Here is a 56,519-nt window from a genome sequence, read left to right on the forward strand (position 1 = left end):
GTCACCGGCCACGTACTGCCGACAGGCGACAACGCTGCCGGTATCGCACTGCTGCGGCAGGCGGGCGATCTGGTCAGGACGTTGGGCGATGGCGCCACCAGGCACCAGACCCAAGCCCTGTCGACCGGGAAGGACGACGAGTCGCCATTGGCGAAGCAAGCCAAGGCTGCAGCCGGCATGGTCGACGGGCAATCGCTCGAACAGCAAAGGAAGACGCGGCTGGCGGCAATACCAGCACACCAAGGAAGGTGCCGCACCAGGGCGAGCCAATGGTCCACCTCAACGGCAGAGCTGGCGTGGCTATGGTGGCGGGCCAGGATCTGCAGATTGCCAGTGGGGAAAGCGTCGTGATGGCCAGCGGGCAGGACAACAATGTCGCCGTCGCGGGACAGGGGCGCATCCATTCGGGAAAGGCGATTGGGGTGGCCGCAGGACTGTCTTCGGCCGGCGGCGGAAACGTCGGCCTGCAACTGACGGCAGGCCAGGGCGATATCGATCTCCAGGCGCAGCATGATTTGCTGAAGCTGGCGGCGCGGGAGGACCTGACCATTGTGTCGGCCAATATGAATGTGGACTTTGCTGCGGCCAAGCGCATCCGCATTGCGACAGCTGGTGGTGCTGCCATCACCATCGAGGGCGGCAATATTACTTTCGAATGTCCCGGCCCGATTACTTACAAGGCCGCGCAAAGGAAGTTCGAGGCAGGCGTCCGCCACGACTATCCGCTCCCAATGGCACCGGCGACGCCATGGGAGATAACCGGTTCCTTCCCCTACTCCTGAACCAGACTGCGCCATGATCATCAGCTATCCCATTCTTACAACGCCGCCGGCAGGCAACGCCATGGAAGAGTCGGAGGATGCCTGGCTGGCCCGCCTGCTGGCCGAGTCAGACGACCCGAAGGGCGCCTATCCGGCGCGCATGGTCGGCAACACGTACTGTTGGCACGGCGGTCTGCATATCGGTGCCGATACGGCAACGCCGGTTCGCGCCATCGCAGATGGCACCATCGTCGCCTACCGGCTGGCGCCAAAGACCGAGACCTACGAAGGGCAGCCCTACGACACCAGCTTCGTGCTGCTACGCCATGAGACCGAGACGGGTGCGGTCACGCCGGTGGTGTTCTACTCGCTCTACTTGAACCTCGCCGCCGCCGAGCATTTGCATGGTCGTACCGACACGCTCGCAACGTGCTACCGAACCCGCACCAGCCCGGACGCACGCGTGCCGGACGATCCGAAAAAGGCCAAGGTCTACCGGCGCGACATACTCGGCTATCCGGGGAGCCAGCATCAGTCCGGACGCAATGGATTTCATTTGGAGATCTTCACCACCGACGAGGCGCTGACCCTCTTTTTCCGCGATAGCAGCCGCATCACGGACAAGGGTAGTGCTGACATCTATGGCGACGTCCACTTTGTTATCCCGGAAGGCAAGTCATTCGCAGCTGCGCATCCGCGTCTCCCCGCAGGTGACTGGCCATGGCGGAAAACGGACAAGGATGCCAAGCCGATGTTTCCGATCGGAAAAGCCGGAAGCAATGCCGGGCAGCAACTCTACGTCAGCGTACGCCTGGACAAGGACAAGCGCCTCACGACCACACGCATACGTACCGCGCAGGGGCAGTACCGCGAACTCGGCCGGGTCGAACAACAGGGGTATGGCTACGCCATGCTGGCTCTTGCCGAGGCGCTGTACCCGGACAACCCTAGCGCTGGCCTGGAGTGGCTGACCTTCGGGCGTGTGTTGAGCGACGAACGCAGCCGCCACACCGACAATTGGCAACTGGTGCCCTATGCACCCGGCTCGGCCGGATATATCGACTTGTCACAGGCCGGCATCGCGCGGTTGTCCGACGCGGACTTCCCGCATTGGCTTGGCTGGAAGAAGGTCGAAGAAGGCGCGATGCTGAGTCCGGCCGATGCCATCGTAGACGACCCGGCGACGCTACAGATGCTGAGCGACAACGGCGACGCGGGCAAGGCGGCGCTGCGTCATCTGGTGGTCAAGCATCCGACTGAATGGGATGTCTCGGATTTAGACGCACGCTTTGCGCGCCTGCGCAAAACGGGCATGCCGTTGGTGTCGGAGGAAAGTTGGCAGCGGTTCAAGGATCAGGCGCAGAAACTCGCGTTCTGGCAGCACACTGGATTGCCTCGTGGGGTATGGCATTTCCATCCGCTGCAGTTCATTCATCATATGCGTCGGGCGCTGTGGCTTAGTGTTGATGAACTTAGGCAGGCTGTGCCGGCAAGGGCGTTGCGGGGCTTTGGGGCAGGAATTCCCCACAAGATTGTGTATGAAGCAGCAACAAGAGACGCCGGTGTTCTCGCAAGGAGTCATAAGGACCGTTTGAATACTGCTTGGCGAAAGTACGGCATAACGACCCGCGCCAGGCTAGCCGCATTCCTTGGGAACTCCGTTCAAGAAACAGTCTGGTTCAGCACGCTGGTAGAGGGGGGCGGCTCGCGTTCTTGGTACTCGCCATGGTTCGGTCGTGGCTTTCTGCAGCTGACACATACGCCCAACTATCTGAAATACTGGAAATTCCGAGGCCGTGACATCGACGCTGCCCTCGACGCCGCACTACATGCAACATACTCGAGGGCGAAAGAATTGCGCAGCAACGTACCGCTACATGCCGCTGAACCGAGTTTGCCAGGAAACATTCTAAATTGGCGCGAAGATGTGGCTGTGGACACTTATAGTGCCGCTGATAGCGCTGGGCACTACTGGCTCAAGAATGGGGCGAATAAAGAAGCGGACACGCTAATTCCAAATTACCGCCATCAGTTCAGTATCCATTTCACCAGCCAACTAAGGAAGCGCGATGTCTTTGTATTTTACGAGAATGTATCTTTCCGCCGTGCGTCCTGCATCGTGAACCTGCCAGACCACGTGAATCTAGGAAATCCGCGGTTGAATGGTCTTGTAGACCGATATCATGCATACGCCTATGCTCAGGTGTTGTTGTTCGACCATCCTACCTTCCCCGATAGGGTGGGCGTCGTGCAGTTCAAGCCGGAGGATTATGAATGGAAGCGGTGAGGGAGCGGACTCTCGAAGCGTTTGCAGTCTTTGGCACGGCGATGGCCTTCTCGCTCGCGAGCGCGGGCGTGTGGGCGGAGGGAGTGAGAGGTAACGGACTCATACCTAAAGGGACGCAACGATACGTCCTTCCAATGAAAGACTGTGCGCTGGAATTTGTCGCCAAGGCTGGAGGTGCTGCCCGGGTAACTCCATCGGACGATTCCTGGGGTACCTTTAGACATGGAAGCTACTTTCCAAAAGAGAACGAGAAAGAGCTATCAATGCTTGTCAGTTGCCAGCCCGGGGCGGCAAAAAAACTCTGTCCGGAACTGATGAGCCAACGCCGGGAGTCTGACCCTATGATGATCCGGGATACTCAACAGCGTGACCTTACCAGCCTTAACCCGCGGTACTACTCTGATGCCACCATTGCTACTGCGACCGCTGTAGCGACACCGCGTAGCCGTGACCTCCATTTTTGTCTAGGTGATGAAACGCGTACGATCGTGACGATGAATGGCGGGATCGTCGTTGGATTCGACCCGCGCGAGATCACCGAAACCCGCGGCAAGACGATTTTGAAACGCTCAGAGCGCGCGCTGCCAGACGTGCTAGCCATCATCCGCTCGATGCGGTTCATCGCCAATCCATAGCACCTAAGGCACCACAATCGCCCCCTTAATCCACCAACCCCACCAACGCCTCCCGCGCCTCCCTCCTCAACTTCTCCAAATCCAGCCCCACCACCGCCCCATCCCGCACCACCTGCCGCCCCCTCACCAGCACATCACGCACAGGCGTCGGCTCCCCAGCCGCCACCGGCGCCGTGCCGATGTCATGGAACCCATGGAACCGCAGCCCGCTGACGTCATAGATCGCCAGGTCCGCCGATTGCCCGGGCGCAAGCGTGCCGATACCGGGCAGCCCCAGAACCTGCGCCCCACCGGCAGTACCCCAGTGAAGCACTTCCTCCACCCGCGTTTGCCCGGCGCCGCCGAGGGCGCGGTGCACCAGCCAGGCGAAGTTGGCCTCGTGCACCATGCTGCCCGATTCATTGGAAGCGACGCCATCGACGCCAAGTGAGATCGGCACGCCCGCATCCGCCATCGCCCGCACCGGCGCGATACCGCTGCCGAGGCGTGCGTTGCTGACGGGGCAATGCGCCATGCCGGTATTGGTCACGGCCAGCATGCGGATTTCCTCAGGGTTGACGGTGACGAGGTGCGCGAACCAGACGTCGGGTCCCAGCCAGTCGTGGTCGGCGACGAACTGCACCGGCGTGCACTGGTACTTCTCGCGGCAGAACCTGACGTAGTTGTCGGTCTCGGACAGGTGCGAATGCAGGCGCAGGTCCATACCGCGGCCAAAGGCGGCGAGTTCGCGCAGCAGGGCGGGCGGCAGCGAGAAGGTGGGGGTCGTCGGGGCCACCACCACGCGGCGCAGGCCGTCGGGGGCGGGGTCGTGGTAGCGTGATTTCAGCCGTTCGATATCGGCCAGCATTTCGTCCAGCGTCTCGGGCACCAGCGCGGTGGCGCGCATGCCGGGATGATCGGAGGCGGACTGGATGGCGCCGCCGCGGCACAGCACCAGGCGCATGCCGAGCTCTTCGGCCACCTCGAACAGCACGTCGCCGGTTTCGGCGCCGTGGCCGTGGTGATACAGGTAGTGGTGGTCGGCGCACGTGGTGGTGCCGGACAGCAGCAGCTCCGCCATGCCCAGGCGCACCGCGGTGCGGAAGATCTTCGGACTGAAGCGCGCCAGGCGCGGGTAGGCGACGGCCGCCAACCATTGCTCCAGCCCGACGTTCATGCCGCTGGGCACGGCCTTCAGCAGGTTCTGGAACAAGTGATGGTGGGTGTTGACCCAGCCGGGATAGATCACGCAGCCGCTGGCGTCGAGGAGGCCTTCGCCGTCGTGACGCGGCAGGCTGGCACCGATTTCGGCGATGCGGCCCTCGCGGATGCGGATGTCGGCGGCGCCGGCGCGCGCGGCAGTGCCGGCGCGGCCGGTCATCACGGCGGCGGCGTTGCGGATCAGCAGGGCGCCGGCCGGCGCGGTGGTGGCGTTGGTGTTGTGCACCATGTTGTCAGACCCCTTGGACGTTGTCGGCGCTGGCGGTCAGCTCGTCGGCTTCACGCGCTGGCAGGCCGTTGAGAATCAGGTTGAGGACCACCGAAACCACGCAGGCGATGATCACGCTGCTGTGGACGAAGGGCTGCAGGAAGCCGGGCAGCTTTTCGAGCATGCCGGGCAGCATCACCGGCATCATCGCGCAGCCGAGCGTGATCGAGACGATGGAGAGGTTGTTGGGATTGCGCTCGTAGTCCACCTCGCCCAGCGTCTTGATGCCGGCGGCGACGACCACGCCGAACATCACCATGGTGGCGCCGCCCAGCGCCGCGGCGGGGATCGATGCGAACAGCGCGCCGATCTTGGGCACCAGCGCCACCGCGCACAGCATCACGCCGCAGGTGGCGACCACCCAGCGGCTGCGCACGCCGGTGACGATCACCAGCCCCACGTTCTCCATGAAGGCGATGTACGGGAACGCCGCGAACATGCCGCCGATGGCGCTGGCCAGGCCGTTGGCGCGCAGGCCGCGGGTGGCGTCGCGCTCGGTCAGCGGTCGCTTGACGATGTCGCCGACGGCAACGAACAGGCCCATCGATTCCACCATCTGCACCACCATCACGATCACCATGGTGGTGATGGCGCCGATGTTGAAGGTGGGCATGCCGAACGCGAACGGCGTCACCATGGTGAACCATGGCGCGCGCGCGACCTCGTCGAAGCTGCCCATGCCCAGCATCCACGCCACCGCGCCGCCAACCAGCAGGCCGATCACCACCGACAGGTTGCGCACCAGCTCGCCGCCGTGCCGGTTGATCAGCAGGATCAGTGCCACCACGCCGAAGGCGACCAGAAAAAAGATGGGCGCGCCGAAATCCGGCGCGCCCCTTCCGCCTCCAAACCAGTGAAACGAAACCGGGAACAGCGACAGGCCCACGGCGGTGATGGTGCACCCGCTCACCACCGGCGGGAAGAAGCGCTTGAGCTTGCCGATCACCGGGGCCAGGAACATCGCGATCACGCCGGCGGCGATGATGGCGCCGCAAACGCCGTTGAAGCCGAGCGCGGGATCGGTGCCGATGGCGATGACCGGGCCCACGGAGCTGAACGCCACGCCCTGCATCAGCGGCAGGCGCACGCCGAACTTCCAGAAGCCCACGGTCTGCAGCAGCGTGGCGATGCCGGAGGTGAACAGCGCAGTGCTGATCAGCATGGTGGTCTGCGCCGGCGTCATCTTGAGGGCGCCGGCGACGATCATCGGCACCGCAATGGCGCCGAGGTAGCTGACCAGCATGTGCTGGAAGCCGAGCGACGCCATCGCGCGTGCCGGCAGGATCTGGTCGACGGGGTGAACCACTGGTTTCATGATGGGTCTCCTGCCGCGTACTGGGGGAAAGTGCGCCATGCCGGCGGCGGCTGGCCCGGTCTGTGGTTGCCGGGCTCGGGTCCGTCACGGTGCCATGCGCGGCGCATGGCCCACGCATGCCTTGCACAGTAGTGATGCACGGCATGCCGTCATAGCGTTATTGCGAAGGCTGTGGCACGGGGCCGCAAGCGGGCTTGCAAAATGCGCGCCGGAGGCATCAGGGGTTTCCCTTGGGTTGCGTGAGGGCAGGGGTGGCAATACGATGGATGCGCTGGTTTGCTCCCCTCTCCCGCGCGCGGGAGAGGGGTTGGGGGAGAGGGCCGGCGTGCGCAGGAACGAAAGAGATCGAATGCCGCGCTGATGTTGCCAGCGGCATTCGAGGCGGTATCGCTCTTGCAAGTTCCTGCCCTCTCCCCCGCCCCCCTCCCGCAGGCGGGAGAGGGGAGAAAGACGTCGGACGTTGAGGCGGCGTCGGTCGCCGTGGTGCTTTCCCTTCTGCTATCCAACGCTATGTCACCCACCGCAGCATGGTCCGCCGCAGCCCCGCGCTCGCCAGTCTCTCGCGGCGGGGACCTCGATCGCATCCAGTCGCTGTCCGGCCGCGTGTTCGGCCCCACGCGGCTGCGCGCGGCCGAGGACGATGCGGCGCTCGATGCGCGCATCGATACCAGCACCATCGGCCGGCTCACGCTGGTGACCATCGCCTACAACCAGGCGGTGCAGATCGAGCCGCAGCCGAACAAGGACGAGTTCGTGATCCAGACGGTGCTGGCCGGCGGCTGCCGCGTGGAAACGCCGCGGGGCGCGATGCTGATGCCACCGGGCGCGACCTTCGTGTTCTCGCCCACCGTGCCGACCACGCTGTCGCTCGATCCGGGCTGCGAGCGCTTCAGCGTGGTAATCCGGCGCCAGCTGATCGAAGAGGCGTTCCGCCACCAGTTCAGCTTCGAGCCGCCGGCGCCGATCGAATTCGACATGCAGCCGGTGGCCGACGATGGCCGTGCCGCGCGCTGGCAGGCGCTGGTGGGCTACCTGCGCGCGGAAACGCGGGTGCGGCGCGAAGGCAGCGGCGTGCCGGCGGTGGATGCCAGCATCGAACGGATCGTGCTGTCGACGCTGCTGCTCGATCGCTTCGCCGCCGACGGCAATATGCTGCCGCGCCGCTTCGAAGCGGTGCTGCCTGACTACGTGCGCCAAGCCATTGCCTACCTGCGCGCCAACCTGGACCAGCCGCTGACGCTGGAACAGATCGCCGCGCATTGCGGCGTGTCGGCGCGCACGTTGCAGCTGGGCTTTCGCAAGAGCAAGGACACCACGCCGATGGAGTACCTGCGGCTGCTGCGCCTGCATGGCGCGCGCGCAGACCTGCAGCGCGCGTCGCAGGAGAAAGGCATGGTCGGCGCGATCGCGCTGCGGCACGGCTTTACCCACCTGAGCCTGTTCTCGCGCGAGTACCGGCGTGAGTTCGGCGAGCTGCCGTCGCAGACCTTGCGCGCGGCAGCCTTGCGGCGGGACTAACCGCAAGCCAGTCCCGCCGCCGACAGCACGATCAGGCGGCCTGCGCCACCGGCAGGCACACCTTCAGCAGCGTCTGCAGCCGCAGCTTGTCGAGATGGCGGCCGATGAACACGAACTTGCTTTGCGCCGGCTCCGTACCCCACGCCTCGGCGGGATGGAAGTCCATCAACCGGTGCACCGCCTGCAGCACGTAGCGGCGCTCATCGCCGTCCACCGCGACGATGCCCTTCATGCGGAACACATCGTCGCCCTGCGCGGCCAGCAGCGCCTTCAGGCCGTGCTCGAGGCGCTGGCGATCAAATGGCTGGTCGAACACCAGCGAGACCGAGGTCACCGACGGATCGTGGCGGTGGCCGTGACTGTCGTCATCGTGCGCGTGGTCGCAATACTCGTCGCATACGTGGTCGTGATGCTCGTCGTGCCGATCATGCGCTTGGCCGGTGTGCTCGTGCGCATCGTGCGCATCGTGCGCATCCGCCTGGATCGTCCCCGGCGTGAACCCGCCGATACCCAGGATCTTGCCCAGGTCCACCTGCGCGAAGTTGGAGCGCAGGATCTGCGCGCCCTCGTTCAGGCGATGGATGCGCGCTTCCAGCCGGTCGAGCTGCACGGCGTCCACCAGGTCGGTCTTGTTCAGGATCACGCGGTCGGCGGCGACGATCTGGTCGACGGCCTGGTTGTCGAAGCCAGTCAGCTGGGGGTCGTCGAGATGGCTTTCGATATGCACCGCATCGACCAGCGTCAGGATGCCGTCGAGCGTGACCTGCCTGGCGACTTCGTTGTCCATGAAGAAGGTGGCGGCCACCGGGGTCGGGTCGGCCAGGCCGCTGGTCTCGACCAGGATATGGTCGAAGCGCTCGGGGCGCTCCAGCAGCTTCTGCAGGATGCGCACCAGGTCCGTGCGCACATCGACCACGCAGCAGATGCAGCCGTTGGTCATCTGGTAGATCTCTTCGTCCGAGGTCATCACCAGGTCGGAATCGACGTCGACTTCGCCGAACTCGTTCTCGATCACGGCGATGCGGTGGCCGTGCTTCTGCGTCAGGATGTGGTTGAGCAGCGTCGTCTTGCCCGAGCCGAGGAAGCCGGTAAGGATGGTGACCGGGACGGGCGGCTGTTGTGCGACGGCAGGTGCGTTCATGTTGTCTCCTGATTAGGGTCTGCGTTCCCCGCGAGCGCGAGGCGGAAGTTCTTTTCAAGCGGTGGCGACGCCGGGGCGCAGGCCTTGCCAGCGTGCCACCAGTCCGTCGTGCGGTACGTCGAACAGGTCCAGCACGCGTCCCACGGTGTGGCCGACGATGTCGTCGACCGACTGCGGATGCGCGTAGAAGGCCGGCACCGGCGGCAGCACGATGGCGCCCATCTCGGTCACCGTGGTCATGTTGCGCAGGTGCACCAGGTGGAAGGGCGTCTCGCGCGCCAGCAGCACCAGCCGGCGGCGCTCCTTGAGCATCACGTCGGCGGCGCGGGTGACGAGGTTGTCGGCCAGGCCGGTGGCGATGGCGGCCAGCGTGCGCATCGAGCAGGGCGCCACCACCATGCCGTTGCAGCGGAACGAGCCGCTGGCGATGGTGGCGCCGATATCGCGCACGTTGTGCACCACGTCGGCCATGGCCTCGATCTGCGGGCGCTGCAGGCCCAGTTCATGATGCGCGGTCAGCAGGCCGGACGGCGAGCACACCAGGTGGGTCTCCCAGCCGTCCAGCTCCGCCAGTGCCTGCAGCATGCGCACGCCGTACACCGCGCCGCTGGCGCCGGTGATGGCGACCACCAGGCGTTGCTTGCGGCTCATCCGCGCCCGCCTTCCCGCGCCGCCTTTTCCGCCAGCGCCTGCAGCACCTGCTCGGGCTTGATCGGGTAGTGGCGGAAGCGCACGCCGATGGCATCGAACACCGCGTTGGCAATCGCCGGCCCGATTGCGACGATCGGGTCTTCGCCCACGCCCTTGGCACCGAACGGGCCGCCGGGGTCCGGCGCGGCTTCCAGGATCACGGTGCGGATCTCGGGCATATCCATCGCCAGCGGCATCTTGTAGTCGACGAAGTTGGCGTTGAGCGAGCGGCCGCTGCGCATGTCGATCTGGTAGTCCTCGTACAGCGTGTGGCCGATGCCCTGCTGGATGCCGCCTTCGATCTGGCCCGCGGCCGCGACCGGGTGGATCACCTTGCCGACGTCGTGCACCGGCACCACCTGCCGCACGGTGATGAAGCCGGTCTCGGTATCGACCGCGACTTCGACAAAATGCGCGGCGAACGAATACGACTTGGTCGGGTGATAGGTGGCGGTGCCCACCAGTTGCGCGGCGGGAATGCCCTTGCGCGGCATCACCGCCTCGCGCACCGTCAGCGTGGGGCCGTCGCGGTCGCGCACGGCGATGATGCCGCCGGCCAGCGTCAGGGCTTCGGGCTCGCACTCCATCAGCTTCGCGGCGCGCTCGAACAGCTGGCGCCTGATTTCGCCCGCCGCCATCTGCGCCGCCTTGCCGACCATGTAGGTGGTGTGGCTGGCAAAGGCGCCGATGTCCCAGGGCACCACGTCAGTGTCGCCATGCACGACCGATACCGCTTCGAACGGCAGTGTCAGTTCCTCGGCAACGATCTGCGCGAGCGCGGTATGCGCGCCGGTACCCAGCCCGGCCGCGCCGGTCAGCAGCACCACGGTGCCGTCCTCGTTCATCTTGATGATGGCGTTGCCCTGTTCCTTGATGCCAGGATAGGCGCTGCTGCCGTGCATCTCGCAGCCCAGGCCCCAGCCGGTGCGGACCGGCCCGGTGGTGTCGCGCGCGCGGCGGCGCAGCGCGGGCCAGTCGAGCAGGGCCATGCCTTTCTCGATGCAGGCCTCCAGGCCGTGTCCGATCAGCGGATGGTTCGAGGGCGCGATATCGCCTTCGCGCACGGCGTTCCTGAGCTTGAGTTCGGCGGGGTCCATGCCCAGGTGCGCGGCGGCCTCGTCCATCTGCACGTCGAGCGCGTAGTAGGTCTGCACCACGCCGTAGCCGCGGAAGGCGCCGGCGATGGGGCTGTTGGTATAGACGCAGCGGCCTTCCAGCAGCACGTTGTCGCAGCGGTACAGCGATACCAGCGCGGCGGTGCCGACATTGGTCACGCCGGGACCGTGCGAGCCGTAGGCGCCGGAATTGAACACCACCCTGGCCTTGCGCGCGGTGATGGTGCCGTCGTTGCGGAAGCCCTGCTTCAGCCAGATTTTTGCCGGATGGCGGGTGCGGCCGCCGAGGAAGGTTTCCTCGCGGGTGTATTCCATGCGCACCGGCCGGCGTGTCTCGCGCGCCAGCAGCGCGCACAGGAACTCATGCTGGAACAGGTCCTGCTTGGCACCGAAGCCGCCGCCCATGTGGTCGACCAGCACGCGCACCTTGTGCAGCGGCAGCCCCAGCACCTCGGCCATGATGCCGCGCACCATGAAGGCGGTCTGGGTCGAGATCCACACCGTCAGGTTGCCGTTGCCGTCCCAGCTGCAGGTGAGCACGTTGGGTTCCATGTAGGCGGGGGTGGGGCGGCCGCCTTCGTAGACGCCTTCGAGGATGAAGTCGGCCTCGGCAAAGCCGGCTTCGACATCGCCGCGCCTGACGATCACCGGCGGCAGCACCAGGTTGCCGCCGGGCTCGCGTTCATGGAGGCGCGGGGCGTCGGAGCGCTCGGCATCTTCGGTGGTGAAGACCGCGGGCAGCGTGTCGTATTCGACCTCGATCAGTTCGAGCGCGCGCTCGGCGATCTCTTCGCTGACCGCCGCCACCGCGGCCACACCCTCGCCCCAGTAGCGCACCTTGTGGTCAAGGATGTACTGGTCGCAGGTCACTGACGCCGAGCGCGGGTGCGGCGAGCCGGCGTGCAGCACGCGCGGCACGTTCTCGTGCGTCAGCACGGCCTTGACCCCGGGCAGCGCCAGCGCGCGCGAGACGTCGATGCGGCGGATGCGGGCGTGGGCGACGTTGCTGCGCTTGATCTTGCCGTACAGCAGGCCAGGGAAGGGCATGTCGGCAACGTATTTGGCGTTGCCGGTGACCTTGTCGAGCAGGTCGGTGCGCTTGACGCTGTGTCCGATCACGGCGTGGCTCATCATGCCTCCTCGCTGGCGCGGGTACGGTGCATGCACCCGGCGGGGTCCATGGCCGCGGCGGTCTGCTCGATGGCCTCGATGATCTTGGTGTAGCCGGTGCAGCGGCAGATGTTGCCGGCAATGGCAAAGCGAATCTCGTCGCGCGTGGGATGCGGGTTCTCGTCGAGCAGCGCCTTGGCCATCACCACGAAGCCCGGCGTGCAGAAGCCGCACTGCGCGGCGCCGCAGCGCATGAACTGATCCTGCAACGGGTGCACGGTGTCGGGCGCGGGCTGCACGCCTTCGATGGTGGTGATGTGGCAGCCGTGCGCTTCGGGCGCCAGCACCAAGCAGCTGTTCATCGGCCGGCCGTCGATGATGACGGTGCACGAGCCGCATTCGCCCACGTCGCAGCCCTTCTTGGTGCCGGTCAGGCCGGCGTCGTGGCGCAGGGCGTCGAGCAGGGTGCTGTGGGGTTCGACCGCCAGCTCGCGCGGCTCGCCGTTGATGACGAGTTCGATCATTTTTCGCATGATGCTCCGCGCAGGGCGGCCTCCAGGGCTTGTTCGAGGGCGCGGCGGGTCAGCACGCTGACCATCTGCCGCCGGTAGGCTGCGCTGGCGCGCACGTCGCTGATCGGACGGGCCTCGTCCATGGCGGCGTGCGCGGCCTGCAGGATCAGGGCGTCGGTCACGCGCTGGCCGCGCAGCAGCTGCTCGGCGCGCGCGGCGCGCACGGGTGTGGGGCCAACCGCAGCCAGCACGATGCCGGCATCGGCGCAGTGGCCGTCCTCCAGCGTCAGCGATACCGCCACGCCGACCGTGGCCAGTTCCATCTGCACGCGGCGGCCATGCTTCAGATAGACCTTGCCGGTGTTGGCGCGCGGCGGCGGCACGGTGATGCGGGTAACGATCTCGTCCGGCGCGATGGCGGTCTTGCCGACGCCGGTGACAAAGTCCTCGACGCGCAGTTCGCGCGAGCCCGACATGCCGTACAGGTGCACCGAGGCGCCGTCGGCGACCAGCGGCGCGATCGAATCCGCCGACGGCGACGCACGGCAGACATTGCCGACCACGGTGGCGCGATGGCGCACCTGGATCGAGGCGAAGTCGGTCACCGCCTTCGCCAGGCCGGCGTAGTGGCGCTGCACCAAGCCGGAGGTCTCGACCGCGCGCGTGGTCACCAGCGCGCCGATGCGCAGGCCGTTGACCGGATCGAAGGTCAGCACGTCCATGCCCGGGATCTTCTTGAGGTTGATGACCTGCTCGGGCTTGCGCACGGACTCCTTGATCTGCACCAGCAGGTCGGTGCCGCCGGCCAGCACGCTGGCCTTGCCGCCGCACCGGTGCAGCATGGCCGAGGCTTCGGCCAGCGTTGCCGGTTCGAAATACTCAAACGCTCTCATTGCTCCTCCTGGTCTGTGCCATCGGCGGCGGCTGCCGGTCGTGCCGAAGTCGTGCGGGGCGCGCGCCGTTGAATCCATCATGGGTGGCAGGTGTTCATCGGTAAAGACCCGCAAACGGATTAATTGATCGTGTTACCCTCTGAATCAGACGCGCCGCGAAAGCCCTGTCCCTTCGCCGCAGAGCGCGCACCCCGAGATCCCGGAGGTAGACAACGTGCCCAACCTCAGCAACATGAACGTGTCGCTGCGCCAGCTGCGCGCGTTCATCGCCGTGGCGCAGGAGCGCCACTTCACCCGCGCCGCCGAAAGGCTGGACCTGTCGCAGTCGTCGGTCAGCGCGCTGATCCACGAACTGGAAGCCAACCTCGGGCTGAAGCTGTTCGACCGCCACACGCGCCAGCTGCACATCACCCAGGCGGGCGCGGAACTGCTGCCGCTGGTGAAGAAGGCGGTGGCCGATATCGATAGCGTGATCGAGAATTCCAGCGAGCTGCGCACGCTCGGACGCGGGCGCGTGTCGATCGCCGCATCGTCGATCCAGGCGGCGCTGATGCTGCCGCGCGTGATCCGTGAGTTCTGCGTCAGCCATCCGGGCGTGAAGGTGGAGCTGCACGATGTGTCCGAGCATGAAGTGACCAGGATGGTCAGCTCGGGCGAGGTCGATTTCGGCATCGGCACCATCCCCGCGGGCCAGCCCGACCTGAGCGCGCACCGGCTGCTGGACGATGCCTTCGTGATCGTGATGCCGGCGCACCATCCGCTGCGCCGGCGCAAGACGCTGCGCTGGGAGGACGTGGCGGGACTGCCGGTGATCGGCCCGCACAAGGGCAACCCGATCCGCGACTGCCTGGACACCGCGCTGGCCGCGCGCGGCATCACGCTGCAGCGGGTGCACGAGGTGTTCCTGCCTCTGACCATGGTCGGCATGGTCGACGCCGGCCTGGGCATCGCCGTGATGAGCGCCGCGGTCACGCGGCTGACCGGCGCGCTGGGGCTGGCCACGGTGATGCCGACCGATCCGGTGATCCACCGCGAGATCTCGCTGCTGGTGCACGCGGACCGGTCGCTGTCGCCGCCGGCGCAGGCCTTCCGGGATTTGCTGATGCGCTATCGCGCCAGGCTGGCGGAAGCCAGCTGACTGCCGGCCAACTTCGTCATGCCGGTTCCTTGGCCAGCCCGTGCGGCTGGGCGGCTGGCGAACGGGCGTTGAACAGCAGGTTCAGCAGCACCGCGGCCAGCGTGCCCAGCAGGATGCCGTTCTGGCAGAACTTGGCCAGCAGCTCCGGCATCTGCGCGAAGAACTTGTCCGACACCAGCGGGATCATGCCCAGCGCCACGCTGACGGCGACGATGTAGGCGTTCTTCTTGTTGTCGACAAAGTCCACATGGCCGAGGATGCGCACGCCCGTGGCCGCGACCATGCCGAACATCACCAGCGCCGCGCCGCCCAGCACGTATTGCGGGATCGACGCCGCGAAGAAGGCCAGCTTGGGCAGGCAGCCCAGCACGATCAGGATGCCGCCGGCGGTGGCGCAGACCCAGCGGCTGCGCACGCCGGTGACCTGCACCAGCCCGACGTTCTGCGCGTACGAGGTGTAGGTGAAGGTGTTGAACACCGCCCCCACCAGCGCGCCGACACCGTCGGCACGCAGGCCGCGCGCCAGGTCCTCGGAGTCGACCGGGCGCCCCACGATCTCGCCTAGCGCCAGGAACTGGCCCACGCCTTCGATCATGATCACGATCATCACCACGCACAGCGTGACCGAGGTCATGGCGTCGAAGGTGGGCCAGCCGAAGTGGAAAGGTGTGATGAATTCAACCCAGTGGGCGTTGTGCAGGCCGTCGAAACTGACCTTGCCCAGCGCCAGCGCGATCACGAAGCCCACCGCAATCCCGATCAGCACCGCCACGTTGCACAGGAAGCCGCGCGCGAACGCCACCAGCGCCAGCACCGTGCACAGCACCGCGGTGGCGATGGCAATGTTCAGCGGCAGGCCGAAATTGGGATTTGGCACCGGACCGGCCGCGGTATTGATGGTGGGATTGCCGCCCGCCGCCCAGTTGATCCCGACCCGCATCAGGGAGACCCCGATCACCAGCACCACGGTGCCGGTCACCACCGGCGGGAACCAGCGCACCATCTTGCCGACATAGGGCGCGGCAAAGTAAGTGAAGACGCCCGCCACCATCACCGCGCCGAACACCGCCGGCAGGCCCAGCGACGGATTGGAGCCGGTGGCGATGATCGGCGCGATCGCGGTGAAGGTGACGCCCATCATCACCGGCAGGCGGATGCCGACCTTCCAGATGCCGATGCTCTGGATCATCGTCACCAGGCCGCAGCAGAACAGGTCGGCGGCAATCAGGAAGGCGACCTGGTCCTTGGGCAGCTTGAGGGCGCCGCCGATGATCATCGGCACGGCAATGGCGCCGGCATACATCACCAGCACATGCTGCAGGCCAAGGGCCAGCAGGCGCGGCGGGGGCAGGACCTCGTCGACGGGATGCACGGCGGCATTCCCTTGCGTAGGCAGGGTGGGGTTCATGCTGTCTCCTTTGGTCGGTATCACGCCGGTTGCGCATTGCGCTAACGTGTCGCCAAGGTGCCGGCGCTTCCTCTTGCGGGATGGTCTTGCCATCCTCTCGTGCGAAGCCCGCGCCTGTCCTGTCTTGTCAGTCCAGCATGACAGCGGCGCAGGGAAGGTACAACGTTGGCGGTGGATTTATCGATCGGGTGAAACGATGAATCCACCGTTTTCAGCGGGTTATCCCTGAGCCGCGCCTCACGGCACGTGGGATGCCGCACGCTCCAGCCGTGCCAGCAGTGCAGCCGCGCGCGCCATCGCGGCGGCATCGATGCGCGCGCGGATGCCGTCGAAATTGGGCCCGCGCGTTGCATCCAGCCCCATGCGTGACGTGGTGCCGACACCCGATGCCGACGGATCCAGCGCGCTGCCGGGCAGGCCGTCGACCACCACCACGTCCAGGTGCGGCTGCAGGTGCGTGGCCATGGCCCACAGCACATCCTCGTCGCGGGTGATGTCGACGTCCTCGTCCACCGCCACCACCGTCTTCAGGTACGGGTCCCAGCCCAGCAGGCCCAGCATCACCTGGCGGGCCTCGCCCGGGCGGCTCTGGCGCAGCGCCACGTAGGCGTGGAAATGCGTGCCGGAGCTGGGGTAGTGCACCGCGGTGACGCCGGGAAAGCGCTCGCGCAGCTTCTCCACCATCTCGGACTCGCGCGGGATGCGGCCCAGGTTCAGGTGCTCGGCCGAGTTGCCGCCGACCACGTCGACCAGCCACGCGTCCGTGCGCCGCATCACGCTCTGCACCCGCAGCAGGTTGTTGGTCGAGCGGTCCGACGAGTATCCGGTGAACTCGCCGAACGGGCCTTCGTCGACGCGGGCCTCGGGATCGATCACGCCTTCGAGCACGATCTCGGCATGCGCTGGAACCAGGATGCCGTGGCGCGGCGTGCGTACCACTTCCAGCGGCGCGCCGAACAGGCCGCCGGCGACATGGCGCTCGTCCACGCCGAACGGCAGCCGCGCGGCGCCGGCCAGCATGAACAGCGGATGCGCGCCGATCACCATTGCGACCGGCAGCGGCCGGCCCAGTTCGGCGGCGCGCTGCTGCATGCGCCACAGGTGGCCGCGCGAATGCAGGCTGGTGGCGATCTCGGTCGGCGAATGCAGCATCGAGCGGTGGTAGCTGGCGTTGCCGATGCCGCTGTCGGGGTCTTCCGCGATCAGGATCGCGTTGGTGATGTAGGGGCCGCGGTCGGTGGCGAAGTGCCGGATCGCGGGGATCGTGCGCAGGTCGACGTGTTGCGTCTCGACGTGGCCGGTGACGGCGCCGCTGTCCAGCACGCGCGGCGCGACCATGCGGCGGCTGCGGGCCTGGTATTCGGCATGGATGCCGGCGGGCGGCACGCCGCCCAGCATGCGCCCCACGCGCTCGCGCGAGGCGAACAGGTTGGTGGCGAGCGATGTGCCCAGTCCCTCGACATGGTCGAACAGCAGGGCCGGATGGCGGCCCTGCGCAGCCAGCGCCCACACCAGCGCGGTGGGGTCCTGGTCGGCGCCGACCGGCTCGCGGATGTGCAGCACGTCGTCGGGAAAGGCCTCGCGGTAGGCGGCCAGGAACTGGTGGAAGTCCTGCGAGGTATCGTGGAAAGGCTGGCGCGCCGGCGTCGCGGTGGCGAAGGGCGCTGCGGGTGAGTTCATGGATCGGCTCCTGGGGTCAGGGTGGGCCAGGGCGAAGGCTGCCCCAGCGGCCGGGAAGTCCCCGGCCGCCGTGCCGTGCCTGCCTGCCGAACAGCTAGCGACTACCGGGTGCTGGCGTAGGTATCCTTCAGCCGCGCCAGCGCTTCTTCCTGCGTCCTGGGCGGCGCGGTCGGCTCGATGCCGACCAGCCGGGCGATGTTGTTGCCCATGTAGTCCTCGAGCCCGTCCTCATCCAGGTCCATGCCCTGCGGCGCGGGGCCGCACAGCATTTCCAGCTCGCGCAGCCACATGCCGGGTTCGTTGGGCGGCGTGTCGGTGCCGAACACGATCTTGTCGCGCGGCAGCTGGCGCGCGAACTCGACGATGCGCGACTGGAAGCACCAGCCCGATTCGCAGTACACGTTGGGCGTGTCCATCGCCATCCAGAACGCCTCGAACGAGTAGTTGCCGCCGGTCTGGATGCCGAAATGCCCGATGATGAAATTGACCATCGGGAATTCGCGGATGATCGGGTAGAACATCGTCGGGATCGTGTACGGGCCGTCGCCGGTGTGGATCAGCACCACCACGTTGTACTTGGCGCAGACCTTCATCGCCGGGCGCAGCCAGTCGAGCGCGCGGTCTGGACGGTAGCCGTGCATGTTGGCATGCAGCTTCAGCATCTTGAAGCCGTACTCCTTGACATGGAATTCCAGCTCCAGCGCGCCTTCTTCCGGGCCCCAGCGCGGGTTGAAAGTGAAGTTGCCGATAAAGCGGTCGGGGTACTTCTGGCACAGCTCGGCGATATACGCCATGTAGTCGCGGATGCCTTCGCGGCCGCGGCGGTTGCCGTCGCGGTAGCCGGTGTTGCCCGGCGGCGGCTGGATAAAGCCCATGTCGATGCGGCGCGGCTTGCCGTTGATCATGTAGGGGCCGTCCATCATCTTGAGCATGCGCTCGCCGTTGAAGGGCTCGCCGGTGTGGCGCCAGGCTTCGTCGACCAGGTTGGTCGGGTGCAGGTGGGTGTCGATAATCATGTTCGGGTGCTCCGGAGTCCGTTGTCGTTGGCGCGGGTGCGGGTGCGGACCTTATGCGGCCAGGCGCGCTTTCGCTTCTTCCAGCGTGCGCGGCACCGGCGTCGGCTCCAGGCCGATCATCCGGGCGACGTTGTTGCCGAGGTAGTCCTCGAGCGTGTCTTCATCCAGGTTCAGGCCCTGGGGCGGCTCGAAGCACAGCACTTCCAGCAGGCGCAGCCACATGCCGGGCTCGTTGGGCGGGGTGTCGGAACCGAACAGGATCTTGTGCCTGGGCAGCACCTTGGCGAACTCGACGATGCGCGACTGCAGGCACCAGCCCGATTCGCAGTAGACGTTGGGCATGTCCATCGCCATCTGGAACGGCTCGAAGCAGTACACGCCGCCGGTCTGCACGCCGAAGTGGGCCATGATGAAGTTCACCGTCGGGAACTCCTTCATCATCGGCACCCATTCGGTCGGGATGCTGTAGGGACCGTCGCCGGTATGCAGCTTGACCAGCACGCCCAGCTCGGCGCATTTCTGCAGCGCCGGGCGCAGCCAGTCCAGCGCGCGGTCCGGGCGATAGGCGTGCATGTTGGCCTGGAACTGGACCATCCTGAAGCCCAGCTTCTTCACGTAGTGCTCGATGGCGTTGACGCCGTTCTGCACGCCGCAGCGCGGGTTGTAGACGAAGCAGCCGATAAAGCGGTCCGGGTACTTCCGCACCATCTCGACCGTGTAGGCCATGTACGCGTCGATCGATTCGCTGCCCGACTTCACGCCGTCGGTGTAGGTGTAGATGGTGTTGCCCTGCGGCGGCTGGATAAAGGCCTTGTCGATGCGGCGCGGCTTGCCGTTGATGGTGAATGGGCCGTCCATCATCTGGATCAGGCGCTCGCCGGTGAACGGGTTGCCGTCGTGGCGCCAGGCCAGGTCCACCAGGTTCGTCGGATAACAGCTGGTGTCGATGATCATGGGAGATCCCCTAACAATGACTGGTGTCCTGTTCCGCAAGTAACTTGCCAAAATGAAATCGTCCAGTTGCTCGTCAGGCTAGGCGCGAGGAGGCGCCATAGCCGTAGCTATGGCAACGACGAGCAACGACGCATGGCGGGCAACTGGGCGATTTCATGGCAAGGCATTTGCGGAACAGGACACCAGGGTTGGACACGCATGCGGCGGGCGCGCGCGAACAACGCCGCGGGGCCGGCCTTGCATGCTGCGATCGGGAGTCTTTGTCAGGGGAGCGTCTGGACCACTGCGCCACCGACGAAACACTCCGTCAGTGAGCAATCTCCAGTTGAACGTCGCGGCATTGCACCGCTGCTGTCCAATCGACCGCTTCTACCCACGCGCTCTTTATACATAGCGCCTCGGCATGGGTCAAGCGCATCATGTGTTGCGCCGCACGAACAGTGGGGCCGGCCTGCATTCCAGACCTGGCCGTGAATCCGCTACATTGCGGGAACCGCAGCGGCAGGCCCGGCCGCCGCGGCATATCGACAACAGGGCCGATCGCTTCGAACGGGGTTCATCACAGGGAAGGGGGAAGAACATATGCATGGCAACGATGCGAGGAAGGCCGCGGCGCTGCTGTCGGTTGCGCTGGGCCTGGCACTGGGCGGCTGCGGCGGCGATGGCGGGCAGACCGAGATGGTGTCGCCGACCGCCGCGGCCGCGACGCGGCACATCAACGAAACCACCACCAGCGCCACCACGCGCTGGGCCCCGGCGCTCACCGATACCTGGCAGATCCAGCTGACCGGCCGGCTCAATACCAGCTATGCGGTGACCGCCTATGACTTCGACCTGTTCGATACGCCGCAGGCCACCATCGACGCACTCAAGGCACAGGGCCGGCGCGTGATCTGCTACTTCTCGGCGGGCAGTTCCGAGGACTGGCGTCCCGACTTCAACCAGTTCACCGAGGCGGACCAGGGCGCCCCGCTGTCGGGCTGGGCCGGCGAGCGCTGGCTGGATACGCGCTCGGCCAACGTGCGCCGCATCATGCAGGCGCGCATGGACCTGGCGGTCAGCAAAGGCTGCGATGCGGTCGATCCCGACAATGTCGACGGCTATACCAACAGCCCCGGCCTGCCGCTGACGGCCGAGACCCAGCTCGACTACAACCGCTTCCTGGCGGCGGAGGCGCATGCGCGCGGGCTGGCGGTCGGTTTGAAGAACGACGTGGGGCAGGTGGCCGAGCTGGCCGCGAGCTTTGACTTCGCCATCAACGAACAGTGCTTCCAGTACCGCGAGTGCGGTGCCTATACCGCGTTCACGGGGCAGGGCAAGCCGGTATTCCAGATCGAATACGCCACCAAGTACCGGGACGCCGCCACGCGCGCCGGGCTGTGCGCCAAGGCCCAGGCGGCCAACCTGCGCACGCTGGTGCTGCCCAGGACGCTGAACGGGTCGTTCCGCTACGCCTGCGACGCCTGAGCGCGAGGATCGATGCCGCCGGCGGGGGCGGCGCGTTCCAGCTCCCGCCAGGCCAGGTAGAGCCGCGTATCGAACTCGAGCTGGTGGTAGCGCGGCTCCATGTACTCGCAGAGCCGGTAGAAGGCCTTGTCGTGCTCGCTTTCCTTCAGGTGGGCAAGCTCGTGCACGACGATCATGCGCAGGAATTCCGGCGGCGCTTCCTTGAACAGCGAGGCGACCCGGATCTCTTTCTTGGCCTTGAGCTTGCCGCCCTGCACGCGCGAGATCGCGGTATGCAGGCCGAGCGCGCGCTGGGCCGAATCCAGGCGCGCATCGAACCCCACCTTGTGCAGCGGCGGCGCGCTGCGCAGGTATTCCTGCTTGATGTCCGTGGTGTATTCGTACAGCGCGCGGTCGGTCTGCACGGTGTGGCGCCCCGGGTAGCGGCGGGCCAGATGGTCGCCGAGCCGGCCGGCGGCGACCAGCTCGCGCACCTGCTCCAGCACGCCGGGCGGATAGCCGCCCAGGAAGCGCATCGGGTCCTTGCCGGCGGGACGCCAGCTCTCGTTCACCACGGTGGCCGGCTCAGTGGTGGTGGTGATGGTGGTGCATCCAGCTGTTGTCGAGCGAATTGACGAAGGACTCGACCGCGTCCTTGTCGCCGGTGGCGTGGCGCATCATTTCGCCGCACTTGCAGAAACCCTGGTACGGGGTGATGTGCGAGCACGCCGACGTCTTCTGCAGGTACAGCGTGACGGGTTTGGTGCACTTCTTGCACTTGAACTTTAAGGTCAGGGCGGGTTTGCTCATGGCGATGGCTTGAAAAAGCAGCGGAAGGACGAACCCGTGATTGTACCGGCGGGCGCCAAACCTGGCCGGGCCCAGGCTGCGCGCCGCGGCGTGCCTGATACACTCCGCCATTCCCGCACCTATTCCAGCACCATCACTAGCACGCACCCATGGCACAGTACGTTTTCACCATGAACCGCGTGGGCAAGATCGTTCCGCCCAAGCGTCACATCCTGAAGGACATCTCGCTGTCGTTCTTCCCGGGCGCCAAGATCGGCGTGCTCGGCCTGAACGGCTCGGGCAAGTCCACGCTGCTCAAGATCATGGCCGGCCTCGACAAGGAGATCGAGGGCGAGGCCACGCCGATGCCGAACCTGAACATCGGCTACCTGCCGCAGGAGCCGCAGCTCAACCCCGAGCAGACCGTGCGCGAGTCGGTGGAAGAAGCGCTGGGCGGCGTGTTCGAGGCGCGCAAGAAGCTCGATGAAATCTACGCCGCGTACGCCGAGCCGGACGCCGACTTCGACGCGCTCGCCGCCGACCAGGCCAAGTACGAAGCCATCCTGGCCGCCAGCGACGGCAACAACGTCGAACTGCAGCTCGAAATCGCCGCCGACGCGCTGCGCCTGCCGCCGTGGGACGCCAAGATCGAACACCTGTCCGGCGGTGAAAAGCGCCGCGTGGCGCTGTGCCGCCTGCTGCTGTCGCGCCCCGACATGCTGCTGCTCGACGAACCGACCAACCACCTGGATGCCGAATCGGTCGACTGGCTGGAGCAGTTCCTGACGCGCTTCCCCGGCACCGTGGTGGCCGTGACCCACGACCGCTACTTCCTCGACAACGCCGCCGAGTGGATCCTGGAACTGGACCGCGGCCACGGCATCCCCTGGAAGGGCAACTACAGCTCGTGGCTGGACCAGAAGGAAGCGCGCCTGAAGCAGGAAGAAGCCAGCGAGTCGGCGCGCCAGAAGGCGCTGCACAAGGAACTGGAGTGGGTGCGCCAGAACCCCAAGGGCCGCCAGGCCAAGTCCAAGGCGCGCCTGGCCCGCTTCGACGAGCTGAACAGCCAGGAATACCAGAAGCGCAACGAAACCCAGGAAATCTTCATCCCGGTGGGCGAGCGCCTGGGCAATGAAGTGATCGAGTTCGACAACGTCAGCAAGGGCTTCGGCGACCGCATGCTGATCGAGAACCTGAGCTTCAAGGTGCCGCCGGGCGCCATTGTCGGCATCATCGGCCCGAACGGCGCCGGCAAGTCGACCTTCTTCAAGATGCTGACCGGCAAGGAACAGCCGGACAGCGGCGAGATCAAGATCGGGCCGACCGTGAAGATGGCCTTCGTCGACCAGAGCCGCGACGCGCTCGACGGCACCAAGACCGTGTTCGAGGAAATCTCGGGCGGCGCCGACGTGCTCACCGTGGGCCGCTACGAAACCCCGTCGCGCGCCTATATCGGCCGCTTCAACTTCAAGGGCGGCGACCAGCAGAAGCAGGTCGGCACGCTGTCGGGCGGCGAACGCGGCCGCCTGCACATGGCCAAGACGCTGATTGCCGGCGGCAACGTGCTGCTGCTGGACGAACCGTCCAATGACCTCGACGTGGAAACGCTGCGCGCGCTGGAAGACGCGCTGCTGGAGTTCGCCGGCTGCGTGATGGTGATCTCGCACGACCGCTGGTTCCTGGACCGGATCGCCACGCACATCCTGGCGTTCGAGGGCGACTCGCATGTGGAGTTCTTCCCGGGCAACTACCAGGAATACGAGGCCGACAAGAAGAAGCGGCTGGGCGAGGAAGGGGCCAAGCCTAAGCGCATCCGGTACAAGCCGATCGTGCGGTAAAGCACCCGCCGGTAGCGATAAGCACTCCGCTTCAAGCAAAGCAAAAGCCCCGACTCAATAGAGCGGGGCTTTTTGCTGCGCACTGACCGCGCGCAAAGGCTTCGTCTCCTGCGGCAGTGTCCTAGTTGGCTCGCACCAGCCTCACCCGCGTAATCTCCGACGGCGCCCCGAACCGCTTCGGCGGGCCCCAATAGCCGGTACCCCGGCTGATATAGATCCACAGCGATCCATGCCGCACCAGGCCCGCGGTGTACGGCTGCTGCATCGGCACGAACAGGTTCCACGGCCAGAACTGGCCGCCATGGGTATGGCCCGACAGCTGCAGGTCGAAACCGGCTTGCGCCGCCGCGGGCGCGGTGCGTGGCTGGTGCGCCAGCAGCACGCGCACGCCGGCGTCGGCGGGGGCGCCGGCGATGGCGCGCTGCGGGTCGCTGCGGTGGCTTTCGTGGAAGCGGCCGGCGGAGTAGTCGGTGACGCCGCCCAGCACCAGCGCGTCGCCGTCATGCTGCAGCACCACGTGCTCGTTCATCAGCACGCGCACGCCCAGGCGGCGCAGTTCGTCGATCCACGGCTGTGCGCCGGAGTAGTACTCGTGGTTGCCGGTGACAAAGTAGGTGCCGTGGCGCGCCCGCAGCCGGGCCAGCGGCGCGGTGTGCGCTGAGAGTTCGCGCACGGTGCCGTCGACCAGGTCGCCGGTAATGGCGACGGCATCGGCCTGCAGGCTGTTGACGCGATCGACGATGCGGTCCAGGTAGGGCCGCTTGATGGTCGGGCCGACATGGATGTCGCTGATCTGGGCGATGGTGAAGCCGTGCAGCGCCTCCGGCAGGCCGCGCACCGGCACGTCGACTTCGACCACGCGCGCCAGCCGGCGCGCGTTGACGTAACCCGCCAGCGTCACCAGCAAGGCCAGCAGCGGCACCGCCACGGCGCTGCCGGCGGCCAGGCCGGGCGCGCGCCAGCCCAGCAGTTGCCCGGCCAGCCAGGCGGCGGCGAGGGCCACGTCGCGGACCAGTGTCAGCACCAGCAGCGATGAGAAGAATCCCATGGCGAGCATGCCGATCCAGGACACCAGGTCCGACCAGGGCTGGCTGACGCGCCGCGCCAGCAGTCCCGCCGGCAGCAGCGCGCAGGACAGCGCCAGCCAGGCCAGCGCCAGCGCCTTGACCGCCATCGGGACCGGCAGCGCCGGCAGCAGGCGCAGCGCGATATAGCCGTGCAGCAGGGCCGTGATGAACGCCGCGGTCAGGATGGTGGTGCGTGGAGGCATGGGCGGGCCCGGGGTGGAATGTTCAGAGATGAGGCCGCGCCGGGCGGCTTCAAGGGCCGCGGCGGCGCGCGCAGGCCATGCAAGATGCGCACCCGCCGGCCGGCCTGGCTCGCGCTCCGGGGCCGCCCGGTGCAGCAACGCGGCGGTCCGGGCTCGTGCCGCCGATCTGTCTTTTTTCTGGCGGATCCTGAATGTTTTCGAATCAGATTGTTCGTGTCGGCGCGCTACTCTAGATTCGCGCAATGGGCCGCCTGTTGTGCAGCATCCTGCCCGCGCGTGCCGGCAGCCGGCAGGCGGCGCCCTCCCGGAGAAACCCATGTCGTTTCGGATAAAGCAGACCAGCGTGCTGATCGCGGCGGCCTGGCTGGCGCTGGCCCCGCTCGTCGCGCAGGCCGCCACGTCGCCCAGGTCGTCGTCGGTAGCCGCGGGCGCGGCCTCCCTGACCTGGCCGCGCAACTTTGATGCGGCCACCGACCATGTCGAGCTGTACCAGCCCCAGATCGAGACCTGGGAGGGCAACCGCCTGTCCGGGCGCGCCGCGGTGGCGCTGGGCGACAAGGCGGGCGCGCCGACCTACGGCGTGGTCCACTTCTCGGCCACCGGCGATATCGACAAGCCTTCCGGGCTGGTGCAGCTGACCGGCATCACGGTCGACAGCGTCGAGGTGCCGACCCGGCCCGATGCCGCCGACCGCGTGCGCCAGGCGCTGGTGTCGCGCCTGCCGGCCAACGGGCTGACGGTGCCGCTGGACCAGCTTCAGGCCAGCTATGCGGTATCGCAGCAACTGGCGAAAGCCGGCCGCGTCGCGGTGCGCAACGACACGCCGCAGATCCTGTTTGCGACCACGCCCACGCTGCTGGTGCTGGTCGACGGCGAGCCCGCCTGGCGCGCCGTGCCGGGAACGTCGTACGAACGCGCGCTGAACAGCCGCGCACTGCTGCTGCGCGCGCCCGGCGGCGAGCTGTTCCTGAAGGCGGCCGGCTACTGGTATCGCTCGGAGTCCGCCGGCGGCGCGTGGGAGGTCATGACCACCGTGCCCAGGGCGCTCGAGAGTGCGGCCGGCAAGGCCGCGGCCGGCATCAAGCCCGATGCGATGCTGCCCGCAGACGGCAAGCGCCCGGCCCGCGCCCCGGCCATCCTCTTCGCCACGCAGCCGACCGAGTTGGTGGTGACCAGCGGCGCGCCGCAGATGGCGCCGGTCAGCGGGGTCGGCCTGCTGACCATGGCCAACGCCGACCACGCGGTCTTCGTCGATCCGGCCGCCAACCAGTATTACGTGCTGGTCTCGGGGCGCTGGTTCCGCGCGCCGATGCTGACCGGCCCATGGCAGTACGTGCCGGGCAGCCGGCTGCCGGCGGACTTTGCCCGCATCCCGCCCACCGATCCCAAGGCCAATGTGCTGGTCTCTGTGCCGGGCACGCCGCAGGCGCGCGAGGCCGAGATCGCCGCCACCATCCCGCAGACCGCCACGGTGTCGCGCACCAAGGCGGGCCTGACGGTGGCGTATGACGGCGCGCCGCGTTTCGTGCCGATCACCGGCACTTCGCTCAGCTACGCGGTCAATACGGGCACGCCGGTGATCGAGGTCGACGGCAGCCACTACTACGCGGTGGCCAACGGCGTCTGGTTCACCGCGCCGGCGCCCGCCGGCCCGTGGCAGGTCGCGACCGAAGTGCCGTCGGCGATCTATACCATCCCGCCGACTTCGCCGGTGTACTACGTCACCTACGTGCGCATCTACGCGGTCACGCCGCAGACCGTGGTGGTGGGCTACACCCCCGGCTACATGGGCGTGGTGGTGAGCGCCGACGGCACCGTGGTCTACGGCACGGGCTATGTCTATCCGCCCTACGTGGGCGCGGTCTACTACGGCTATCCGGCCACCTATGGCTACGGCGCCGGCTTCGGCATCGGCGTGGCCGAGGGCTTTGCCTTCGGCTTCGCCGCGGGCGCGTTCTGGGGCGCGGCGTCGCCTTACTGGGGCCCGTACTGGTGGGGCGGCCCGTACAACTGGAACTACGTCAACGTGAACCAGGCCAACTTCTACGGCCGCTGGGGCCAGGGCACGGTCACCCACGCGCAGGGCTGGAACGCCTGGACCGGCACCGAATGGCGCGGCACCGCGGGCGCCGGCTACAACCCGGCCACCGGCGCGCGCTACCAGGGCAGCCGCGGCGCCGCGTTCAATCCCTATTCCGGCAACTATGCGGCCGGCCACCAGGGTGCCTTTGCCAACCCGTCGACCGGCCGCGAAGGCGCGGCGCGCGGCGGCGTTGCCGGCAACACCTACACCGGCGACTACGCGGCGGGACGCCAGGTGGCAGGCTACGACGCCCAGACCGGCCGCGTCGGCGCGGCCGAGGCCGGCATTGCCGGCAATACGCAGACCGGCCAGCACACTGCCGGCAGCCGCGGCTTCGTCGCCAACCCGGGCAAGGACAACGCGGTGGTGTGGAACAACGGCAACGTATATGCCGGCCACGATGGCTCCGTGTACCAGCACACCGACAACGGCTGGCAAAAGCACACCCCCGGCGGCTGGGAGCCGGTACAGGCCGGCAACGAGGTCACCGGCCGGCTGGACCAGCAGCGCCAGGCGCGCGAGCTGGGGCAGCAGCGCTTCAGCGGTGTCGCGCAGCAGTGGCAAGGGCGCGGCGGCATGGGTGGAGGATTCGGCGGCCGGGGCCTGCGTGGCGGTGGCTTCCATGGCGGATTCCGGCGCTGATCGTGCTGCGGCGCGCGCTGCGCGCAAACGGTACGGCAGGCGCGGAACAAGGGGGCATGCGCGCGTGACGCGACTCGAAAGGAGTTAATACGCGCGCAAGAAAGATTGAATTGGCGCTGCCTGGGCCCGGCCTTACTCTGCCGGAGTACAGGGTGGGGAACGGTGCACCCGGCGGCCGGGCCGCTGCGGCCCCGGTCGCTTTGGCCGCGCCATGGCAACGCAGTCAATTTCTGGTGGGGGAGTCCCGTGAAAAGCGTGTTCAACTGGCGCGGCGCGCTATGGCTGCTTCCTGTCCTGGCGCTGGCCGGGTGCGGCAAGGAGAAAGCCGCGCCGGCCGCGCCGCCCGTGGCCGAGGTAGGCGTCATGACGGTGGCGCTGCGCGATGTGCCGATCGTCTTCGACTTTGTCGGACAGACGCAGAGCTCGCAGCAGGTGGAGATCCGGGCGCGGGTGAATGGCTTCCTGGACAAGCGCGTCTATACCGAGGGCGCACTGGTCAAGGCCGGCGAGACCCTGTTTCTGATGGATCGCAAGCCATTCGAGGCGACCCTGCAGGCCGCGGAGGCAGAGCTGGCGCAGCAGCAGGCGCGCCTGGTCACGGCCCAGGCAGACCTCAAGCGCGTGCGCCCGCTGGCCGAGCGCAACGCCCTCAGCCAGCGCGACCTCGATGACGCCACCGGCAAGGCCCAGGCCGCGGCTGCCGCGGTGGAAGGGGCACGCGCCAACGTGATCAGTGCGAGGCTCAACCTGGGCTATACGACGATCAAGTCGCCGGTGGCAGGGCTGTCCAGCTTTGCCAAGCGGCAGGCCGGCTCTTATATCGACACCTCCAACAGCCTGCTTACCTATGTGGCCAAGCTGGATCCGATGTGGGTCAATTTCAGCCTGTCCGAGAACGAAGTGCTGAAGATGCGCACCGAGCGCGAATCGGGCGCCATCAAGTTCCCGGAGCAGGATGCGTTCGATGTGGTGGTCGTGCTGGCGGACGGCAAGTCATTCCCCAACCACGGGCGCATCGCCTTTGCCGACGCGTCGTTCAGCGCGGATACCGGCACCTACCTGGTCCGCGCCGAGGTCTCCAACCCGGAAGGCGTGCTGCGGCCCGGCCAGTTCGTGCGCGTGAAGGTACATGGCGCGAAGCGCGCCAAGGCCATCGCCGTGCCCCAGGAAGCGATCGTGCAGACCCAGCGCGGCCAGGCGGTCTGGGTGGTCGGCCCTGACAACAAGGCGCAGCAGCGGGTAGTGGACGTGGGCGAGTGGACCGGCGACAACTGGGTGGTGCGATCCGGGCTGAAGCCGGGTGAACGGGTCGCCGTGAGCGGCACGCTGCGGCTGGCCCCCGGGGTGCCTGTCAAGGCGGTGCAGGCCGGGCCTGGCGCCGCGCCCGCCGCAGCCAGCGGCGTGGCGGCCGCACCCGCGCCGCCGCCGGCGTCCGGCGTCGCCACGGCGGGAGGCAAGCCATGAAGCTTGCCCATTTTTTTATTGACCGCCCGATCTTTGCGTCGGTCGTCTCCATTGTCATCACCGTGGGCGGGCTGGTGGCGCTGACCAAGCTGCCGATCGCCCAGTTCCCGGACATCACGCCGCCGTCGATCACCGTCACCACCAGGTACCCGGGCGCCAGCGCGGAAGTGGTGGCGCAGAACGTCGCCGCGCCGATCGAGCAGCAGGTCAACGGCGCGGACCGGATGATGTACATGAACTCGACCAGTTCATCGACGGGCGACCTGACGCTGACGACTTACTTCGAGATCGGCACCGATCCGGAGCTGGCGCAGGTCGACGTGCAGAACCGCGTCAACCTGGCGCTGCCCACGCTGCCGGAGGCCGTGACCTCGCAGGGCGTGTCGGTGCAGAAGCGTTCGTCGGCGTTCATGATGGTGATCGCCATCTACTCGCCGGACGCCAGCTACGACCAGACCTTTGTCGGCAACTACGCCAACATCTACGTGCTGGATGCGCTCAAGCGCATTCCGGGCGCCAACCAGTCCTCCATCTTCGGCAGTCCGGACTACGCCATGCGCATCTGGCTGAAGCCGGACCGCATGGCGTCGCTGGGCATCACCACCGAGGATGTGAAGAACGCGGTGGCCAACCAGAACCAGCAGTTCTCGGCCGGCCGCATCGGCCAGTCACCCACCGACGGCGCTGTCCAGCTGACCTTTCCGATCGCCACCAAAGGCCGCATGACAGAGCCGGCCGAGTTCGACAACATGATCCTGCGCGCGCAGTCCGGCGACGTCGCGCTGGTGCGCCTCAAGGACATCGGGCACGCCGAACTTGGCTCCAAGGACTACTCGCTGCGCAGCCGCTACAAGGGCAAGACGGCCACGCTGATGGCGGTCTACCAGCAGCCGGGCGCCAACGCGCTGGATGTTTCCAGGCAGGTGCGCGCCACGCTGGCGGAACTGAAGAAGAGTTTCCCGCCCGGGCTGGAATACGACATCGCGCTGGACACCACCACCTTCGTGCAGGAGTCGATCGACGAGGTGGTGCATACGCTGCGCGACGCCGTGATCCTGGTGATCCTGGTGGTCTACCTGTTCCTGCAGAGTTTTCGCGCCACGCTGGTGCCGATCCTTGCCGTGCCGGTGTCGATTATCGGCGCCTTTGTCGGCATGAGCGCATTCGGCTTCTCGGTGAACATGCTGACCTTGTTTGGCATGGTGTTAGCGATCGGCATCGTCGTGGACGATGCCATCGTGGTGATCGAGAACGTCGAGCGCAACATGGTCGAGTTCAAGCTGCCACCCAAGGAGGCTGCCAAGAAGGCCATGGACGAGGTCAGCGGCCCGGTGGTCGCGATCGTGCTGGTGCTGCTGGCCGTGTTCATTCCCGTGGCCTTCCTGTCCGGCATTACCGGCCAGCTCTACAAGCAGTTCGCCATCACGATCGCGGTGTCGGTGGTGCTCTCGGGCGTGGTGGCGCTGACGCTGTCGCCGGCGCTGGCGGCCATCCTGCTCAAGCCCGGCGAACACAAGAAGAACCGCTTCTTCACCTGGTTCAACGATTCCTTCGACCGGCTGGTGGCCGGCTATGACAGGTCGCTGCAGGTGGTCGTCAAGCGTACCGCGATGTCGATTGCGATCATCCTTGCGATGGTCGCCGTCAGCGTGCTGATGTTCATGCGTATTCCGGGATCGTTCCTGCCGGTGGAGGACCAGGGCTACCTGTTCGGGGCCGTGGTGATGCCGGATGCCGCCAGCCTGGACCGCACCGGCAACCTGTCGTCGCGCGCGGAAACATGGCTGGCCAGGCAGCCCGGCGTGTCCTCGGTGGCAACGGTGGATGGCTACAGCCTGATCGACTCCCAGAACAAGGCCAATGCGGGCACCCTGTTCGTCACGCTCAAGGGCTTCGATGAGCGCGGCGAGGGCGAGAGCGCCGAGGACCTGATCCTCAAGGCCAAGAAAGAGTTCTCCACATACCAGGACGGCGCGGTCATTCCCATCAACCCGCCTTCGATCCCGGGCCTGGGGACCACGGGCGGCTTCGAGTTCTGGCTGCAGAGCACGGCGGACGGTACCTACCAGCAGCTCGAGGAGAAGGTGCACCAGTTTATTGCCAGGGCGCGCCAGCGGCCGGAGCTGACGGGCGTCAACTCCACCATCAATTCGCGCTCGCGCCAGTTCATGGTGGAGGTAGACCGGGAGCGCTCGGAAACGCAGGGTGTGCCGGTCGAGGCGGTGTACTCCGCGCTGCAGACCATGTTCGGTTCGCTGTACGTAAGCCAGTTCCCGAAGAACAGCCGGCTGTTCCAGGTGATCCTGCAGGCCGAGCCCAAGTACCGCTCGCGTCCCGAAGACCTCGACAATGTCTATGTGCGCAACCACAAGGGCGAGATGGTGCCGATCAAGGCGGTGACCACCACGAAGTACGTCCCGGGCGCCGACATCGTCACGCGCTTCAACAACTTCCCCGCGGCCAAGATCATGGGCGACGCCGCGCCGGGCTACAGCTCGGGGCAGGCCATCGCGGCCATGGAGGAAACCGCGCAGGAGGTGCTCGGCATCGGCTACGCCTATTCCTGGAGCGGGCAGGCCTATGAGGAAAAAACCGCTGGCTCCACGGCGGTCTATGTCTTCGCCTTTGCCTTGCTGATGGTGTTCCTGATCCTGGCGGCGCAGTACGAGAAATGGTCGTTGCCGCTCGGCGTGCTGCTGGCGGTGCCGTTCGCCCTGTTTGGCGCCTTGCTCGCCATCCTGATGCGCGGCATGCTCAACGATGTCTATTTCCAGATCGGCCTGACCGTGCTGATCGCGCTGGCGGCCAAGAATGCCATCCTGATCTTCGAGTTCGCCGTGGAAATGCGGCAGAAGGAGGGCCTCAGCGCCTATGACGCGGCCATTCACGCCGCCAAGCTGCGCCTGCGGCCGATCATCATGACCTCGCTGGCCTTTATCCTGGGCTGCGTGCCGCTCGCCATCGCCAGCGGCGCCTCGGCGGCGAGCCGGCAATCGCTGGGCACGGGCGTGATCGGCGGCATGCTCGGCGCCACGGTGATTGCGCTGTTCTTTATCCCGATGTTCTTCTGGGGGCTGGAGGTGCTGGCCGAGCGCAAGCCCCGGGAAAAGGCGGCGGGCGGTGCGGCGCCGACCGCGGGCGACGGCTCGCCCCAGGCCAGGCCATCGGCCGGAGAACCATCATGAGCGCGCGTGCCTGGTTGCTGGGAGCCTGCGCGGTGGCCGCGCTGGGCGGCTGCGCCATCGGCCCTGATTACCAGCGGCCGGCGACGCCGGAAGTGGCCCAGTACCGCATCGACACCGGCCCGCTGGCGATAGCCGCCGACAGCGACTGGTGGAACCAGTTCAACGATCCGGTGCTCACCGCGCTGGTGGACGAGGCGCTTGCCAGCAACTTTGACGTGCGCATTGCGGCGGCGCGCATCGACGAATTCCGCGGCCAGCTGATGGTGGCGCGCTCGGGCTTCTTTCCGCAGCTGAACCTGTCGGCGTCGGCCGCGCGCCAGCGCCTGGGCACGTTCAACGGCACGCCCTTCGCCGGGCTCGACAGCCCGCGCAACGCCTACCAGCTGCTGGCCAACGCGAGCTGGGAACTGGACCTGTGGGGACGCATCCGCCGCCAGGCCGAGGCGGCCGAGGCCGGCCTGTGGAACGCGGAATACGCCCGCCGCGGCGTGGTGCTGTCGCTGGCGGCGTCGGTGGTCCAGGGCTATGCGACGTTGCGGGGGCTCGATGCGCAACTCGATATCGCAAAGCAGACCCTGGCTTCGCGCGGCGACGGGCTGGACATTTTCAGGCAGCGGTACGAGGGCGGTGTCATTTCCCAGATGGAACTGGCGCAGGCGGAGAACGATTTCTACGTGGCCGAGGCCACCATCCCGCCGCTGCGCACCGCCATTGCGCAGACCGAGAACGCACTGTCCGTGCTGCTGGGGCGCGAGCCCGGGCCGGTCGAACGCGGCAAGGCGGTGACAGCCTTGCAGGCGCCGTCCATCGGCGCCGACATGCCCGCCGCGCTGCTGTCGCGGCGTCCGGACGTGCTGCAGGCCGAGCAGTCGGCCATCGCGGCAAACGCGCAACTTGGCGCGGCGCAGGCACTGTACCTGCCGGCGGTCAACCTGAGCGGCTTGTTCGGCGCCATCGCCAGCACGCCAGGAGCGCTGTGGCACAGCGCCTCGCAGGTGTGGGGGTTTGGCGCCGGCCTGGCCCAGCCGATCTTCCAGGGCGGCGCCATCCGCGGGCAGGTGCAGACGTCATCGGCGCAGCGCGACCAGGCCATGCTGGCCTATCAGCGCACGGTGCTGGAGGCACTGGCCGACGTCAACACCGCGCTGGCCAACGGCACCGAGACGCGCACCCGCCTTGGCAGCCTGCGCGAGCAGGAAAAGAGCCTGACCATCTATGCGGACCAGGCCTTCGCGCGCTATGAGGGGGGCTATTCGAGCTACCTTGAAGTGACCAATGCCCGCGAGAAGCTGTTCAACGCACAACTGGCGGTGATCCAGGGCCAGGTGGACACGCTGACCAGCACCGCGGCGCTGTACAAGTCGCTGGGCGGCGGCTGGCCGTCGGTGCCGCAGGCTGTGCGCGAGGCGGGCATGCAGGGGGATGCGAAGGTGTTGGCAAGGTAGGAATAGCCTCCTGCCTGTACGTGCCTCTGTCGCCGGAACTCGCCAACCACCCGCGTACATGCTCCCTCTCCCGTGAAGCGGGAGAGGGAAGCAAACCAGCGGTCGTCGAGCGCATTACCGCGCCGACCATTCCCCCGGCCTCACCCCCAGCGCCGTGACCACGCCATAGGCCGTGATCCCCAGCGCCACGCCCAGGAAATGCCCGTCCAGGCCCATGCCGAACACATTGGCCAGCAGCCAGCCGCCGCCGGCGGCCAGCGCGATCCGGCATAGCCCGGCCGCCACCGGCCAGCGCATGCGGCCCGCGCCCATCGAGGCGAAGTACAGCGCCATGCCGAGCCCGAAGCCGCCAAATGCCGGCCCGACCCATGACAGCGCGCGCGCGGCGATGGCGATCACTTCCGGATCATGGGTGAACAGGCTGGCAAAGCGCACCGGCGCCAGGCCGACGGCGGCGCCCGCGGTGCCGGCGATGGCCAGCGCCAGCAGCGCGCCCACCCATGCCGTGCGCCGCGCCGTCTGCCAGTCGCCCGCGCCCACCGCGCGGCCGACCAGCGCCGTCAGCGCCGAGCCCACGCCGAACGCAAGCGGGATCATCAGGAATTCCAGCCGCGCCGAAATGCCGTAGGCCGCCACCGCGGCGGTACCATGGTGGCGCAGCTGCGCGGTGACCAGGATAGTGGTCAGGTTAGCCACCGAGGCCAGCGCGCACGCCACCAGTCCCACCGACAGGATGCGCGCGAACAGCGGCCACGACAGCCGCACCCGCAGCACCGGCACGAAGCCCGCGCCGCCGCGCGCCACCACGATCGCCATCGCCAGCGCCGCGGCCCACGACACCGCCGCCAGCGCCGCGCCGATGCCGGCCAGGCCCATGCCGGCGGGCTCGGCCAGCAGCCACGACAGCGCCGGGAACGCGATCCACATCAGCGCCAGCACGCGCGCCGCCAGTGCATGGCGGCCGCCGCCGCGCAGCACCGACGCCAGCGTGTTGGCCAGCCAGGCCGGGATCGCGCCCGCGCCGAACAGCCAGATCGCATAGGTGGCGGCCGCTTCGGCGGCGGTGGCGCCGGCCACCGCGCCCAGCACCGCGCGCGGGAACCCGGCCAGCGCCACGGCGAACGCCAGGCCGGCGATCACGGCGATCCACAGCGCATGCATCACCAGCGCCGAGGCATCGTCACGCTTGTTGGCGCCCAGCGCGCGCGCGATGGCCGCGACCACGCCGCCGCCCATGGCCCCGGTGGACATCTGCTGCAGCAGCAGCGCGAACGGCAGCACCACGGCCCAGCCGGCCAGCGCCGCGGTGCCCTGGCGCGCCGCCAGCCAGGTTTCGATCAGCTGCGCCACCGCCTGCAGCAGGGCAATCAGCGCGGTGGGCCCGGCCAGCTTGCCGATGCGGCGGGCGAGTTCGATGGCCGGCACCGCATCGGCGGGCAGGGTGCCGGCAGGCAAGGCGCGCGTGTCAGTCATGGCCGCGCTCCGGCCCGGCCGCGACGGCCTCGTTGTCGCCGAAGCGCTGGCGCAGGAAGCGGCCGGCGCCCGGGCCCGGCAGCACCCGCACATCGTCCAGCGTGATCGCGCTGCCGTCGGCGCGCGTCAAGGTCGGCTGGGCGATCTCGGTGCCGGTGCGGCGGTCCTGCAGCAGTGTCAGCGGTCCCTTGTCGTCGGTCATCCAGCGGTCGGCCCACGCCTTGAGCGCGACGTAGGCCGGAAAGAAGTCGCGGCCCTTGTCGGTCAGCTGGTAGACATGGCGCGCGCCGCCCTCGGGCATGACGCGCGCCAGCAGCCCGTGCGCCACCAGCGTCTTCAGGCGCGCGCTGAGGATGTTGGGCGCGATGCCCAGGTTGCGTTCGAATTCGTCGAAGCGGGTGCTGCCGTAGAAGGCCTCGCGCAGCACGAGGATGGCCCAGCGTTCGCCCAGCACGGCCATCGAGCGGGCCACGGGGCAGGGCATCGCGGTGAAATCGGTAGGGGGCATGGTCTCCGCCGTTGTGTGCTGCTTGCTTTCATTTTGCAAGCTGGCTGCAGCATAGCTTGCAAACAGAAAGTCTGCAGGCGGGCCGCTTCCATGGCCTGTCAAAAGCGTGCGTTCACCGGCCAGCGGTGCCTGCTACTTCACCGCATCGCGGAATACCTCGAGCTTCTCCAGTTCCTCGCGCAGGAAGCCGATCAGCGCGCGCGTGGCCATCGACGGATGCAGGTTGGGCGTGGTGATGATGAAGAGCTTGTTGCCCAGCCCCTCCGGGCGCCAGTCCGGCAGCACCGGCACCAGGTGGCCGGCGCGCACCTCTTCCCAGCCGATATAGACCGGCAGCATGCCGATGCCATGGCCTTCGCGCACGGCGCGCGCCAGGAACAGGAAGTGCTCGGACTGCAGCGTGGGCGTCAGCGCCACGTCCACGCGCTGGCCGTCGCGGTACAGCGACAGCGGGAACTGGCGGGGCGGGTAGGGCGGGCACAGGAAGCTGCAGCCGGCCAGGTCCGGCGGCAGCTGTATCGGCGCAATGCTGGCGAGGTATTGCGGCGATGCATACAGTTGCCAGCGGATATCGCAGATTTCACGCGCGACATGGTCCAGCGGTGGCGCCGAGGTGACCTTCAGCGCCACGTCGATCTCGGCCGCGATCAGGTCGTTGACGCGGTTGGCGAAGAACACGCGCAGGGTGATGCCCGGATGCTTGTGCGCGAACTGCAGCAGCAGCGGCGCGATATAGGCGTCGCCCAGCCCGGTGGGCACGCTGACCCGCACATGGCCGCGCAGGGTCTTGCCCAGGCTGTCGATCTCGGCCTGCGCCGACGCCACTTCCTGCAGGATGCGCACGCCGTGCTGGTACAGCGCATGGCCGGGTTCGGTCAGCTCGAGCCGGCGCGTGGTCCGGCGCAGCAACTGCGCGCCGGCCTGGTGTTCCAGCTCGCGCAGCTGGCGGCTGACCTGCGAGCGCGTGACGCCGCGCCGGCGTCCGGCTTCGGCGAGGTTGCCGGCATCGACGATGTCGACGAAGGCCTGGATCAGGTTGAGGTCCATCGGGGATTGCCTGCAGCATTGTCACGTCTGGCGCAACATTGTGATTCCACCGGGCCTGATTGTCGATGCCCGGCTACGCCGATACAGTGGTCGGCTGACAAAACCCGAGCATGGAGACAGCGGATGGCCACGGACCTTTGGTATCAAGACATGCACCGCAGCGGCGAGGAGTTGCTGGCGCGCGGCGCGCGCGTGGCCGGCGGCCTGCGCGCGCTGGGCGTGCAGGAGGGCGACGTGATCGCGGTGCTGCTGCGCAACGATCCGGTGTATGCCGACGTGGTTCATGCCTGCCGCATCGCCGGCTGCTACTACTGCCCCATCAACTGGCACTTCACCGCCGACGAAGTGCGCTTCCTGCTGAGCGACAGCGGCGCCAGGGTGCTTCTCGTGCAGGATGACCTGCTGCCCGCCGTGCGCGACGCGATCCCGGCCGGCATGCCGGTGCTGTCGGTGGGCGGTCCCGCCGATGGCGCGATGGCGTATGAAGCCTGGCTCGCGCAGCAGCCCGCCTACGACGGCCCGCGCGTGGCGCCGCGCGGCCACATGGCGTACACCTCCGGCACCACCGGCCGGCCCAAGGGCGTGGTGCGCCAGGCGTTGCCGCTGGACCGGCTCGAGCAACAGCTTGCGCGCATGCGCTCGGTGGTGCGGCAGACCTATGGCCTCGAGCCGGGCTGCCGCGCGCTGATGTCGGCGCCGCTGTACCACAGCGCGCCTGGCTCGTTTATCCAGAACGCGCTGCAGATGGCCGAGCGCCTGGTGCTGACGCCGCGCTTCGACGCCGAGCAGGTGCTGGCGCTGGTGGAGAAGCACCGCATCGACGTGCTCTACCTGGTGCCGATCATGTACGTGCGCCTGCTCAAGCTGCCGCCCGAGGTGCGCGCCAGATACGACTTGTCTTCGATCCGCTTCGTCGCCTCGACCGGGTCGCCGTGCGCGCCAGAGGTCAAGCGCGCGATGCTGGAGTGGCTGGGTCCGGTGATCCATGAAACCTATGCCTCCAGCGAAGCCGGCATGATTACCGTGGCCACGCCCGCCGATGCCGCCGCGCGCCCGGGCACCGCCGGCAGGCCGGTCGACGACGCGCAGCTGCGCATTCTCGACGAGCACGGCCGCGAGTGCGCGCCGGGCGAGATCGGCCTGGTCTACGTACGCCAGCCCGCATACGCCGACTTCACCTACCGCAACAATGAGGCCGCGCGCGCCGCGATCGACCGCGACGGCCTGGTGACGCTGGGCGACATGGGCTATGTCGACGCCGACGGCTACCTGTTCATCTGCGATCGCGCCTCGGACATGGTGATCTCGGGCGGCGTCAACATCTACCCGGCCGAGATCGAGCACGAACTGGTGCGCTACCCCGGCGTGGCCGATTGCGTGGTGTTCGGCATTCCCGACGCCGAATACGGCGAGCGCCTGCTGGCCATGGTGCAGCCGGTGCCGGGCGCCGAGCTGCGCGAGGCCGAGGTGATCGACTGGCTGCGCCAGCGGCTGTCGGGCTTCAAGGTGCCGCGCAGCATCGTGGTCGAGGCGCAGCTGCCGCGCGATGAAACCGGCAAGCTGGCCAAGCGCCGGCTGCGCGACCGATACTGGGAAGGCCGCCAGCGCCGCGTCTGAGCGCACCGGTGGGACTGCACCAGGCACAAGCCGATAACGACAGAAGGAGACGCGATGCAGAACAAACCGACCAAGACCACCGGACGCAAGCCACGCCGCGCCTGGCTTGCCGCGCTCGCCGGCGCCGGGTGCGCGCTGGCAATCTGGGGCGGCGCCGCGCACGCGGCCTATCCTGATCGCCCGCTCAAGCTGGTGGTGCCGTACACGCCGGGCGGCTCGACCGACCAGTTCGGCCGCGCGCTGGCCGATGGCATGTCGCGCCAGCTGGGCCAGACCGTGGTGGTGGAAAACCGCCCCGGCGCGGCCACCATGATCGGCACCGCCAGCGTCGCGCGCGCGCCGGCCGACGGCTACACCATGGTGCTGGCGACCAACGGCAGCATGGTGCTGAACCCGATGCTGTACAAAAAGATCCAGTACGATCCGCCCAAGGATTTCCGCATCTTCAGCATCGGCGCCGAGGCGCCGCTGGTGGTGGTCACCAACACCCGCGTGCCGGCCGGCAATATCCGCGAATTCGCCGCCTACGCCAAGGCCGAGGGCGGCAAGCTCAACTATGCCTCGGTGGGTTTGGGCAACGCGCTGCAGCTGGCCACCGAGATGCTCAAGACCGAACTGGGCATCGGCGTCACCCATGTGCCGTACAACGGCAGCGCGCCGGCGCTGGCGGCGCTGCTGGCCAATGACGTGCAGCTGATGGTGGATGTGGTCAGCACCTCGCTGCCGCATATCAAGGCGGGCAAGCTCAAGGCGCTGGCGGTGACCGGGCGCAGCCGGCTGGATGTACTGCCGAACGTGCCGACCGTGGCCGAGAGCGGCTATCCCAACTTCCAGGCCGCCACCTGGTTCGGCCTGGCCGTGCCCGCGCAGACGCCGCCCGAAGCCGTGGCCAGGCTGCAGGCCGCCGCCGACCACGTGCTGAAGGACCCGCAGTTCCGCGCCACCTTCAGCGCCCTCGGGCTGCTGGTGCAGCCGCCGCGCACGCAGGCCGAAATCGACCGCTATCTCGAGGCCGACCGCGCGCACTGGGGCAAGGTGATCAAGGCGAACAACATCTCGCTGGACTGACGCGTCGGGCGGGCGCGCAGGGAGCGGCGGGCGATGGGCGTATAGTTTCAGCTCATCACGGCGGCGGGGCGCGCCCCGCCGGATGCCTGCGCCCGCCCCAGCCATGACCGATCGCGACCCCAACGATCCCAAGCCTGCCTCTTCGTCTGCCACTCCCGGCGCCAGCCCGGACTCCCGGGCGCAACCCGATAACGGCGCGGCGCCGCCCGATCCCCGCCTGCTGAACCAGATCAGCCGCCGCGCGCGCGTGGCGGCGTGGCGCAAGTCGCGCCAGGCCGGGCGCATCTCGCGCACCACGCTGCGTTATGCCGTGTTCATGTTCGGCGCGGGCTGCGTCGGGCTGTTCTCGCTGGTGTTCGCGTGGATCGCCGAGGTCGCACTGCACTGGAACCGCCAGCTGACCCAGGCCACGCCGTGGCTGGCGTTCGTGATGCTGCCGTTCGGGCTGGCCGCGCTGCGCTGGCTGACCATCCGCCTGGCGCCGCAGGCGCGCGGCAGTGGCATCCCGCAGGTGATCGCGGCGGTCACGTTGCCGCCATCGGGCCCGGCGCAGACGCTGCTGGTGTCGTTGCGCCAGGCGATGTGGAAGGTGGTGCTGACCGCCGCGGCGCTGCTGGCCGGTGCCTCGGTCGGGCGCGAGGGCCCGTCGGTGCAGGTGGGCGCGGCGGCGATGCTGGCCTGGGGCCGCTGGTGCCAGGAGAAGCTGCGCTTTCGCATCGGCTTCCATCCCAATGCGCTGATTGCCGCCGGCGCGGCCGGCGGGCTGGCGGCGGCGTTCAACACGCCGCTGGCCGGGGTGGTGTTCGCCATCGAGGAACTGGGGCGCGGCACCGCGGTGCGCTGGGACCGCCTGGTGCTGTCGGGCGTGCTGACCGCGGGTTTCCTGTCGCTGGCAGTGCTGGGCAACAACCCGTATTTCGTGGTCAAGGTGCCGATGCTCGGCCTGCATGAGGCCTGGGGCCCGGTGCTGCTGTGCGCGCTGGTCACCGGCGTGCTGGGCGGCGTGTTCGCCAAGGCGCTCAAGGGCGGCGTGCCGGCGCTGCTGCCGGCCGCGTGGCGCGACTGGCCGGGGCGGCATCCGGTGTGGACCGCGTTCGGCTGCGGGCTGGTGGTGGCGATCATCGGCTGGGCCACCGCGGGCGCGACCTTCGGCACCGGCTATGAACAGGCGGCGGCGCTGATCAACGGCGAATCGCATGCCACGCTGTGGTTCGGCCTGGCCAAGCTGGCGGCGACGGTGGTGTCGTACTTCGCCGGCATCCCGGGCGGGATCTTCACGCCCGCGCTGGCGATCGGCGCGGGCATCGGCGAGAACGTCGCGCATTTCGTCAGCGGCATGGCCGAACCGCGGGTGCTGGCGCTGGTGTCGATGGCGGCGTTCCTGGCGGCCGCCACGCAGGCGCCGATCACCGCCAGCGTGATCGTGATGGAAATGACGCGCACGCAGGACCTGACGGTGTTCCTGCTGGCGGCGTCATTGCTGGCGTCGTTCATCTCGCGGCAGTTCTCGCCGCACCCGTTCTACCACCAGGTCGGCCACACCTTCCGGCGCGAGGCCCTGGCGCTGACGCGCAAGGCGCCGGCAGGCTGATGCCGGCGCGGCGCGCAAGTGCCGGCGGCGCCGGCGCCATCGGGTAAGCTAGCGCACGCCCCTTGTCGTGCGCGTGCCGGAAGTGAATCGTTCGCCACGATCTCGCGCCGCGCAGGAACAACCCGGCCCGGGGCGGGCTCCAACCCGGAGCCTTTCACCAGGAGTCCGTTTTGAAATTCCCCGTTGCCGGGCTGGCGCTTGCCGGCCTGCTGGGCGCCGCCGGCGCCAATGCCGCCGCTGCCGCACCCGCCGCCGCTGCCGCCGCTGCCGCCACTCCCGCCTCCGCAGCGGCCGCCAAGCCCTCGGCCCAGGCTGAAAACAGCGCGTTGTCGCCGCTGCTGGGCATGCTGGAAATCGGCAACCCGCTGCCGGCGCTGCCCGACTGCGCCGACAAGCGCTCGCCCGACGGCCGCGATGTCACCGGCTACTGCGTCGAACTGAAGGGCGATGGCCTGATGCGCCAGGTTGGCGTGCCGCGCGCGCAGCGCCCGGCGTTCATGGATGGCCCCTATGTGGTGGCCTTTGTCGACCGCAATGCGCTGGTCGGACTGGTGGTGCCGACCGCCGGCGCCAATTCGCAGCAGGCCGCTGCCGACAGCGTCAGCGCGCTGTATGGCAAGCCTTTCCGCCAGGAGCAGGTCGACATGCCCGACAAGGGTGGCAAGACCGTCAGGACGCTGCATGCCGGCTGGATGCGCAAGCCGCTGACGGTTGAGCTGTACGCGATGCCGGAAGACCCCCACACCGGCACCATCGAGATGCTGCTGCCGCAGGCGCGCACGCTGATGGCGGACAAGGACGCCGAGGTCGACAAGCAGCTCAATCCGGCCTCGGCGCCGGCGGCCAAGGGCAAGGCCGCCGCGGCCAAGCCCGCGCCGAAGGCGCCCGCCAGGCCGGAAAAGCCCGGCAGCTGGTAACGGGCACAGGCAGGCGGGCACAGGCAGGCGGCCAGGCGACGCTCCGCCCGCCTGCGCCGCCGCAGCCTCACAGTCCTTCCATCACCTGGTCCAGCCCGCGCACCACGCCGCGCACGGTGTGGACCTTGCGGATCGCCAGCAGCGCGCCGGCAACATAGGGCTTGGAGCCATCGCCGGCTTCGTGCTTCAGGTGCAGGCGCTGGCCGTCGGCGCCGAAGATTACCTCCACGCCCAGCTGGTAGCCGGGCAGCCGCACCGCATGCACCTGCGTGCCGGACAGGGTGGCGCCGCGGGTTTCCCTGGGCCCGTTGACCTGGTCGACCGGCACCGCCTGCGCGGCGGCCTTGACCTGGCCGAGCCGGAAGGCAAGTTCGCGCACCGTGCCGGAAGGCACGTCGATCTTGCCGGCCTTGGCATAGTCGATGATCTCCCAGTGTTCCAGGTGGCGCGCCGCCATCTCGGCAAACTTCTGCAGCAGCACCACGGTGATGGCGAAATTGCCGCACGCGAGCACGCCACGGTCGGCCTGGCGCGCGGCCGCGTCGATCTCGGCATAGTCGTCGTCGCTCAGCCCCGAGGTGCCGACCACCACGTGCGCGCCGTGCGCCAGCGCCTGCAGGATGTTGTGCTTGGCGATGCCGGGCCTGGTGTATTCGACGTAGACATCGTAGGGCGTCTGTCCCAGCGCTTCGATGCTGGCGGCGGCCACGCCGGGGGTATCGGCATGGCCGGTCAGTTGCGCCAGGGTCTGGCCGGCGGCGCCGCGCGACAGGCCCGCCACCAGGGTCATGTCGGCCGCATGGGCCACGCCGCGCGCAAGTTCGCCGCCGGCCCAGCCGGTCACGCCGCCCACGGCGACACGGATCGGGTGATTCATGTTCTGTTGCTCCGCAAAGGCTGATGGGTCTGGCAGCATACCGCGTCAGCCGGCGGCGCGCCGGCGGTCGAGCTTGCGCGCCAGCACGATCGAGGTGGTGGTGTGGTTGACGCCGTCGAGCATGCCGATCTCGTCGAGCAGCCGGTCGAGCCGGTCATGCGTGTCGCAGCGGATCGCCACCAGGTAGTCGACCGGGCCGCTGACGGAATTGACCTCTTCGATCTCGGGCAGCCGCTGCAGCGCGCGCAGGATCGCGGGCGCGGCCTTGGGCTGCACCGACAGGCCGCAATAGGCCAGGATCGCGTTGTCTTCCATGCGCTGGCCAAGGCGCACGCCGTAGCCGGCGATCACGCCGCTGCGCTCCAGGCGCGCGATGCGCGCCACCACCGTGGTGCGCGCGATCCCCAGGTGCCGCGCCAGGTTGGCGGCGCTTTCGCGCGCGTTGGCCTGCAGCAGCGACAGCAGATGGCGGTCGGTGGTATCGAGTTCGGTCATTGCGTCGGGATGCCTCGTCGTTTCGTTCGATTATGGCGGTTTTTCGTCGTTCTTGTGCCTTCATTGTGGCGGCCGGGCTAGCCATACTCCAGTCAACGGCATCCTTTTCTTCTTGTGGACGGAGACCCCATGCAAGCCTCGAACCTGGGCCGGCAGGCCCCGCGCGACCTGCCCAAGGCGGCCCGCCCGCTGCACGTGACAGTGCTGGGCGCCGGCAAGATCGGCCGCACCATCGCGGCCATGCTGCATGACAGCGGCGATTACCGCGTCAGCGTGGTCGACCATGACGGGCGCCGCCTCGATGGCCTGCCGCGCGGCGTGCTGGCGCGCGCCGGCGATCCCACCGAGCCCGGCACCTGCGCCGCGCTGCTGGCCGGCGCCGACGCCGTGCTCAATGCGCTGCCGTTCCATGCCGCGCTCAGCGTGGCCTCGGTGGCGGCGCGCCTGGGCGTGCATTACTTCGACCTGACCGAGGACGTGGCCGCCACCCAGGCCATCCGCCAGCTGGCGCAGGGCGCGCGCTCGGTGCTGATGCCGCAGTGCGGGCTGGCGCCGGGTTTTATCGGCGTGGTCGGGCACGACCTCGCACAGCGCTTCCTGCGCGGCGGCGGCGAGCTGCTGGACCTGCAGATGCGGGTGGGGGCGCTGCCGCGCTACCCGAGCAACGCGCTCAAGTACAACCTGACCTGGAGCACCGAGGGACTGATCAACGAGTACTGCAACCCGTGCGAGGCCATCGTCGACGGCCGGCGCGTGGAACTGACCGCGCTGGAAGGGCTGGAGAGCTTTGCGCTGGACGGCATCGAATATGAGGCCTTTAATACATCGGGCGGGCTCGGCACGCTGCCCGAGACGCTGGCCGGGCGCGCGCGCCATGTCGACTACAAGTCGATCCGCTATCCCGGCCACTGTGCGCTGATGAAGCTGCTGCTCAACGACCTGCGCCTGCGCGAACGCCGCGACTGGCTGCGCGATATCTTCGACCGCGCCATCCCGGTGACCGAGCAGGACGTGGTGATCGTGTTCGCCACCGCCACCGGCTACCCGGCCGGCGGCGAACGCGGGCGCGGGCCGCTGACGCAGGCTTCGTTCTCGGCGCGCATCGGCGGCGTCGACGGTGACGGCGGCCATGTCAATGCGATCCAGCTGACCACTGCCGCGGGCATCTGCACCGCGCTCGACATGGTGGCCACCGGCGCACTGCCGCAGGCCGGCTTCGTGCGGCAGGAGTCGATGCCGCTCGCTGCCTTCCTGGCCAACCGCTTCGGCCGCCGCTACACGCAGCATCCGCTCCAGGAGAGCCTCGTATGAAAGCGCAAGAGTTTGCCGCCTGCTGGGATTCGCTGGGCCTGCCGCGGCCGTGGCGCGAGGGCACGCCGGCCAGCGCCGTGACGGTGCGCTCGCCGGTCGACGGCGAGGCCATCGGCCACCTGCCGGCCTGCACGCCGGCGCAGGCCGACGCGCTGATCGCGCGCGCCCACGCGGCGCAGAGCACCTGGGCGCTGCTGCCGGCGCCGGCGCGCGGCGAGATCGTGCGGCGCTTCGGCGAGGTGCTGCGCGAACACAAGGCGGCGCTGGGACGGCTGGTGTCGCTCGAGGCCGGCAAGATCCTGCAGGAAGGGCTGGGCGAGGTGCAGGAGATGATCGACATCTGCGACTTCGCGGTCGGCCTGTCGCGCCAGCTGCACGGGCTGACCATCGCCTCCGAGCGCCCGCAGCACGCGATGCGCGAGACCTGGCATCCGTACGGGCTGTGCGGCGTGATTTCGGCGTTCAACTTCCCGGTGGCGGTGTGGGCGTGGAACGCGGCGCTGGCGCTGGTGTGCGGCAACGGCGTGATCTGGAAACCGTCGGAGAAGGTGTCTCTGTGCGCGCTGGCCGCGCATGGCCTGCTGGAACGCGTGCTGGCCGCGGCGGCGCCGCAGCACAGCGGCATCTCGGCGGTGCTGCCGGGCGGGCGCACCCTGGGCACCCACCTGGTCGGGCACCCTGCGGTGCGGCTGGTCAGCGCCACCGGCTCGACCCGCATGGGCCGCGAGGTCGGCATCGCCTGCGCCGGCCACTTCAAGCGCTGCATCCTCGAGCTGGGCGGCAACAACGCCGCCATCGTCGCGCCCTCGGCCGATATCGAGCTGGCGGTGCGCGCCATCACCTTTGCCGCGGCCGGCACCGCGGGGCAGCGCTGCACCACGCTGCGCCGCTGCTTTATCCATGCCGACCTGATGGACACCATGGCGAGCCGGCTGATCACCGTGTTCGACCGGCTGCCGGTCGGGGATCCGCTGGCAGACGGCACGCTGGTCGGCCCGCTGATCGACAGCGCCGCCGGCGACGCCATGGCCAACGCGCTGGCGGCATGCCGGGCGCAGGGCAATATCGTGACCGGCGGCGAGCGCCTGCTGGCCGACCGCTATCCGCATGCGTACTACGTGCGGCCCGCGCTGGTGCTGACCGACGCGCAGCATGACACCATGCTGACCGAAACCTTTGCGCCGATCCTGTACCTGATGCCGTACACCTCGCTGGACGAGGCCATCGCGCTGAACAATGCCGCCGCGCACGGGCTATCGTCGTGCATCTTCACCGAATCGATGCGCGAGGCCGAGCGCTTCCTGTCGTCGGCGGGCAGCGACTGCGGCATCGCCAACGTCAATATCGGCACCAGCGGCGCCGAAATCGGCGGCGCCTTCGGCGGCGAGAAGGCGACCGGCGGCGGACGCGAGTCGGGTTCGGATGCGTGGAAGGGCTATATGCGCCGCGCCACCAACACCATCAACTACGGCGATTCCTTGCCGCTGGCACAGGGTATCCGCTTCGAAATCTGACGGCATCCTCGGGACGGTGGCATGGCGCGTAGGGAACGGTAACAAGCGTTACACGGCTTTGACGCCGTATTACGTGTTATGCCCGTATAACGTCAGCAAGGCAGGCACATGCCCGTTGTGCGACCCCAAGGATGAAATGATGAGAATGCTGACGATTGGACTGGCTGCCGCTGCGGCATCGGTGACCCTGCTGGGCGGCTGCGCCGTCTATCCCACGCCGGTCGGCCCGGCGGTCGGTCCGGCGCCGGTGTACGTGGCGCCCGCGCCGGTGGTGGTGGCGCCGCGTCCTTACTACTACGGCGGCTATGGCTACTATGGCCGCGGCTATCGCCGCTGGTAACCGGGCCGGTAATCGTTGCCGGTAACGTTGCCGGTAACCGTTGCCGGTAACCGTTGCCGGTAACCGGGGCGTCCAACTCAGTTCCCGGCCGCGTCGCCGGCGCGGGTGTTGAGCCCGCCCCAGCTGGGCGCGAGGGTCTGGCCGATGTGCGGCAGGTCCACCAGGTCGAGCACGCGCCCGACCGTATGGTCGACCAGTTCGGCAATGCTCTGCGGCTTCTGGTAGAAGCCCGGCACCGGCGGGAACACGATCCCGCCCATTTCCGTCACTGCCGTCATGTTGCGCAGATGCGCAAGATTCAGCGGCGTTTCCCGCACCATCAGCACCAGCTTGCGGCGCTCCTTGAGCGTGACGTCGGCGGCGCGCGTGATCAGGTTGTCCGAGAAACCATGCGCGATCGCCGCCAGCGTGCGCATCGAGCACGGCGCCACCACCATGGCCTGCGCGCGGAACGAGCCGCTGGCGATGGTGGCGCCGATGTCGCGCACGTTGTGCACCACATCGGCCAGCGCTTCGACCTCGGCGCGGCCGATGTCCAGCTCGTGCTGAAGGTTCATCACGCCGGCCGGCGAGATCAGCAGGTGGGTCTCCACCGCAGGCGCCGCGCGCAGCACCTGCAGCAGGCGCACGCCGTAGATCGCCCCGGTGGCGCCGGTGATGGCGACGATCAGCCGTTGCGGTGTGCCGCCAGCCCCGGACATGGCGCAGCTCAGCCCTTCAGCAGGGTTTGCAGTTCGCCGTTCTGGTACATCTCCATCATGATGTCCGAGCCGCCGATGAACTCGCCGTTCACGTAGAGCTGCGGAATGGTCGGCCAGTTGGCGTATTCCTTGATGCCCTGGCGGATGCCTTCGTCGTCCAGCACGTTGACCGTGGTCGGCGCATCGACGCCGCAGGCCTTCAGGATCTGGATGGCGCGGCCCGAGAAGCCGCACATCGGGAATTGCGCGGTGCCCTTCATGAACAGGACTACGGGGTTGCCCTTGACGATCTGGTCGATCTGTTGCTGCACGTCGCTCATGGTTTGCTTTTCAGTGGGGCGAGGCCGTGTCGCGGGCGCCGCCTGGGGAGGAAGGGATACCGTGCGGCCGGGCCGCACGGCGGGAATCTGACGCCGATTTTACCGGAATCGCCGCCGCGCTTCAGGGCGCCGCGGCCGTGCCGGCGGGCTGCGCGCCCGGCCAGCGTCCGCCGGTGCAGCGCTCCAGCCCGGCCAGGTCGCGCGCGGTGAAGACCTCGTCGAAGCCACCGGCTTGCAGCAGCTGGCGCGTGGCCGCCGCCTGGTCATAGCCGTGTTCCATCAGCAGCCAGCCGCCCGGCAGCAGCCGCGCGCCGGCGCCGCCGACAATGGCGCGCAGGTCGGAGAGGCCGTCGTCGTGGTCGGTCAGCGCGTCGATCGGCTCGAAGCGCAGGTCGCCTTCGGCCAGGTGCGGGTCGCCCGCGGCGATATAGGGCGGGTTGCTGACGATCAGGTGGAAGCGCAGCTCCGGCGGCAGCGCCGCGTACCAGTCCGAGACCAGGAACTCGATATGCTCGGCGCCCAGCGCCCGGGCATTGTCCTGCGCCACCATCAGCGCGCCGGGCGAGATGTCGGTGGCCCAGACGCGCGCGTCGCGGCGCTCGCGCGCCAGCGTCACGGCAAGGATGCCGGAGCCCGTGCCGAGGTCCAGCACATGGGGCTGCGGCACCGAGGCCAGCCGCGCCAGCGCGGCTTCCGCGGCAACCTCGGTATCCGGGCGCGGGATCAGCACGTCGGGCGTGACCCGGAACTTGCGGCCGAAGAACTCGCGCTCGCCGATCAGGTAGGCCATCGGCTCGCCCGCCAGGCGCCGCGCCAGCAGCGTCGCAAACGCGTCGCGCTGGGCGATGGTGAGCACGTCGGTGTCGCGGGTGATCAGCTGCGTGCGGCTCAGGCCGGTGACGTGGGTCAGCAGCATGCGCGCTTCCAGCGCAGGCAGCCCGGCCATGGCGGCCAGGGTCTGCGCCTCGCGCAGCGTGGGGGTAGCCGGCAGCGCGGCAGAGTCGGTGGACATCGGGTGGGTCAAGGACGGTTCTGGTGCCGGCTACAAAAAACCCCACCGGTGCGGGACCTGGCGGGGCTTTGGGGCGGTGCTCTGGTGAAACTTCCGGCTTCGTGCCAGTGTACCGCTCATCGGCGGCGGCGGGCGCAATGCCCCCGCCGGGACGATTACTTATTGACGGCGTCCTTGGCCTTGTCGGCGCCGGCGTTGACGGCATCCTTGGCGGCCTGCTTGGCATGCTCCATGGCGTTGCCGGCGTCTTCCTTGGCCTTCTCCGCGGCGGCGGAAGCGTTGGAGGCGGCGTCGCTGGCGGCAGCCTTGGCGGCATCTGCGGCGTTGCTGGCGGCAGCGGCGGCATCGCTTGCGGCGGCCTTGGCGGATTCCGCGGCGCTCTGCATCGCGCTCTCGGCGTTCGAGGCGGCGGGCGGCGCTTCTTCCTTCTTGCTGCAAGCGGCCATGGCCGCGGTGATCATCAACAGCGCGAGCAGTTTTTTCATGATTTCGTCCTAGCTATGTTCTCGGGAGTGACTACCCGGCACCATTCTCCGTTTGCCGGTCGAAATCGATTATAGACAGCGACTTTACCCCTGCCAGTGCTGTTTCAAGCATTTACAACAAATACAAAGCAATCGGTGAATTTACGCGGTGTTCGTCGCCGTAGCTTCATGCAAGGGCTGTAAAGTGCCGCTCAGGCGTCTTCGCCCAAGGCGGCCAGCTGGTCCGCCTGGTGCTCGGCGGACAGCGCCGACAGCAACTCGTCCAGGTCGCCGTCCATGATCATGTCGATCTTGTACAGCGTCAGGTTGATGCGGTGATCGGTCACGCGGCCCTGCGGGAAGTTGTAGGTGCGGATGCGGTCGCTGCGGTCGCCCGAGCCGATCAGGTTGCGCCGGGTGCTGGCCTCGCGCGCCTGCGCCGCGCGCGCCTGCATGTCCTTGATGCGGGCGGCGAGCACCTTCATCGCCTTGTCCTTGTTGCGGTGCTGGCTGCGGTCATCCTGGCATTCGACCACGATGCCGGTGGGCAGGTGGGTCAGGCGTACCGCGGAATCGGTCTTGTTGACGTGCTGGCCGCCCGCGCCCGAGGCGCGAAAGGTGTCGATGCGCAGGTCGGCCGGATTGATCTCGACCTCGCCGACCTCGTCGGCCTCGGGCATCACGGCCACCGTGCAGGCGGAGGTATGGATGCGGCCCTGCGCCTCGGTGGCGGGCACGCGCTGCACGCGGTGGCCGCCCGATTCGAACTTCAGCCGGGAAAACGCGGCATCGCCGGCGATCCGGATGATCACTTCCTTGTAGCCGCCGAGGTCCGATTCCGATTCGCTCATCACCTCGACCTGCCAGCGCTGCCGTTCGGCATAGCGCGTGTACATCCGCAGCAGATCGGCGGCGAACAGCGCGCTTTCCTCGCCGCCGGTGCCGGCGCGGATTTCCAGCAGCAGGTTGCGGTCGTCGTTAGGATCCCGGGGCAGCAGCAGGCGCTGCAGGCTGGCCTGCAGCGCTTCCAGCCGGTCGCGCGCGGCGGCGATCTCGTCCGCGGCGAAGTCCTTCATCTCGGGGTCGTCGAGCAGCGCCTGCGCGGTGGCCAGGTCATCCTGGGCCTGCCGGTACTGGCCGTATTGCTCGGCCACGGGCGACAGCTCGGCATGCTCGCGGCTGAGCTTGCGGTACTGGTCGATATTGGCGGTCGCGTCTTCGCGCGCGAGCAGGGCGTTGACTTCGTCGAGTCGCTCGGCCAGTTGGTCGAGCTTGGCAAGCATGCTGGCTTTCATCGGGGCGGACAGGGAATGGGGTGGGCCGGGCCGCGCGCACAAAGACGGGGGGCGGCAGCGAGGGCGTGCCGGGCGCGGCGCGCCGGCAAGGCGAGCGGGGCTAGCGCTCGGAATGGCTGCTGTGGCGGAACAGGCCCGGCACCAGGCGCAGCAGCGCCTCGCGGTCCTCGCCCTGGGTGTGGTTGAGCGCGTGCGTGGGGCCGTGCAGGAACTTGCGCGTGAGCGCGCCGGAGAGCGCCTCGAGCACGGCCTGCGGATCGTCGCCGCGCGCCAGCATGCGGCGCGCGCGTTCCAGTTCGGCCTGGCGGATGGCTTCGCCGCTGCTCTGCAGTTCCCGGATGACCGGCACCACGCTGCGGGTTTCCAGCCAGTGCATGAAGTTCTGCACGCGGCTTTCGATGATGGCTTCGGCCTGCGCCACCGCGGCCTGGCGCAGGGCGTTGCCTTCGCGCACGACCGCGCCGAGGTCGTCGACGGTATAGAGGAAGACGTCGTCCAGGCGCGCGACTTCGGGCTCGACGTCGCGCGGCACGGCCAGGTCGACCATCATGATGGGGCGGTGCTTGCGTCGCTTGACCGCGCGCTCCACCGCGCCCAGGCCGATGATCGGCAGCGAGCTGGCGGTGCACGACACCACGATGTCGAATTCATGCAGGCGCTCGCCCAGGTCCGACAGGCGGATCGCGTTGGCGGTCAGGCCCTGGCCGCTGAGCTGCTCGGCCAGCTTTTCGCCGCGCTTGACGGTGCGGTTCGCCACCACCATCTGGCGCGGCTGCTGCGCGGCAAAGTGGGTGGCGCACAGTTCGATCATCTCGCCCGCGCCGATAAACAGCACGCGCTGGGTCGAGACGCTTTCAAAGATCCGCTGCGCCAGTCGCACCGCGGCAGCGGCCATCGACACCGAATGCGCGCCGATCTCGGTCTGGCCGCGCACTTCCTTGGCCACCGCGAAGGTGCGCTGGAACAGCTGGTTCAGGTAAGTGCCCAGCGAGCCGGCTTCGCCGGCGGTGCGCACGGCGTCCTTGAGCTGGCCCAGAATCTGGGTCTCGCCCAGCACCATAGAATCGAGCCCGCTGGCCACGCGGAAGGCGTGGCGCACGGCTTCGGACTGCGGCAGTGCGTACAGGTGCGGCGCCAGTTCGGTGGCCGGCACGTTGTGATGCTGCGACAGCCAGCGCAGGGTGTGCTCGAAGCCGTCCGTGCCCGGCGTCAGCACGTCGGTGGCGCAGTATATTTCGGTGCGGTTGCAGGTGGACAGGATGGCGGCTTCGGTGCCGCTGCGCGCCGACAGGTGGGAGCGCAGGGCCCCCAGCGCCGGCTTGATCTGCTCGAGCGGAAACGCCACCCGCTCGCGCAGCGAGACGGGTGCCGTAGTGTGATTGATGCCGATCGCGAGCAGTTGCATTGTTGGGGACTGGTGTGGTCCGAAGCGCGGCCGGACCCGGGTGCCATTATACCGCCGGGACCGATCATTGCAGTCGCCCGCCGCGGCGGGTGGCAGGGCCGCCGGATTGCAGTATCGTTACGCCGCGGCCGGTCGCGGCTGTGATGCGGACAACACAGGAGAAGCGGATGCTGGGCACCTTGATCGTGGGTTTGCTGGTCGGACTGGCGGCACGCCGGCTGCACCCGGCAGGGCGCGTGGTGACCCTGCCGGCCGCGCTGGTGCTGGGCGCGGCGGGCGCAGCGGCGGCCTTCTACAGCGGCCGCGCGCTGCATTGGTTTGTCGACGGGCAGCTCAGCAGCTGGCTCGCGGTGATCGCCGGGTCGGCGCTGCTGGTCGGGTTCTGGGGCACGGTGCGGCCGCGCGGACGGTAAATACTGAACCGACTTTCCGGTCAGGAATCTGCGCGCGGCTTGATCCTGGTCAGTCGGCCGCGTGGCCAGGCGTCAGGCCCTCGCCGCCAGCAGGCGGCGCAGTACCCCGCTGGAATAGTGGCTGGCCACGTCGGTCAGGAATGCCGAAAAATCCACATGGGCGGTGTCGTCGGCACGGTCCGAGATGGTCCGCATCACCGCATAAGGCACGCCATACTCATGGCAGACCTGCGCTACCGCGGCGCCTTCCATCTCGACCGCCAGCAGGCCGGGCAGCCGCTCACGCAATTCCGCCACCGCGGCGGGCGAGCCGATGAACTGGTCGCCGCTGGCGATCATGCCCTGGTGCAGCGTGGGCGCCGCGACGCCGAACCTCTCGCGCACCGCGCGCGGTACGTCAACGGCGAGGTCGTGGCGCAGGAAGTCAGCGGCGGCGGCATGCAGCTCGGCCGTCAGCGCCGCATCGGCGGGGAATTCCGCGCGCTCGAGCAGCGGCACTTCATGGCGGCCGAAGAACGGGCGTGCGTCCAGGTCATGCTGCAGGGTGCGGTCGGCGATGACGATGTCGCCCACCTGCGTGGCGGCGCCGATGCCGCCGGCCAGGCCGGTAAAGACGATTTGCGAGGCCCCCAGCTCGCGGATCAGCGTGACCGTGGTGGCCGACGCCGCCACCTTGCCCATGCGCGCCAGCACCAGCACGCACGGCTGCCCGTACAAATGGCCGGTGTAGTAGTCGCGCATGCCGATGGTGCGTACCGTGGCGCGGCTGTCGTCATGGCGCATGGCGGCGACGAGGCCGTCGACTTCATCATGGATGGCGGCAAGGATTCCGAGGGTCATGGGGCGTGGGGCAGCTTGGGACAAGGGCCACAGCATACCGGCCCGCGCAGGCCCGGCCTAGATGGAGCGCGACCGCACGCCCCCCTCCCACGCAACAGGTGCGGCCCACGTATCACTTTGCTAAAGTCGCCGTCATTCCAGCACGCAAGGGCGAGCATGCAAGCAACCCGCATCGGAACAAATGGCCCGGACCGCGAAGCCGTTGGCGAGCGCCGTGCCATCCGCCAGGCACTGGCCCACTGGCGCGCGCTGGGCCGCCTGGCGCCGCCGGCAGTCGCGGCGCCGTGGGCGCGCACCGAACCGGTCGCCGGTGACTGGCGCCGCTGGCTCGACACCGCGCTGATGGCGCTGGGCACCGCGCTGCTGTGCGCCGGGGTGATCGTGTTCTTTGCCTTCAACTGGCAGGACCTGCACAAATTTTCCAGGTTCGGCCTGCTCGCCGGCGCGCTCACGCTGCTGGCCGGCTTTGCCTGGCTGCGGCCGGCGGGAGATGCCGCCGGCCGGGCCGCGCTGGGCGGCGCGCAGATGGTGGCGGGCGTGCTGCTGGCGGTGATCGGCCAGACCTACCAGACCGGTGCCGATGCCTGGCAGCTGTTTGCGCTGTGGGCACTGCTGGCGTTGCCGTGGGCGCTGGCGGCGCGCGCGGCGCCGCACTGGTGGCTGGTGATCGTGGTTGGCAACCTGGCGCTGTTGCGGTACTTCAGCCTGCGCTTCGGCGTTGACGGCGTGTTCTCGCTGCTGTTCGATTCGCGCCACGTGCGCACGGCCACGCTGGCGTTGCTGGGCGCGGTGGCGCTGCAGCTGGTGCTGTGGCAGCTGCTGTGCGCAAAGGCGCCGGTGCTCGGCTTCCGCGGGCTGACCGGCGCCCGCATGCTGTCGGCGCTGGCGTGCCTGCATGCCGGCTCGCTCGGGCTGGCCAGCGTGCTGCGCAGCGACTTCGACGGCGCCGCGTTCGCGCTGGCGGTGCTGGCGCTGGCCGCGCTGGTCTGGTGGTTCCGCTGGCATGCCTTCGACATCGTGGTGCTGAGCCTGGCCTGCCTGACCGGCATCGTGCTGGCCGTGGCGGCGATCGCCAAGGTGCTGTTCGAGGGCAAGGACGATTTCGGCGCGTTCCTGTTGCTCGGCCTGCTGACCATCGGCCTGGCCGCCGCCGCGGCCGCGTGGCTGATGCGGGCCTGGCGCAGCCAGCTGGAGCAGGCATGAGCAACGTCCTGCAGACCGAGCAACGGCTCTGGCAACAACTCGCCGCACGCGGCGAGGTACAGGGCGAGCCCCCCGCGCATCTTCATACGCCCTGGGCCGTGCGCTGCCTGATGGGCGCGGCGGGCTGGCTGGGCGCCTTGTTCTTCCAGTTCTTCCTGGTCGGCACCGTCTTCGTTGCCGCGCGCGAGAACGGCGTGGCGATGGCCGTCACCGGGCTGGCCATGATCGCGCTGGCCGCGCTGCTGTACTGGCGCGGCGGCGGCATCGCCGCGGGGCAGTTCGCGCTGGCGGTGAGCCTGAGCGGTCAGGGCATGGCGGTGTTCGGCCTGACCGAGGCGCTCGGCTTCACGCGCGTGGCCGAGAGCGCAGCCTTCTGGGCCGCACTGGCGCTGTTCGAAGCCGCGCTGGCGTGGCTGGTGCCCAACCGGCTGCACCGGCTGCTGTGCGGGCTGGGCGCGTGGATCGGCCTGGCCGGCGCGGTGCACCTGCTCATGGCTGGCAGCAAGCCGGAGGACTGGCTGTTGCTGACGTGGTCGCTCGGCTGGCTGGTGCCGCTCGGCGCCGCCCTGGCGGCGGGGTTCACGCTGGCCGAGGCGCGCCTGTGCGCGGACGGCCGCCATGCGCTGCTGGAACCGCTGGCCGACGCGACACTGCTGTTCACGCTGGCGGCGGCGCTGGTCGTCACCGGCATGAGCCATCCGCTGGCGTGGCTGGAGGGCCCGGAGGCGACGCGCATCCCGCTGGCGCACTGGGCCGCGGGCGGATTGACCACGCTGATGCTGGCCGGCTTCGCGCTGGCCGAATGCCGCCGGCTGGCGCTGGGCCAGGCCATGCAAGGCGCCGTGCTGGGCGGACTGGTGGCGTTCGGCGCGCTGATGGCGGCCGCGCCCGCGGTGGTGGCCGGCGTGCTTGCGCTGGGGCTGGCGCTGCGGCGGGCGTCGATGCCGTGGCTGGGACTGGGTGTCACCAGCATCGCCATCGGCTTTATCTGGTACTACTCGGCCCTGCACTGGACCCTGCTGGCCAAGTCCGCCACGCTTGCCGCGGCCGGCGTGCTGCTGCTGGCCGGGCGCCACTGGCTGCTGCGCCGCGCGCAGATGGAGGCCGCATGAAACGCTGGATCCTGATCGCCTGGGCGCTGACGCTGGCGCTGGCCGCCGCCGGCATCGTGGGCAAGGAGCGCCTGCTGGCGCGCGGCGATACCGTCTTGCTCAGGCTCGCGCCGGTCGATCCGCGCTCGCTGATGCAGGGCGACTACATGGCGCTGAACTTCGACATCGGCAACCAGATCCGCGCCGCCCGGGCGCACGATGCCCAGGTGCCGCGCGACGGCGTCGCCGTGATCCGCCGCGATGAACAGGGCGTGGCCAGCTTCGTGCGCGTGCACGGCGCCGAGCGGCTGGCGCCGGGCGAGCAACTGCTGCGCTACCAGACCGCGCGTTCGCGCTGGGGCGGCATGCAGGTGCAGGTGTCGACCGACGCGTATTTCTTCCAGGAGGGGCAGGGCAAGCGCTTTGCCGAGGCCGCGTATGGCGAGTTCCGCGTGGGCGCGGACGGACAGGCGCTGCTGGTCGGGTTGCGCGGCAAGGGGATGGAGAAGCTGTGAGGCGGGCGCGATAGGTGCCGCGCCGGTGAAAAAAAAGCCCGCATCGCTGCGGGCTTTTTTCCTGGGGTCTGGCGAGTCAGACGTTGAGCAGCCACCCCAGAGTACAACACTATTGACATTCGCTCTAACCCACTGTTTTTACGAAGAAATCTTCCTGCGCCAAGATGTCCATAGTTCGGGGTGCACCAGGGAAAATCCCTACCTGCTGCGCCACCTAGGCCGGCTGGGAAGTCCCAAGCAACTGTGAACTGCTCGATGCCGCGTCCTGCGACGTGGAGCCGCCGCGCATGACTCTAATGTAGCTGGATTGACGATACGTCGACGGTTTACAGCCAGCTTTCATTGTGCTAATTTCATCACATTGTAAAGACAATGTATTGACAATTATCGATGCAGGAACGTAAGAGCGAAGCCGTAAATTTACGAATGTCACCGCGCACGAAAGATTTACTGCGCCGCGCAGCGGAGTCAGAACACCGCACGCTGTCCAATATGCTCGAAGTACTTATCCTCGAGTATTGCGAGCGGCATCGCATACAGGCTTCCGACTGCAAGACGGTCAAGGGGAAGCTCTCAAGCCAGCCCCGCTCTAACGGAGAGCAGCGAGCGCTTTCTCACCGTTAGAAACGAAGCATAGACGACGAAGATGGAACTAGATGAATAAAGATGTCTTGCTCAAATCGATTGCAGAAACCGCCT

The 56,519-nt window shown here is 68.2% G+C and carries 49 protein-coding genes and 1 pseudogene (1 of these 50 running past the window's edge); 24 read left to right on the top strand and 26 right to left on the bottom strand.

The genetic code is table 11. The features are described from left to right. The 3 genes and pseudogenes from A3AG_RS0109750 to A3AG_RS34330 form a co-directional block, all read left to right on the top strand. Nucleotides 1-782 (top strand): annotated as a pseudogene (locus tag A3AG_RS0109750) (DUF2345 domain-containing protein); the annotation flags it as partial. Between the two features lie 13 nt (nt 783-795). Then, complete coding sequence (locus tag A3AG_RS0109755) at nt 796-3,048, top strand: M23 family metallopeptidase (RefSeq protein ID WP_145987513.1); 2,253 nt, start codon at nt 796-798, stop codon at nt 3,046-3,048. A 134-nt stretch (nt 3,049-3,182) separates the two neighbouring features. Then, complete coding sequence (locus tag A3AG_RS34330) at nt 3,183-3,683, top strand: hypothetical protein (protein WP_197721546.1); 501 nt, start codon at nt 3,183-3,185, stop codon at nt 3,681-3,683. Between the two features lie 25 nt (nt 3,684-3,708). Here A3AG_RS34330 and A3AG_RS0109765 read toward each other — a convergent pair whose 3' ends face one another. Further along, nucleotides 3,709-5,112, bottom strand: coding sequence for an amidohydrolase family protein (locus tag A3AG_RS0109765; RefSeq protein WP_018005214.1), 1,404 nt, complete (start codon nt 5,110-5,112; stop codon nt 3,709-3,711). Nucleotides 5,113-5,116: 4 nt separating this feature from the next. Further along, entirely contained in the window at nt 5,117-6,466 is a 1,350-nt protein-coding gene (locus tag A3AG_RS0109770; RefSeq protein ID WP_018005215.1) for a nucleobase:cation symporter-2 family protein, read from the bottom strand. A gap of 510 nt (nt 6,467-6,976) precedes the next feature. On the opposite strand from A3AG_RS0109770, the gene A3AG_RS0109775 reads away from it, so the two are divergent. Then, a complete protein-coding gene (locus A3AG_RS0109775) occupies nt 6,977-7,984 on the top strand; it encodes an AraC family transcriptional regulator (protein WP_026164079.1) in 1,008 nt (335 codons plus the stop codon). A 31-nt stretch (nt 7,985-8,015) separates the two neighbouring features. Here A3AG_RS0109775 and A3AG_RS0109780 read toward each other — a convergent pair whose 3' ends face one another. The 5 genes from A3AG_RS0109780 to A3AG_RS0109800 are packed head-to-tail and all read right to left on the bottom strand — an operon-like array spanning nt 8,016 to nt 13,445. Then, nucleotides 8,016-9,125 (bottom strand): CobW family GTP-binding protein, encoded by a 1,110-nt coding sequence (locus A3AG_RS0109780; RefSeq protein ID WP_018005217.1) that lies wholly within the window; start codon nt 9,123-9,125, stop codon nt 8,016-8,018. Between the two features lie 54 nt (nt 9,126-9,179). Then, the gene (locus A3AG_RS0109785) at nt 9,180-9,776 is read right to left on the bottom strand and encodes a UbiX family flavin prenyltransferase (protein ID WP_018005218.1); all 597 of its coding nucleotides are present in this window, start codon (nt 9,774-9,776) and stop codon (nt 9,180-9,182) included. After that, nucleotides 9,773-12,061 (bottom strand): xanthine dehydrogenase family protein molybdopterin-binding subunit, encoded by a 2,289-nt coding sequence (locus A3AG_RS0109790; RefSeq protein ID WP_018005219.1) that lies wholly within the window; start codon nt 12,059-12,061, stop codon nt 9,773-9,775. Before A3AG_RS0109790 ends, A3AG_RS0109785 begins: the two co-directional genes overlap by 4 nt. Continuing rightward, the gene (locus A3AG_RS0109795; protein ID WP_026164080.1) at nt 12,061-12,573 is read right to left on the bottom strand and encodes a (2Fe-2S)-binding protein; all 513 of its coding nucleotides are present in this window, start codon (nt 12,571-12,573) and stop codon (nt 12,061-12,063) included. The genes A3AG_RS0109790 and A3AG_RS0109795 overlap by 1 nt, the downstream gene beginning before the upstream one ends. Continuing rightward, nucleotides 12,561-13,445, bottom strand: a complete 885-nt coding sequence (locus tag A3AG_RS0109800; RefSeq protein WP_018005221.1) for an FAD binding domain-containing protein — start codon at nt 13,443-13,445, stop codon at nt 12,561-12,563. Before A3AG_RS0109800 ends, A3AG_RS0109795 begins: the two co-directional genes overlap by 13 nt. Nucleotides 13,446-13,659: 214 nt before the next feature. Between A3AG_RS0109800 and A3AG_RS0109805 the strand changes: the two genes are divergently transcribed. Further along, nucleotides 13,660-14,583, top strand: coding sequence for a LysR family transcriptional regulator (locus A3AG_RS0109805; RefSeq protein WP_020384445.1), 924 nt, complete (start codon nt 13,660-13,662; stop codon nt 14,581-14,583). Between the two features lie 16 nt (nt 14,584-14,599). Here A3AG_RS0109805 and A3AG_RS0109810 read toward each other — a convergent pair whose 3' ends face one another. The 4 genes from A3AG_RS0109810 to A3AG_RS0109825 form a co-directional block, all read right to left on the bottom strand. Continuing rightward, nucleotides 14,600-15,991 carry a nucleobase:cation symporter-2 family protein gene (locus A3AG_RS0109810; RefSeq protein WP_018005223.1) on the bottom strand — a complete coding sequence of 464 codons (1,392 nt, stop codon included), beginning with the start codon at nt 15,989-15,991 and terminating at the stop codon, nt 14,600-14,602. 237 nt (nt 15,992-16,228) lie between these two features. Further along, nucleotides 16,229-17,671: a UbiD family decarboxylase gene (locus A3AG_RS0109815; protein WP_018005224.1), complete on the bottom strand. Its 1,443-nt coding sequence runs from the start codon at nt 17,669-17,671 to the stop codon at nt 16,229-16,231. Nucleotides 17,672-17,772: 101 nt separating this feature from the next. Further along, a complete protein-coding gene (locus tag A3AG_RS0109820; RefSeq protein WP_012354043.1) occupies nt 17,773-18,687 on the bottom strand; it encodes an amidohydrolase family protein in 915 nt (304 codons plus the stop codon). A gap of 51 nt (nt 18,688-18,738) precedes the next feature. Continuing rightward, a complete protein-coding gene (locus A3AG_RS0109825; protein ID WP_018005225.1) occupies nt 18,739-19,641 on the bottom strand; it encodes an amidohydrolase family protein in 903 nt (300 codons plus the stop codon). Nucleotides 19,642-20,223: 582 nt separating this feature from the next. Here A3AG_RS0109825 and A3AG_RS0109830 point away from each other — a divergent pair. Continuing rightward, nucleotides 20,224-21,108 (top strand): endo alpha-1,4 polygalactosaminidase, encoded by an 885-nt coding sequence (locus A3AG_RS0109830; protein ID WP_018005226.1) that lies wholly within the window; start codon nt 20,224-20,226, stop codon nt 21,106-21,108. On the opposite strand, the gene A3AG_RS0109835 is transcribed toward A3AG_RS0109830, so the two are convergent. After that, complete coding sequence (locus A3AG_RS0109835; protein ID WP_035848314.1) at nt 21,090-21,623, bottom strand: M48 family metallopeptidase; 534 nt, start codon at nt 21,621-21,623, stop codon at nt 21,090-21,092. The genes A3AG_RS0109830 and A3AG_RS0109835 overlap by 19 nt on opposite strands. 49 nt (nt 21,624-21,672) lie before the next feature. Further along, nucleotides 21,673-21,897 (bottom strand): hypothetical protein, encoded by a 225-nt coding sequence (locus A3AG_RS0109840; protein ID WP_010812270.1) that lies wholly within the window; start codon nt 21,895-21,897, stop codon nt 21,673-21,675. A gap of 149 nt (nt 21,898-22,046) precedes the next feature. Between A3AG_RS0109840 and ettA the strand changes: the two genes are divergently transcribed. After that, complete coding sequence (ettA, locus tag A3AG_RS0109845) at nt 22,047-23,714, top strand: energy-dependent translational throttle protein EttA (protein ID WP_018005229.1); 1,668 nt, start codon at nt 22,047-22,049, stop codon at nt 23,712-23,714. A 121-nt stretch (nt 23,715-23,835) separates the two neighbouring features. Here ettA and A3AG_RS0109850 read toward each other — a convergent pair whose 3' ends face one another. Then, complete coding sequence (locus A3AG_RS0109850; RefSeq protein WP_018005230.1) at nt 23,836-24,984, bottom strand: metallophosphoesterase; 1,149 nt, start codon at nt 24,982-24,984, stop codon at nt 23,836-23,838. Between the two features lie 316 nt (nt 24,985-25,300). Here A3AG_RS0109850 and A3AG_RS0109855 point away from each other — a divergent pair, with 316 nt between their 5' ends. From A3AG_RS0109855 to A3AG_RS0109870, 4 genes are all read left to right on the top strand, one after another. Next, on the top strand, nt 25,301-27,709 hold the full coding sequence (locus A3AG_RS0109855) for a carbohydrate-binding protein (protein ID WP_018005231.1): 2,409 nt from the start codon (nt 25,301-25,303) through the stop codon (nt 27,707-27,709). Nucleotides 27,710-27,955: 246 nt separating this feature from the next. Continuing rightward, complete coding sequence (locus A3AG_RS0109860) at nt 27,956-29,173, top strand: efflux RND transporter periplasmic adaptor subunit (RefSeq protein WP_018005232.1); 1,218 nt, start codon at nt 27,956-27,958, stop codon at nt 29,171-29,173. Then, nucleotides 29,170-32,358 (top strand): efflux RND transporter permease subunit, encoded by a 3,189-nt coding sequence (locus A3AG_RS0109865; RefSeq protein ID WP_018005233.1) that lies wholly within the window; start codon nt 29,170-29,172, stop codon nt 32,356-32,358. Before A3AG_RS0109860 ends, A3AG_RS0109865 begins: the two co-directional genes overlap by 4 nt. Then, nucleotides 32,355-33,803, top strand: coding sequence for an efflux transporter outer membrane subunit (locus A3AG_RS0109870; RefSeq protein ID WP_018005234.1), 1,449 nt, complete (start codon nt 32,355-32,357; stop codon nt 33,801-33,803). The genes A3AG_RS0109865 and A3AG_RS0109870 overlap by 4 nt, the downstream gene beginning before the upstream one ends. Nucleotides 33,804-33,917: 114 nt before the next feature. Here the strand turns inward: A3AG_RS0109870 and A3AG_RS0109875 are convergent, their stop codons facing one another. The 3 genes from A3AG_RS0109875 to A3AG_RS0109885 form a co-directional block, all read right to left on the bottom strand. Next, the gene (locus A3AG_RS0109875) at nt 33,918-35,276 is read right to left on the bottom strand and encodes an MATE family efflux transporter (protein WP_018005235.1); all 1,359 of its coding nucleotides are present in this window, start codon (nt 35,274-35,276) and stop codon (nt 33,918-33,920) included. Beyond that, on the bottom strand, nt 35,269-35,784 hold the full coding sequence (locus A3AG_RS0109880) for a winged helix-turn-helix transcriptional regulator (protein ID WP_018005236.1): 516 nt from the start codon (nt 35,782-35,784) through the stop codon (nt 35,269-35,271). Before A3AG_RS0109880 ends, A3AG_RS0109875 begins: the two co-directional genes overlap by 8 nt. A 132-nt stretch (nt 35,785-35,916) precedes the next feature. Continuing rightward, entirely contained in the window at nt 35,917-36,831 is a 915-nt protein-coding gene (locus A3AG_RS0109885) for a LysR family transcriptional regulator (RefSeq protein WP_018005237.1), read from the bottom strand. A 123-nt stretch (nt 36,832-36,954) separates the two neighbouring features. On the opposite strand from A3AG_RS0109885, the gene A3AG_RS0109890 reads away from it, so the two are divergent. The 4 genes from A3AG_RS0109890 (at nt 36,955) to A3AG_RS0109905 (ending at nt 42,024) form a co-directional block, all read left to right on the top strand. Then, nucleotides 36,955-38,448, top strand: a complete 1,494-nt coding sequence (locus A3AG_RS0109890) for an acyl-CoA synthetase (RefSeq protein WP_018005238.1) — start codon at nt 36,955-36,957, stop codon at nt 38,446-38,448. Nucleotides 38,449-38,502: 54 nt separating this feature from the next. Beyond that, complete coding sequence (locus A3AG_RS0109895) at nt 38,503-39,516, top strand: Bug family tripartite tricarboxylate transporter substrate binding protein (RefSeq protein ID WP_018005239.1); 1,014 nt, start codon at nt 38,503-38,505, stop codon at nt 39,514-39,516. 103 nt (nt 39,517-39,619) lie between these two features. Then, the gene (locus tag A3AG_RS0109900; RefSeq protein ID WP_018005240.1) at nt 39,620-41,107 is read left to right on the top strand and encodes a chloride channel protein; all 1,488 of its coding nucleotides are present in this window, start codon (nt 39,620-39,622) and stop codon (nt 41,105-41,107) included. Nucleotides 41,108-41,277: 170 nt separating this feature from the next. Continuing rightward, the gene (locus tag A3AG_RS0109905) at nt 41,278-42,024 is read left to right on the top strand and encodes a hypothetical protein (protein ID WP_018005241.1); all 747 of its coding nucleotides are present in this window, start codon (nt 41,278-41,280) and stop codon (nt 42,022-42,024) included. A 67-nt stretch (nt 42,025-42,091) separates the two neighbouring features. On the opposite strand, the gene dapB is transcribed toward A3AG_RS0109905, so the two are convergent. Both dapB and A3AG_RS0109915 read right to left on the bottom strand, forming a co-directional pair. Beyond that, nucleotides 42,092-42,901, bottom strand: a complete 810-nt coding sequence (gene dapB, locus A3AG_RS0109910) for a 4-hydroxy-tetrahydrodipicolinate reductase (protein ID WP_018005242.1) — start codon at nt 42,899-42,901, stop codon at nt 42,092-42,094. A gap of 45 nt (nt 42,902-42,946) precedes the next feature. Continuing rightward, nucleotides 42,947-43,396 (bottom strand): Lrp/AsnC family transcriptional regulator, encoded by a 450-nt coding sequence (locus tag A3AG_RS0109915; protein WP_010809873.1) that lies wholly within the window; start codon nt 43,394-43,396, stop codon nt 42,947-42,949. A 129-nt stretch (nt 43,397-43,525) separates the two neighbouring features. Between A3AG_RS0109915 and A3AG_RS0109920 the strand changes: the two genes are divergently transcribed. The 3 genes from A3AG_RS0109920 to A3AG_RS0109930 all read left to right on the top strand — a co-directional run bounded on the left by A3AG_RS0109920 (nt 43,526) and on the right by A3AG_RS0109930 (nt 46,561). After that, complete coding sequence (locus A3AG_RS0109920) at nt 43,526-44,707, top strand: saccharopine dehydrogenase family protein (protein ID WP_018005243.1); 1,182 nt, start codon at nt 43,526-43,528, stop codon at nt 44,705-44,707. Then, nucleotides 44,704-46,221 carry an L-piperidine-6-carboxylate dehydrogenase gene (gene amaB / locus A3AG_RS0109925; RefSeq protein ID WP_018005244.1) on the top strand — a complete coding sequence of 506 codons (1,518 nt, stop codon included), beginning with the start codon at nt 44,704-44,706 and terminating at the stop codon, nt 46,219-46,221. The genes A3AG_RS0109920 and amaB overlap by 4 nt, the downstream gene beginning before the upstream one ends. Nucleotides 46,222-46,366: 145 nt before the next feature. Then, entirely contained in the window at nt 46,367-46,561 is a 195-nt protein-coding gene (locus A3AG_RS0109930; protein WP_018005245.1) for a hypothetical protein, read from the top strand. 77 nt (nt 46,562-46,638) lie between these two features. Here the strand turns inward: A3AG_RS0109930 and A3AG_RS0109935 are convergent, their stop codons facing one another. The 6 genes from A3AG_RS0109935 to hemA all read right to left on the bottom strand — a co-directional run bounded on the left by A3AG_RS0109935 (nt 46,639) and on the right by hemA (nt 51,758). After that, on the bottom strand, nt 46,639-47,262 hold the full coding sequence (locus tag A3AG_RS0109935; RefSeq protein WP_018005246.1) for a UbiX family flavin prenyltransferase: 624 nt from the start codon (nt 47,260-47,262) through the stop codon (nt 46,639-46,641). An 8-nt stretch (nt 47,263-47,270) separates the two neighbouring features. Continuing rightward, nucleotides 47,271-47,582 carry a Grx4 family monothiol glutaredoxin gene (grxD, locus tag A3AG_RS0109940; RefSeq protein WP_012354019.1) on the bottom strand — a complete coding sequence of 104 codons (312 nt, stop codon included), beginning with the start codon at nt 47,580-47,582 and terminating at the stop codon, nt 47,271-47,273. Between the two features lie 121 nt (nt 47,583-47,703). Continuing rightward, the gene (gene prmC, locus A3AG_RS0109945) at nt 47,704-48,594 is read right to left on the bottom strand and encodes a peptide chain release factor N(5)-glutamine methyltransferase (protein ID WP_026164082.1); all 891 of its coding nucleotides are present in this window, start codon (nt 48,592-48,594) and stop codon (nt 47,704-47,706) included. Nucleotides 48,595-48,749: 155 nt separating this feature from the next. After that, complete coding sequence (locus tag A3AG_RS0109950; RefSeq protein ID WP_018005248.1) at nt 48,750-49,079, bottom strand: hypothetical protein; 330 nt, start codon at nt 49,077-49,079, stop codon at nt 48,750-48,752. Nucleotides 49,080-49,270: 191 nt separating this feature from the next. Further along, complete coding sequence (gene prfA, locus A3AG_RS0109955) at nt 49,271-50,353, bottom strand: peptide chain release factor 1 (protein ID WP_018005249.1); 1,083 nt, start codon at nt 50,351-50,353, stop codon at nt 49,271-49,273. A gap of 100 nt (nt 50,354-50,453) precedes the next feature. After that, nucleotides 50,454-51,758, bottom strand: a complete 1,305-nt coding sequence (gene hemA / locus A3AG_RS0109960) for a glutamyl-tRNA reductase (protein WP_018005250.1) — start codon at nt 51,756-51,758, stop codon at nt 50,454-50,456. A gap of 167 nt (nt 51,759-51,925) precedes the next feature. Between hemA and A3AG_RS0109965 the strand changes: the two genes are divergently transcribed. Then, complete coding sequence (locus tag A3AG_RS0109965) at nt 51,926-52,171, top strand: hypothetical protein (protein ID WP_018005251.1); 246 nt, start codon at nt 51,926-51,928, stop codon at nt 52,169-52,171. Between the two features lie 72 nt (nt 52,172-52,243). Here A3AG_RS0109965 and A3AG_RS0109970 read toward each other — a convergent pair whose 3' ends face one another. Continuing rightward, the gene (locus A3AG_RS0109970) at nt 52,244-53,011 is read right to left on the bottom strand and encodes a 5'-methylthioadenosine/adenosylhomocysteine nucleosidase (protein ID WP_018005252.1); all 768 of its coding nucleotides are present in this window, start codon (nt 53,009-53,011) and stop codon (nt 52,244-52,246) included. Nucleotides 53,012-53,167: 156 nt separating this feature from the next. On the opposite strand from A3AG_RS0109970, the gene A3AG_RS0109975 reads away from it, so the two are divergent. The 5 genes from A3AG_RS0109975 to A3AG_RS0109990 all read left to right on the top strand — a co-directional run. Next, nucleotides 53,168-54,214, top strand: a complete 1,047-nt coding sequence (locus A3AG_RS0109975; protein ID WP_018005253.1) for a DUF2157 domain-containing protein — start codon at nt 53,168-53,170, stop codon at nt 54,212-54,214. After that, nucleotides 54,211-55,326 (top strand): DUF4401 domain-containing protein, encoded by a 1,116-nt coding sequence (locus tag A3AG_RS0109980; protein ID WP_018005254.1) that lies wholly within the window; start codon nt 54,211-54,213, stop codon nt 55,324-55,326. The genes A3AG_RS0109975 and A3AG_RS0109980 overlap by 4 nt, the downstream gene beginning before the upstream one ends. Beyond that, nucleotides 55,323-55,820, top strand: coding sequence for a GDYXXLXY domain-containing protein (locus A3AG_RS0109985; protein ID WP_018005255.1), 498 nt, complete (start codon nt 55,323-55,325; stop codon nt 55,818-55,820). The genes A3AG_RS0109980 and A3AG_RS0109985 overlap by 4 nt, the downstream gene beginning before the upstream one ends. A 426-nt stretch (nt 55,821-56,246) precedes the next feature. Continuing rightward, the gene (locus A3AG_RS34535; protein WP_240619820.1) at nt 56,247-56,444 is read left to right on the top strand and encodes a hypothetical protein; all 198 of its coding nucleotides are present in this window, start codon (nt 56,247-56,249) and stop codon (nt 56,442-56,444) included. 32 nt (nt 56,445-56,476) lie between these two features. Next, nucleotides 56,477-56,519, top strand: partial view of an SLATT domain-containing protein gene (locus A3AG_RS0109990; protein ID WP_018005256.1) — the beginning only. It continues 563 nt past the right edge of the window; only the first 43 of its 606 coding nucleotides appear in the window; the start codon lies at nt 56,477-56,479; the stop codon falls past the right edge of the window.

The organism is Cupriavidus neocaledonicus, assembly GCF_000372525.1.
In the GTDB taxonomy this organism is placed as follows: domain Bacteria; phylum Pseudomonadota; class Gammaproteobacteria; order Burkholderiales; family Burkholderiaceae; genus Cupriavidus; species Cupriavidus neocaledonicus.

Bases quoted from the DNA above. Each gene is read 5' to 3' on its own strand.
- A3AG_RS0109985 (WP_018005255.1), top strand. From the start codon at position 55,323: ATGAAACGCTGGATCCTGATCGCCTGGGCGCTGACGCTGGCGCTGGCC.
- A3AG_RS0109895 (WP_018005239.1), top strand. From the start codon at position 38,503: ATGCAGAACAAACCGACCAAGACCACCGGACGCAAGCCACGCCGCGCC.
- A3AG_RS0109810 (WP_018005223.1), bottom strand. From the start codon at position 15,991: ATGAACCCCACCCTGCCTACGCAAGGGAATGCCGCCGTGCATCCCGTC.
- A3AG_RS0109790 (WP_018005219.1), bottom strand. From the start codon at position 12,061: ATGAGCCACGCCGTGATCGGACACAGCGTCAAGCGCACCGACCTGCTC.
- A3AG_RS34330 (WP_197721546.1), top strand. From the start codon at position 3,183: ATGAAAGACTGTGCGCTGGAATTTGTCGCCAAGGCTGGAGGTGCTGCC.
- A3AG_RS0109825 (WP_018005225.1), bottom strand. From the start codon at position 19,641: ATGATCATCGACACCAGCTGTTATCCGACGAACCTGGTGGACCTGGCC.
- A3AG_RS0109775 (WP_026164079.1), top strand. From the start codon at position 6,977: ATGTCACCCACCGCAGCATGGTCCGCCGCAGCCCCGCGCTCGCCAGTC.
- A3AG_RS0109815 (WP_018005224.1), bottom strand. From the start codon at position 17,671: ATGAACTCACCCGCAGCGCCCTTCGCCACCGCGACGCCGGCGCGCCAG.
- A3AG_RS0109855 (WP_018005231.1), top strand. From the start codon at position 25,301: ATGTCGTTTCGGATAAAGCAGACCAGCGTGCTGATCGCGGCGGCCTGG.
- A3AG_RS0109875 (WP_018005235.1), bottom strand. From the start codon at position 35,276: ATGACTGACACGCGCGCCTTGCCTGCCGGCACCCTGCCCGCCGATGCG.
- prmC (WP_026164082.1), bottom strand. From the start codon at position 48,594: ATGTCCACCGACTCTGCCGCGCTGCCGGCTACCCCCACGCTGCGCGAG.
- A3AG_RS0109975 (WP_018005253.1), top strand. From the start codon at position 53,168: ATGCAAGCAACCCGCATCGGAACAAATGGCCCGGACCGCGAAGCCGTT.
- A3AG_RS0109880 (WP_018005236.1), bottom strand. From the start codon at position 35,784: ATGCCCCCTACCGATTTCACCGCGATGCCCTGCCCCGTGGCCCGCTCG.
- A3AG_RS0109835 (WP_035848314.1), bottom strand. From the start codon at position 21,623: ATGCGCTTCCTGGGCGGCTATCCGCCCGGCGTGCTGGAGCAGGTGCGC.
- A3AG_RS0109765 (WP_018005214.1), bottom strand. From the start codon at position 5,112: ATGGTGCACAACACCAACGCCACCACCGCGCCGGCCGGCGCCCTGCTG.
- A3AG_RS0109840 (WP_010812270.1), bottom strand. From the start codon at position 21,897: ATGAGCAAACCCGCCCTGACCTTAAAGTTCAAGTGCAAGAAGTGCACC.
- A3AG_RS0109785 (WP_018005218.1), bottom strand. From the start codon at position 9,776: ATGAGCCGCAAGCAACGCCTGGTGGTCGCCATCACCGGCGCCAGCGGC.
- A3AG_RS0109800 (WP_018005221.1), bottom strand. From the start codon at position 13,445: ATGAGAGCGTTTGAGTATTTCGAACCGGCAACGCTGGCCGAAGCCTCG.
- A3AG_RS0109870 (WP_018005234.1), top strand. From the start codon at position 32,355: ATGAGCGCGCGTGCCTGGTTGCTGGGAGCCTGCGCGGTGGCCGCGCTG.
- A3AG_RS0109780 (WP_018005217.1), bottom strand. From the start codon at position 9,125: ATGAACGCACCTGCCGTCGCACAACAGCCGCCCGTCCCGGTCACCATC.
- A3AG_RS0109900 (WP_018005240.1), top strand. From the start codon at position 39,620: ATGACCGATCGCGACCCCAACGATCCCAAGCCTGCCTCTTCGTCTGCC.
- A3AG_RS0109850 (WP_018005230.1), bottom strand. From the start codon at position 24,984: ATGCCTCCACGCACCACCATCCTGACCGCGGCGTTCATCACGGCCCTG.
- A3AG_RS0109930 (WP_018005245.1), top strand. From the start codon at position 46,367: ATGCTGACGATTGGACTGGCTGCCGCTGCGGCATCGGTGACCCTGCTG.
- A3AG_RS0109890 (WP_018005238.1), top strand. From the start codon at position 36,955: ATGGCCACGGACCTTTGGTATCAAGACATGCACCGCAGCGGCGAGGAG.
- A3AG_RS0109755 (WP_145987513.1), top strand. From the start codon at position 796: ATGATCATCAGCTATCCCATTCTTACAACGCCGCCGGCAGGCAACGCC.
- amaB (WP_018005244.1), top strand. From the start codon at position 44,704: ATGAAAGCGCAAGAGTTTGCCGCCTGCTGGGATTCGCTGGGCCTGCCG.
- ettA (WP_018005229.1), top strand. From the start codon at position 22,047: ATGGCACAGTACGTTTTCACCATGAACCGCGTGGGCAAGATCGTTCCG.
- A3AG_RS0109770 (WP_018005215.1), bottom strand. From the start codon at position 6,466: ATGAAACCAGTGGTTCACCCCGTCGACCAGATCCTGCCGGCACGCGCG.
- A3AG_RS0109865 (WP_018005233.1), top strand. From the start codon at position 29,170: ATGAAGCTTGCCCATTTTTTTATTGACCGCCCGATCTTTGCGTCGGTC.
- A3AG_RS0109915 (WP_010809873.1), bottom strand. From the start codon at position 43,396: ATGACCGAACTCGATACCACCGACCGCCATCTGCTGTCGCTGCTGCAG.
- A3AG_RS34535 (WP_240619820.1), top strand. From the start codon at position 56,247: ATGTCACCGCGCACGAAAGATTTACTGCGCCGCGCAGCGGAGTCAGAA.
- A3AG_RS0109820 (WP_012354043.1), bottom strand. From the start codon at position 18,687: ATGATTATCGACACCCACCTGCACCCGACCAACCTGGTCGACGAAGCC.
- A3AG_RS0109795 (WP_026164080.1), bottom strand. From the start codon at position 12,573: ATGCGAAAAATGATCGAACTCGTCATCAACGGCGAGCCGCGCGAGCTG.
- prfA (WP_018005249.1), bottom strand. From the start codon at position 50,353: ATGAAAGCCAGCATGCTTGCCAAGCTCGACCAACTGGCCGAGCGACTC.
- A3AG_RS0109830 (WP_018005226.1), top strand. From the start codon at position 20,224: ATGCATGGCAACGATGCGAGGAAGGCCGCGGCGCTGCTGTCGGTTGCG.
- hemA (WP_018005250.1), bottom strand. From the start codon at position 51,758: ATGCAACTGCTCGCGATCGGCATCAATCACACTACGGCACCCGTCTCG.
- A3AG_RS0109980 (WP_018005254.1), top strand. From the start codon at position 54,211: ATGAGCAACGTCCTGCAGACCGAGCAACGGCTCTGGCAACAACTCGCC.
- A3AG_RS0109965 (WP_018005251.1), top strand. From the start codon at position 51,926: ATGCTGGGCACCTTGATCGTGGGTTTGCTGGTCGGACTGGCGGCACGC.
- A3AG_RS0109935 (WP_018005246.1), bottom strand. From the start codon at position 47,262: ATGTCCGGGGCTGGCGGCACACCGCAACGGCTGATCGTCGCCATCACC.
- A3AG_RS0109970 (WP_018005252.1), bottom strand. From the start codon at position 53,011: ATGACCCTCGGAATCCTTGCCGCCATCCATGATGAAGTCGACGGCCTC.
- A3AG_RS0109920 (WP_018005243.1), top strand. From the start codon at position 43,526: ATGCAAGCCTCGAACCTGGGCCGGCAGGCCCCGCGCGACCTGCCCAAG.
- A3AG_RS0109950 (WP_018005248.1), bottom strand. From the start codon at position 49,079: ATGAAAAAACTGCTCGCGCTGTTGATGATCACCGCGGCCATGGCCGCT.
- dapB (WP_018005242.1), bottom strand. From the start codon at position 42,901: ATGAATCACCCGATCCGTGTCGCCGTGGGCGGCGTGACCGGCTGGGCC.
- A3AG_RS0109885 (WP_018005237.1), bottom strand. From the start codon at position 36,831: ATGGACCTCAACCTGATCCAGGCCTTCGTCGACATCGTCGATGCCGGC.
- grxD (WP_012354019.1), bottom strand. From the start codon at position 47,582: ATGAGCGACGTGCAGCAACAGATCGACCAGATCGTCAAGGGCAACCCC.